Below are 57,274 nucleotides of genomic sequence, written 5' to 3'. Positions count from 1 at the left end.
ACTCTCGCGGGAGCCACTCGAGCGGCCGACGCTCGAGGTCGCGGACGTCTCGATCGACGACCTCGCCTACGAGGACGTCGAGCTTCGAAACTACGAGTCACACGACGGGATCGAATTTTCGGTGGCCGAATGAGCGACGGAGACGCATCCACGTCGGCACTTGAGACCGACCGCGAACTCGTCGCGATCGTCGCGGTCGCCGACAACGGCGTCATCGGCAACGACGGCGACATGCCCTGGCACATCCCTGCCGACCTAAAACACTTCAAAGAGACGACGATGGACCATCCGGTTATCATGGGTCGTGTGACCTACGAGGGGATCCTCGAGACGCTGGGCGAGCCGCTACCCGGCCGGACGACGATCGTCCTGACGAGCCGGGACCTCGAGACGCCCGACAACACCGTCGTCGCACACGATCTCGAAGACGCGCTCGCAAAAGCCGAAATCGCGGCCCGCGAGCGCCACGACGGGGTCGATCGCGTGTTCGTCGCCGGCGGCGCGACGATCTACGAGCAGTTCCTGCCGGCGGTCGATCGGCTGATCATCACTGAGGTTCACGACGAACCGGACGGCGACACGTACTTCCCGGAGTGGGACCGGAAGTCGTTTCGGGAGGTCTCGCGCGACGAACACGACGGGTTCGCGTTCGTCGAGTATACCCGCCGCGAGTGACGTGACGGTCGGCGGTCACAACTGCCCCAGTTCGGGGCTTCCGTCAGGATTGCAGACGATTACGAACCGTGATCCGTTCGTCGTATCAGTTGCCCGATTGCCGTCCGCGTGTGCGCGTTTCGATTATTGAATCGTGTCTTTGCCGAAGCAAAACTCCGCCGTGAGCCGTCACTGCACCTGAACCGTATCCATTCAGCGATGATCGTCGTGACCGTGTCAGATTGAACGCTCTGCGCGCAACCAACCCGATTAACACGACAAAACACTGTCCAGGCCCCGTTCAGAGCGAGACCCGTTCGTCGATGCGGGACATCACGCACCGGATAGTCGACCGCCGAATCCGCCCGATTCGGGCCTCGAGAGGACTGTTCTTCGAGTACAGGTCGTCTTAGACGGTGAAACAATGGGGCTGGCTTATGTGAAGATTGGGTCAAGGGCCGACCACCCCGGACAGGGGATCCGGTGAGAGACATGACAGATAAGGATACAATGATGGCGGACGACTCGAGACGCTCGGTTACGAAAGGGGCACTCACCACGACGGCGCTCGCCCTCGGCGCAGGCGCGACGGCGGGAACCGCCACCGCGCAGGACGACGATGATGACGACGATGAAGATCAGGTAGTCGTGTTCGAAGACGACTACCGGCCTGATGTCGACTTCGAGGTCATCTCGTCGCTGGAAACAGCAAAGAAAGAGGACCTGATCGACGACTCCGGTTCGGCGGACGACGTGTTCGACGACCCGGATGACTGGGACGCCTACATCATCAATTTCGATCTGGGTGAGGACGCTCCGATATGGGGCATCCTGTTTACGGAGGACATTGACCTCAGCCCCGGCGACAGCGAGACGATGGGCGACGACGGGGCATTCCGTGACGCCCGATTGAACATGGTCGAGGTCGGGCTGTGATCACGAACTGAATCCCCACCAGAGTTTTTCTTTCCATTCCGTGCGCTGTCTTGAACGCCTGATACGGTCCGCTATACCGATGTCCCGGCGCACCCCCAGGGCGGGTCGCAAGTGCGTCGGCACTCACTGAGAGGAGTCCGTATGACGCGTCGACGGTCGCAACTGTTCGAACGGAACCGTTGTCGGAGTAAAACGCCCTGTGGGCCGGCACTCCCCGGAATTACGTCCGCTCCAGTGGCGTCGTAAACGTGGCAGATTACTATCGGTCTCCGCTACCGAACTCGTGTAACGGGCACAACGCACTATTTGAGCGGTATTCCGATCGATACGCGATCGTCAGCGTCGGTCATCGATCAGCGGAGTGTCGACCGCTGAATCCGTATCATCTGCGTCCTAATAGGGCTATTCTTCGAGTACAGATCCTCTTAGCCGCTGAAACAATGAGACTCACTTATGCGAAATGGAGTCAAGAATCGTCTACCCCGAGCGGGGGGGCAAGTGAGAAATATGTCAAAGGAAACCAAAGACCGATCGGACCCGAGACACCCGGTCGTCAAGAAAGGGGCGCTCGCAACGACGGGGGTCGCCCTCGGCGCAGTCGCGACGGCAGGGACCGCCGCCGCCCAGAACGACGAGGACGTGATCGTGCTCGAAGCCGACTACCGGCCCGACGTCGACTTCGATGTCGTGGCTGAGCTGGAAACGAGAACACTGGAAGACCTGATCGAGGACTCCGGGGCGGACGACGTGTTCGACGACCCGGACGACTGGGACGCGTTCATCGTCGATTTCGATCTGGGTGTGGAGGCCCCGTCGTGGGGCATCCTGTTTACGGAGGATGCCGACCTCAGCGCCGGCGATAGCGAGACGCTAGGTGAAGACGGCGCGTTCCGCCGGTCCCGACTCGGCCTGGTCGAGGTCGAACTGTGACCACCGACTGACACCGTTCTTTTTGCTCCCTCGAGACCTGCGTTCGCCTGGGACGACAGTGCGCCTCCCTTCATGTCGATCCGAACGACAGTTGATATCGATTCGACCGATCCGGTGACGCTTGTGAGTCCGTCAGATGGACCCGTGACGACGACAGGTCGTCGGTCGCGATCCCTCGAGAATATCTTCTTGGGCCGCCGTCCAAAACAGCAGTCAGTCATCGGGTATGATCGGTTTTCCGTGTTGATTTTCCGAGTGAGAGTCCGAGGAAAGCATTTGTTTTGCTATATGAGGGGTTCAGAACTCCGTCGTTATCGTCCCACCATCCGGTGAGATACCGTCTTCAGCCTCCGAAATACCGTCTTTTCGCGGGATACGTAGTGTAATCGAGTCAGAACTCTATCGACACCAACCTACCAGATGAGGTACCAAACCGAAGCACAAGGTCTGAAGTCCGTTTCGGTCGATAAACAACCATTGTTGACACCTCCACTCCGACGTCCCTCAAAGTGACGAAATACGGATATAGGGGCGCTCAAGCGTCCGTTTCTGTGGCTTCAGTTCGTCTTAGACGCTGAAACAATGGGACCGACTTATGCGAAAATTGGGTCAAGAACTGTTCACCCCGAACAGGGGACTTAGGTGAGAGACATGACAGAGGACAATAGCGGACTATTCGACGACTCGAGACGCTCGTTTATGAAGAAAGGTGCGGTCGCCACGACGGCGCTCGCCCTCGGCGCAGGCGCGACCGGAACTGCCACCGCCCAAGCGGACGGCTCGGTGCTCGTGTACGGAGACGACTACAAGCCCGGTCAGGACTTCACGGTCATCTCGGCGCTGAACACGCAAACGAAAGAGGATCTACTCGCGGAGTCCGGGTCGGAAGACGACGTGTTCGACGATCCGGACGACTGGGACGCCTACATCATCAGTTACGATCTGGGCGTGGACGCTCCGACGTGGGGCTTCCTGTTCACGGAAGAGGTCAGCCTCAGTGCCGGTGACAGCGAGACGATGGGCGACGACGGAGAGTTCCGCGACTCCCAGCTGGACCTGATCGAGGTTACCCCCGGTGCGACCGGCAACGGCGGTGACACCGAGAACGGTAACGGTGACGGCGAAGACGGAGACATGGAAGACGGCGACGGTGCCATGGAAGACGGCAACGGTGGTGCTGGCGGCAACGAGAGTGAAGACGGAGCCGGCGGCGGTGGCGGCGGTGGTGGCGGCAACTAACGCTGCCGCCAATCTGGTACCTGACGCAACACGCCGATCAGTTTTTTACCGGGTGACCGACCACGCCGACGCTCGAGAGTCGATCGACCAGTGAGAGCTATCAGTTAACGCTGACCCGGCTTAATAGTCGTCCGTCTGATTAGAAAGTTGTCAACGTGCGGAGAGACTGGCGTGTCGATCTCTCGCAGGTCGACTCTCTCTCCCGGTTCGTGCCACTAGATCACATGCTGAGACGTGGAGGGTATATAATGGTTCTTCAGACAATTCTCGGGGGATTGAAAACCCCCCGGTTCGAAGACGGCGTATGGCAATCGACCAGTTCTCGGACGCCATCCGGGAATTCGAACACGACGGAGAAACGTACAAGATGGCAGACCTCACGGTGCTCGAGGAACAGGGCCTCTGTGACCTCGATAAGATGCCCGTGAGCATCCGCATCCTGCTCGAGTCGGTGCTACGCAACGCCGACGGCGAGACGATCGACGCCGACGCCGTCCGCGCGGCGGCCTCGTGGGAACCCGACGTGCCGGACGCCGAGGTTCCGTTTACGGTCTCGCGTGTCGTCCTGCAGGATCTGACGGGCGTGCCGGCAGTCGTCGACCTTGCGGCACTGCGTTCGGCTGCCGACCGCAAGGGCGTCGACCCGACGGTCGTCGAGCCCGAAGTCCCCTGTGACCTCGTGATCGACCACAGCGTGCAGGTCGACCACTTCGGCAGCGAGGACGCCTACGAGAAGAACGTCGAGATCGAGTACGAGCGCAACGAGGAGCGCTACCGCGCGATCAAGTGGGCCCAGCAGGCGTTCGACGAGTTCAACGTCGTCCCGCCGGGAACGGGGATCGTCCACCAGGTCAACCTGGAACACCTCGGTCGCGTCGTCCACGAGCGCGAAGTCGACGGCGAGCAGTGGCTCGTCCCCGACACGCTCGTCGGCACTGACAGCCACACCCCGATGATCGGCGGCATCGGTGCCGTCGGCTGGGGTGTCGGTGGTATCGAGGCCGAGGCCGCGCTGCTCGGCCAGCCGATCAACATGAGCCTGCCGGAAGTCGTCGGTGTCCGCCTCTCGGGCGAACTCCCCGACGGTGCGACCGCGACCGACCTCGTGCTTCACATCACCGAGAAACTCCGCCAGGTCGGCGTCGTCGACAAGTTCGTCGAGTTCTTCGGTCCCGGCGTCTCCGAGCTCTCGGTCGCCGACCGCGCGACCATCTCGAACATGGCCCCCGAGCAGGGCTCGACCATCAGCATGTTCCCCGTCGACGAGAAGACCCTCGAGTACCTCGAGCTGACGGGTCGCGACCCCGACCACATCGAACTCGTCAAAGAGTACCTCGAGGCACAGGGCCTCTTCGGCGAGCAGGACCCCGAGTTCACCGAGGTCGTCGACTTCGATCTCGGCGAGGTCGAACCCAGCCTCGCGGGCCACAAGAAGCCCCACGCCCGCATCCCGATGGGCAATCTCGACGAGCACTTCCCGACGCTGCTCGAGGAAGAGGGCGTCATTCCCTCGGGTGCCGCCGAGAGCGACGGCGGCCTCGTCGCCGAACAGACGCCCGGCCTCGACGAGAAGGTCCCCGTCGAACTCGAGGACGGCACCGAAGTCGAGATCGGCCACGGCGACATCCTCGTCAGCGCGATCACGTCCTGTACGAACACCTCGAACCCGTCCGTGATGGTCGCGGCCGGCCTGCTCGCACGCAACGCTGCAGAGCAGGGCCTCGAGGTGCCCGAGTACGTCAAGACCAGCCTCGCGCCCGGGAGCCGTGTCGTCACGGAGTACCTGAAGCGTGCGGACCTGCTCGACGATCTCGAGGAACTCGGCTACCACGTCGTCGGCTACGGCTGTACGACGTGTATCGGCAACGCCGGTCCGCTGCCGGAGCCGGTCGAGGAAGCCATCGACGAGCACGACCTCTGGACGACGAGCGTCCTCTCTGGCAACCGTAACTTCGAGGCTCGTATCCACCCGAAGATCAAGGCCAACTACCTCGCCAGCCCGCCGCTGGTCGTCGCCTACGGCCTCGCAGGTCGGATGGACATCGACCTCGAGGAGGAGCCGATCGGCACCAACGACGAGGGCGAGCCCGTTTTCCTCGAGGACATCTGGCCGGACACCGAGGAAGTCCGCCAGACGATCCACGAGAGCGTCTCCCCCGAGATGTTCGAGGAGAAGTACTCGAGCATCTACGAGGGCGACGAACGCTGGGAGGCCCTCGACGCGCCAACCGGCGAGGTCTACGACTGGGACCCAGAGTCGACGTACATCCGCGAGCCGCCGTTCTTCCAGGACTTCCCGCTCGAGGAGCCCGGCGTCGACAACGTCGAGGACGCCCGTGCGCTGCTGACGCTCGGTGACACCGTCACGACCGACCACATCAGCCCCGCCGGGCCGTTCGGCGAGGACCTGCCCGCCGGCCAGTGGCTCAAAGAGCGCGGCGTCGAACCCTACGAGTTCAACACCTACGGTTCCCGTCGTGGCAACCACGAAGTCATGATGCGTGGCACCTTCGCGAACGTCCGCATCAAAAACGAACTGCTCGACGGCAAGGAAGGTGGCTACACCATCCACCACCCGACCGGCGAGGAGACCACCGTCTTCGAAGCCTCCGAGCGCTACCGCGAGGAGGACACGCCGCTGATCGTCATGGCCGGCGAGGAGCTCGGGACCGGCTCGAGCCGCGACTGGGCCGCGAAGGGGACCGACCTGCTCGGGATCCGCGCGACCATCGGCAAGAGCTACGAGCGCATCTACCGTGACAATCTCATCGGCATGGGCGTCCTGCCCCTGCAGTTCAAAGACGGCGAGGGCTGGGAGGAACTCGGCCTCGAGGGCGACGAGTACTTCCAGATCGAAGGTCTCGAGGACGGCCTCGAGCCCAACGCCGAGCTGACCGTGACCGCTGAGGACGACGACGGAAACGTCACCGAGTTCGAGGTCACCGCACAGGTCGACACGCCGATGGCGGTCGAGTACGTCGAGAACGGCGGCGTTCTCCACCTCGTGCTCCGTCGCCTGCTCAACGAAGAGCTGCAGTAACGGACACGAACCCACGTCTCATAGCAACTCGATTTTTTGCCGCCGGCGACGCCTCGAGAGCCGGTCGTACGTCGGGCTTTTACAACTCCTGGCCGTATGCATCCCTATGACAACCCCGACCGAGCGCAACCGGCTCGACGAGGAGGAGAGTCCGTATCTGCGCCAGCACGCGGACAACCCCGTCAACTGGCAGCCGTGGGACGAACAGGCCCTCGAGACGGCACGAGAACACGACGTGCCGATCTTCCTCTCGATCGGCTATTCGGCGTGTCACTGGTGTCACGTCATGGAAGAAGAGAGCTTCGCCGACGAGGCGGTCGCCGAGGTACTCAACGAGAACTTCGTCCCGATCAAGGTCGACCGCGAGGAGCGCCCCGACATCGACAGCATCTACATGACCGTCTGCCAGCTCGTCTCCGGGCAGGGCGGCTGGCCGCTGTCGGCGTGGCTCACCCCCGAGGGCAAGCCGTTTTTCGTCGGCACCTACTTCCCACGGGAAGGCAAGCGCGGCCAGCCCGGCTTCCTCGACCTCTGTGAGCGGATCAGCGACTCCTGGGCGAGCGCCGAGGACCGCCCGGAGATGGAGACGCGCGCCGAGAAGTGGACCGACGCGGCGAAAGATCGGCTCGAGGAGACGCCCGCCGCAGACGCCGATCCCGACGCGTCGGGAGGGCCACCCTCGAGCGAGGTCCTCGAGACGGCCGCCGACGCGATCGTGCGCAGCGCCGATCGCCGGTGCGGTGGCTTTGGCTCGAGCGGCCCGAAATTCCCCCAGCCGTCTCGTTTGCGCGTACTCGCGCGGGCGTACGATCGAACTGGCGAGAAAGAATACCGTGAGGTGCTCGAAGAGACCCTCGACGCGATGGCCGCCGGCGGGCTCTACGACCACGTCGGCGGCGGCTTCCATCGCTACTGTGTCGACCGGGACTGGACGGTCCCCCACTTCGAGAAGATGCTGTACGACAACGCCGAGATCCCGCGGGCGTTCCTCGCCGGGTACCAGCTCACGGGCGAGAATCGCTACGCCGAGGTGGTCGCGAACACGCTCGAATTCGTCGACCGGGAACTGACCCACGACGAGGGTGGCTTCTTCAGTACACTCGACGCCCAGAGCGAATCGCCAGAAACCGGCGAGCGCGAGGAGGGTGCCTTCTACGTCTGGACGCCAGACGAGGTCCACGACGCCATCGAGCACGAACCCGACGCCGCCCTCTTTTGCAAACGCTACGACATCACCGAATCGGGTAACTTCGAGGGACGGAATCAGCCAAATCGCGTGACGCCGGTGTCGGAACTCGCCGTCGGTTTCGACCTCGAGGAAAGCGAGGTCCTGAAGCGACTCGAGTCGGTCCGCCAGCAGTTGTTCGAGGCCCGCGAGGAGCGTCCACGGCCCGCTCGCGACGAGAAGGTGCTCGCGGGCTGGAACGGGTTGATGATCTCGACCTACGCCGAGGCAGCACTCGTGCTGGGCGAGGACGACTACGCCGAGACCGCCGTCGACGCCCTCGAGTTCGTCCGTGACCGGCTCTGGGACGCAGACGAACAGCGACTCTCCCGGCGGTACAAAGATAGAGACGTGGCCGTCGACGGCTACCTCGAGGACTACGCCTTCCTCGCACGTGGCGCACTCGACTGCTATCAGGCCACTGGCGAGGTCGACCACCTCGCCTTTGCACTCGAGCTCGCACGGACCATCGAGGCCGAGTTCTGGGACGCGGATCAGGGCACGCTCTACTTTACGCCCGCGAGCGGCGAGTCGCTGGTCACGCGTCCCCAGGAACTGAGCGACCAGTCGACGCCGTCAGCGGCCGGCGTCGCGGTCGAGACCCTCCTCGCGCTCGAGGAGTTCGCGGAGGAGGACTTCGGGGAGATCGCCGCGACCGTCCTCGAGACCCACGCAAACACCCTCGAAGCGAACGCGCTCGAACACGCGACGCTGTGTCTCGCTGCCGACCGGCTCGAGTCGGGCGCGCTCGAGGTGACGGTCGCCGCGGACGACCTGCCACCCACGTGGCGCGACCGATTCACGTCGCGATACTTCCCCGATCGGCTGTTCGCGCTGCGGCCGCCAACCGAGGACGGGCTCGAGGCGTGGCTCGATCAGCTGGGACTCGCTGCGGCACCGCCGATCTGGGCCGGCCGCGAGGCCCGCGACGGCGAGCCGACGCTGTACGTCTGTCGGAATCGGACGTGCTCGCCGCCGACCCACGACGCCGACGAGGCGCTCGCGTGGCTCGACGGCGACGGTACTCCCGAGGGCAGCACTAGCCAGGGTGACGACGCGCCGTTTTGAGAAAGCGACTGCGGTCGGTATCAACCGGCCGTCTCATACGGACTCCTCTCAGTGGGAGCCGGCGCACCCGCGACCCGTCCTGCGGGTACGCCGGTAGCCAGCGATAGCAGAGCGTATCAGGCCGTCTCGGTCTCGAGCGTAGCCTCGAGTTCGTCGGCGAGCCAGACTGCCGGCGGGACGGCCTCTTCTTCGACGAACCGGGTGAGTTCCTCCCCGTCGTCATCCTCGACGACGATCGTCGGAATGAGTTCGATGTCGTATTCCTCGACGCCGGGGCCCTGCTTGTCCTGATCGAGGGCGAACTCCTCGATTCGATCGTCGGGAACGTCTGCGGCCTCGAGTGCAGCCCCGAAATCGGGCAGCAAGGCGCGACAGTCCTTACACCAGTCGCCGCCCCAGATCTTGTAGACGAGTTCGTCGTTATGTGCTTCGAGCGTGTCGACCGCATCCTCGTAGCTGGCCGCGTCCCACGTGGGGTTCGGCCGCATGGTCTCGAGACTCATGGCCGCTGCTTGCGTCGGGAACCGCTTAACTGACTCGCTCGTGAGCGACGACTAGCGGACGCCGTATCGCTTCCGGCGTTGGTCGCCAGTTTCGGACAACTCCGTCACGACGGATTCGACCGTCTCGACTTTCGAGAACTGCTCTTCGATCGCGGCCGTGACGCGCTCCAGGTCCTCGCTGATCGACTGGACCTCGTTGTCGATCGCATCGAGTCGCGTTGCCATCTCCTGTGTGCTCGACGCCTGATCCTCGACGAGCGACGAGAGTTCACGAACGTCGTCGGTGAACGCGTCGACGCTCTCGCGGATCTCGTCGATCGCCGCGGTCAGGTCCGACCCGCGCTCGAGATCGCGTTCGATGCGCTGCTGGTTATCCTCGAGTGAGGTGCGCGCCTCGTCGGAACGCTCACGGAGGGTGTCGACGCGGTCGTTGGCTGCCTTCGTCTGCTGTTGTATCGTTTCGGAGAGTTCCTGGAATTCATCGGCGACGACGGTGAAGCTGTCGTCGGGTCGGGAGCGACTGGCCTCGACGTTCGCGTTGACTGCGAGCGTTTTGGTCTTCTCTGCAGCGTCGCTGATCGTGTCGTGGATGTCGCCGAGTTCGTCGATCGTCTCGTCGAGCGCCGCGAGATCGTCGTGGGCCCGCTGTTCGCCCTCGCGAATCTCGGCCATCGACTCGAGCAACTGGGTACAGTGGTCTTCGCCAGTTTCGACGTGGTCCATGAGACCGTCGTCTTCGACGACCGACTCCGTGGTCGCCGCGAGTTGCTCGACGGCGACGCTGATCTCCTGCATTTCTGAGGAGGCCAGTTTCGTCTGTTCGGATTGGGTTTCGACGGAGCGGTTGATGTCGTCGATGTTCTGGGCGATCGCCTCGCCGGCCGTCGAGATGTCCTGCATCGAGTGTGACACCTTGTTCGTCACGTCCTGCTGGCGCTCCAGGAGGTCCTCGACGTTCGAGTAGGAATCGATGTAGGTGTCGATCGCGACCTGCATGTCGAGGTTGATGATCTTCAGAATCGAATGTAACTCGTCGATACGCTCATCGATACGCTCGGAGAGTTCGGCCTCGAGTTCTTCGATCGTCGTTTCGAACGCCTCGTCGTCGTCACCGTCGTCACCTCCACGGCCCAGCAGCGACGACAGTCGGCCCGTGTTCTCGTCGCCGTCGTCCTGTCGCTGTGCCTGTCGGTCGATCGCCGCTCTGATCGCCCCGGAGATGTCCGACTGAATCCGTTCCGAGATGATCGGGAGCAGAAGGTTATAGTAAACACCATACTGCCCAATATAATGTTTCATCGGCATCTCGAGCATGTCGTGGAGTTTGCCGATTCGCGCACGATTTTCGAAGTAGCCTCGATCGTAGTCACCGGTCGCGAGGGTCACCAGATACATCTTCTGGGACCACTTGAGCTGTTCGACGCTCCGTGGCGACCGGTCGATGATCTCGCGAACCTGGGGGTTAGCTTCGATTTTCTCGTAAAACATCTCCGCGACGTCGTCGCCGCGGAGATTGAACGTTTCCTCGTATCGGCGAAGGCGCTCGATGTCGTCCTCGGTGAAATCGATGTACTGCTTTCGCCACTCGATCTCGTCGTCGGTGAGCCCGATCCTGTCGACCAGGTCCCCCGCATCGACGTTACTACTGTATCCAACGGAGCCAAACTGAGGCGTCTCCCCCATGGAAATATAACGGAAATTCACTTACAAATAGGTGCTGGCCACGTATGTGGGGAATGTCACAGCAAGCGGAGCGGTGAACTCACACTCACCGGCACGTCCTGCCTGCGTCCAGCACGGGTTTACGTCTCGACTGCCTACGGCACGCCAATGAAAGGGAGCATCCTGGACACCATCGGCTCGCCGCTCGTTCAGGTCGATTCACCGCATGGCGTTACAGTCGCCGCGAAGATCGAATCGTTCAACCCCGGCGGCTCGGCCAAGGACCGGCCGGCTCGCGAGATGATCCGCGCGGCCGAACGCGACGGCCTGATCGAACCCGGCGACTGGCTCGTCGAGCCAACCAGCGGCAACACGGGCATCGGTCTCGCACTCGTGGCCGCCGCCCGCGACTACGACCTGACGATCGTCATGCCCGCCAACAAGTCCAAAGAGCGCCGTCAGATCATGGCCGCCTACGGAGCCGACCTCGAGCTCGTCGACGGCGACATGTCCGACGCTCGCGAACGCGCCGACGAACTCGAGGAAGAAGGCGCGATCCAACTCGGCCAGTTCGAGAACCCGGCGAACCCCGAAGCCCACTATAAGACGACCGGCGAGGAGATCATCGAACAGGTCGGCGACCGCAAGATCGACGCCTTCGTCGCCGGCGTCGGCACCGGCGGCACGCTCTCGGGCACCGGCCGGCGACTCCGCGAGGAGTTCCCCGACATGGAGATCATCGCCGTCGAACCCGAGCGCAACGCCGTCCTCTCGACCGGGGAGTCCGGTGACGACGATTTTCAGGGCATGGGGCCCGGCTTCGTCAGCGACAACCTCGATCGTGACCTGATCGACCGCGTCGAGACGGTGCGACTCGAGAACGCCGAAGACGAGTGTCGCCGCCTCGCTCGCGAGGAGGGCGTCCTCGTGGGCCAATCTAGCGGCGCGACGAGTCTGGTCTCCCAGCGGATCGCCAGCGAGATCGCCGACCCAGACGTCGAGTGTCCGCAAGTACCGACGGCCTTCGACGACGCCAGCGGGGCGGCCACCTCGGAGACCGACGGCGGACAGTCGGCCGAGGACTGCCCGCTGGTCGTCACCGTCTTCTGGGACAGCGGTGAACGGTATCTCTCGACCGGGCTCTTCGACTGAGACGGCCTGCTGTCACTGGGTACCGCCGCACAACAATCCGTCACGCGGGTACGCCGGCACCCACTGACAGGGGTCCGTATGACACCATCGAACAGGCGAAAAGAGTTCTTTTACCTAGCCGAACCGCCTTTGGGTTTCCCCTCGTCGCTTCAGGCACGATGACACGTCTCTCCAGACGGGCTATGTTGTGTGCTACGACGGCAGCAATCGGCCTCTCGGCCGGCTGTCTCGCCGACGGCACATCACAGCCAGCTGATGACGATGGTGATAACACCGACGACAACGGCTCACCGACGGACGACTCCGAAGCCGACCCTGACGCCCTTGGCGACGCGATCGAAGACCTGCCGGACGGGCTGGCCGATGGTCGGACGCTGCCATATCACTCTCCCGACTCGAGTGAGCCCGACATAACGGTCCTGCGGGATGCCGACAGGGCGACCGACTGGCTTGACGACCGAGGATCGCTGCGCAACGCCGACGCGGTCGCCGCGTTCATCGACCAAACCGACTTCGAGACGTCGATCCTGGTGTCGCTCTCGGACGAGGCACCCACCCCGTGTTACGAGGTGATCCTCGAGTCGATCGCCATCGACACGGGCGAGGGCGGCGACGACAGTTCTGCCGGCGAAAACGAGACGAGCGGCAGCGACGACGAAGACGAGGAACTCGTCCTCGAGGCAACTGTCAATGAGACCGCCGAAGACCAGGCCTGCGCGCAGTCGATTACGACCGTCGGCCAACTCGTTCGCGTGACCTTCGAGTCGGTGCCGCTGACGACGGTTTCGGCCACGCTCGTCGGTCACGATGGGTCAACGTACGGCGCCACGATGGGCAGTGACAGTGGCTCCGCGTCCGCGAGCACGACCGTCGAGTCGGAATGAGGAAGCAGCAACGAGAGCCGGTCGTCCGACTCGTAGCCTTTCGGATGGGCGTCCCGTCCCAGTTGCTGCCGTCGCACTTGAGCGAGCCACGGCACCTCCGATCCGTTACGAAAACTCGGCTTCGGTCACCCGGACGACGACGGTGTCGTCGACATCCCTGAGATCGTACGCCGGCAACTCGCCGTCAGTCCGGCGCACGTACAGCGGTTCGACGAGCCGATAGGTCGGCCCGCCAGCGGGTGCCGGCGCATCGTCACTTGCGTCTCCGTCGTCCGCATCACCGTCGGCCGCGTCGGTCCGCTCGAGGCCGTAGATCTTGCAAAACTCGGCCGTCTCGGCGGGCTCGACGTCACCGTTTCGAAGCTGAGTCGCCAGCGACCGTGAGAGCCACTCTATGTCGCTGACGCTGGGTTCTTGGACGAGCGCCTCGTCGACGAACCGCGTGAGATACCAGTCGAGGTCGTTCAGCAGCGAGACGGCAGCGCCGACGCTGACCGTCCGCAGGGCGATGGCGTTCTCGAACGGGCGTGTCAAGTCGTAGGTCGCAAGGGCCTCTCGAGCCGTTTCCCGGGAGAGCAGTTCGTACTGGAGGTTATGCTCGGCCTCGCCGAGCAAACAGACGCGGGTCACTACGCTGTGGTGTGTGCGACGGTGTAATGTCGGTTTCGGCTTTCCGACGGGTTGTGTGGTCGGTCGCGAGGTGTTGCGGTTCGTTCATCGTTACAGCTTGCTCGAGCGTTCACGAGCAACTCGATCGAACATGAGGAAGAAACGACGTAAGAGTAGGATTTGAACCACGGTCGTTCCACTCCCTGATTCAAATCCCAACGTGACGCGTTGCTCCTCACGTACTGTTTTCCGCGAGACAGCAGTCTCGCGGCGTTCTGCTCGCTACCGCTCACAGAACCGCCCTAAAAGCGGTGGGGATGGGATTTGAACCCATGAGGCTTGACAGCCACCTGCTCTCAAGGCAGGCGCGTTAGGCCGCTCTGCCACCCCACCGATTTGACACTTTCTGAACCCCGTCACGTCTTGCGATTTCACGGCCTTCCTAACCGAACCCAACGATGAATCATCGCAACCATCAAGGCTCGATTGAACCGGCCGTCAACCGCCGAACTTGCAACGTGCGAGGCCTACAATGACCGAAGACACCGACAAGTTTGAAAGTATCGTTCTTATCTCGACGCCGGCAGGGCGATACCTCAACAAGCGGCAGTTGATCGCGTACCGGAATCACCGGGAAAATCTCATCAAGTGGCTCATCCGTATGGGCAAGGACCCCAAGAAATTAGAGGGATATGCGATAGCCACAGCGAAGAACTATGCCACCATCCTCGATGCGTTCTATCGTTGGGCATGGGAGAATCAAGGAGGGTATACCACTGATCTCAGTCACGAAGACGCTGAGAACTTCCTCCGAGAGAAGATGCTAGAGGATTACGAATACTCTGACTCACATCTCCACAATATTAAACTCGCTATGAAGGCATACTTCCGATGGCGCTCAGACATCGGTGAATGGGACCCAAATATTGAAATCGAGGATACATCGAGTCCCTCTCAGCCCAAGGAGTTTGTCACTCTGGAAGAACGTACAGCACTGCGCGAGGCTTCACTCGAGTATGGAACTGTCCCTGCTTATGCGGCACTATCTCCGGAAAAACGTTCTGAGTGGAAGCAGTATCTGGCGCGACGATTCGGAAAGCCGGCCAAGGAAGTCTCAAAGGAAGATTGGGACCGGGCAAACGGTTTCAAGTATCCCAGTATAATTCATACCTCACTCGATGCCGGACTTCGACCCATTGAGGTTGGGCAGGCGAAAACCGATTGGGTTGATATAGAGAATACTGCACTTCGGATTCCAGAAGAAGATTCTTCGAAGAATGAGGACAATTGGGCAATAAGTCTTCGACGTGAGACTATGGACTATCTAGTTCGTTGGCTGGAAGAGCGAGAACTTTACGAGAAATACAATGACACAAATCAGCTCTGGTTGACACGGCATAGTAATCCCTATGGATCATCGTCTCTCCGCTATCTTCTCGATAATATCTGTGAAATCGCCGGGATCGAACGTGATATCTCCTGGTATGCGATCCGCCATTCTACAGGTACGTATATGGCGCGTGAAGAAGGCTTGGCAGCAGCACAATCACAACTGCGTCACAAACGCGTTGAAACTACTATGAAGTACGATCAGGTTCCTCTCGAAGAGCGTCGGGAAGCATTAGATCGAATGGGATAACCAGTCAAAAAACCGGCTTGTTTTAATCAATACCGCTTCAATTAGGAAACGAGAGACATGGACGTTGAAGAGTTTAGATCCCTCATTGAAACAGGCGAGGGAAAGAAAGTTGAATTCAAAAGTTCCCAAATACTTCGGGAACCGAACGGTGAAAACAGATATAAAATCGCTAAAGAACTCGTCGCACTAGCAAACCGGAGGGGAGGCCATCTAATTTTCGGCATTGATGATGAGTCTAATGAGCTAGAAAATAACAATTTGATTGAATACAAATCACGTAACACTATATCTAGTATCTCATCAGATAAGTGTAGCCCACCAATTAATTTTGAATGTTATTACTTTAATGATGAGTTGGAGGGACAATCACAGGTATTTGTCGTGGAGGTAGAGCCGAAGGAACAAATTCCACATTCAATCGTTGATAATTCTGAAGGAGAGGTTCAGAAAAGAGAGTACCGGATTCGAACTGGAGAGGATAGCAGATTGGTTACTGATTCTGAATTATATTCTCTATTTCGCGGTTATACTGGCCAAAGAATCGAAAACGGCTCTGCTACATTCCTACCTCTCGATTTAGATCAACATGCCCCGAAATATGCCGAACCTTATCCTGATGGATTCAAATCGTTTGATAGATTTCTTTCTAGAATATCGAACGAGGAGTGGGATTTGATAATCAATGATGTTGGTGCAGAAAGTGTAGAAGATCGAGTGCAAAAACTGATAGCAGAACTCTTTCCATTTGCGGTTCTTGATTCTCTTCCTGCTGATTTCTGGATACATTGTTTCGGAAATGATTTTGGATCAGAAGAAATAGATGATATGTATGATGAGTTTGGTTATATAACTCTAAAAGAACTAAAATATGAACAGAAGAGCCAGAACCAGAGTGCAAATCTATTAATATCTGAGCTGGATTTAGATCCGATCCAAATTCTAAGAGAAGAGAGGTGGTCCTTACACATACCAAAAGGAACTAATGTAACTCTGGATCATATCGATCCTTATAATGCGTGTCTGTCTTTTGAGAAGGGTGAGGTTCTTAACTGCAATTTGTCATTAGGGGGTGTCACTAGTAATCCAGTTCAAGGACTCCACGAAAAACATCCTCTTTCAGATCTGATAAGTGATAGTAATATATTCTCTCCCACTCTGACGACATGGATAGAAGGAACATTTGGGTATCCAGATGTTGAAGACTCACAAATTCGAGAGCATCAGATATACGTAGAGAGTTTATATGAAATGACGGATCGTCTGTGGGATTGGAATCGGTGTCTGAATGAAGCTGACTCTATGGATTATCGGATAGAGCATAGATTAGAAGAGATCGATGAGAAGATCGACCGCTTATTCCAAACTAATCAGAGTCACCTTTAGAGAGAACGGTCCAAGGGGTCGATCCAATCCGCGAATAAATTCTGGAACACATGGCCCCCGATTATTGAACCGGTGATATTAGGTCTACCAGAACACTACTCTATCGGAAGAAGGCATTTGATCGCAAAATCACGGATTCATTCGGACTTTGGTGGAGAATCGGCTCAACTCATGGTCGATGGGCCGCTCTGCCACCCCACCTCACCTCCAGATTCTGCACACGTTCAAAAAGAGTTGTCGGTCTATTCGCGCTCGAGTTCGCCGTCCGCACCAACGCCAATTCCCAGTTCGTCGACGAGCGCCGCCGTCGCCTCCGCACCTGGCCGGTCGGCAGTCTGCCGGGCCTCGAGTCCGGCGACGGTTGCCTGCAACCCGGTCGGGGTGGCCACGGTCGGAAGCATCGGCGCGAACCCGACGCCGAGGCCGTCGTCGGCCGCCTGCTGGGCCAGCGTTGACAGTTCCGGCGTGGTGTACGCGTCGGTGAAATCGATCGGTTCCGAAAAGCCAGCGAAGTAGGTCCGTCCCCGCTCGGCCGGCCCCAACACGACGTCGTGGCGCCGGAGCGACATCGCCGCGCCGTCGATCTCCGTGCGGGCAACCAGCGGCGCTGTGGGCTCGAGCACACCCACGCTGTCTGCCCCCTCACGCTCGAGCAGGTGTGTGACGGTGTTGCCGACGCGGGCGGCGCGGTTCGAACCGACCTGTCGCTCGAACCTGACCTCGGCGTCCTCTCCGAGCGCGTCGAGGACGAGCGCGCGGACTTCGGCTTCGGGATCGCCGTCAGCGTACCCGTCGGGCAGCGTCTCGGCGTCGCGGTAGTTGACCAGCAGGTCGCCGCCGCTCGAGGCGACGGCCCACAGGACATCGGCGACGGCGGTCTCGTAGAGCGAGACCGCCTCGGCAGCCGACAGCGGCGACTGCTCGACGAGCGACGAGAGCACGAGTTCTTCCCGCGGGGGCGCGACTGGAACGACGACGATCATACCCTTACTCCGAGCGCACGATCCTTGAACGCGGCGCTTCCGGGGATCGAGCGTCCGCCCCCGGTTCGAAACGTGACAAGTTATAGTGGCGTACCGTCTTCGACCGGTATGGACGAACGATCCATCGCCGGACTGCTCGGGACGCTCGTCATCGTGGCGCTGGCAGCTCTCGGTGTCTTCGGATTCGTAGACGGCACACTCATTGCTTCATCTGGCGAGTACGTCACAGCGACGATCGGGATCCTCGTCGTCGCGGTCGTCGTCGTTGGGGTGCTGATCGCGCTCGGTATAGGGTCGAGACGCTGGCGGGCAAATCCTTACTGGTAACAGACAATCGGCTGCTGACCTACCGTTCCTGCCGCCCTTTCGTCTGGCGATAATCCGTCGCCATCAGTTCTGCGAAGGCCTCGAGCCACGCCTGCGTCTGTTCGTCGGACCCATCTCGGGGGTCGATCATCGGGACGAGTTCGAATCCACGCCCGCGGATTCTGGTGGCATGATCGTCGGGCAGCGTGAGGTCCTCAGCCGGAGTCGTCGTATACTCCGTTCCGAGTTCCGCGAGCGCACGCTCGCCGACGGGAACGAGGATCTCGGGGTTGATCATTCGAATTTCGGCGTTGAGGTAGGGCTCGCAGGTGGTGATCTCCTCGTCGGTCGGCCGTCGATCGGGGTCACGACAGCGGGTGAGATGTGTCAGGTAGACGTTCTCGAAGATGGGCTCGTCGGCCGGAGCGGTCACGTCACAGAGGCCGAGTCGCTCGAGAACCCGCCGGAGGCCACCGTCGCCGTCGCTGCCGCCCTCGCCGGCGAACGGAACGCCGGTGTCGTCGGCCCGGGCCGTCGGTCGCTCGCCGACGAACAGAAAGTCCGCGTCCACGTCGCCGTAGCCGTGGACGACCTGGCTGCGCGTCTCACAGAGTGCCGGACAGTTACGGCACTCCTCATCCATTCCGAAGGGGTTCGCTCGAGACTGTTGATTCGCGTCCACAGTCGTGTCTCGTCTGGCAGACGCAAAAGCGACGCGCCCGGAGGGCTTGCGGTCAAGTCGACTTCGCTCCTGTCGTGGTAGTTATCGGTCGGGTGAGGCAGCCTCGCTGCGTCGATACTGGGAGATCCCCTGCCGGTGGACGATCCCCGTATTGTTGGCGACGTTCTCGGTGAGCGTCCGGAACGCGTCGCTGGTTTCGTCTTCGTCTTTCAGCACCGTCGGCTTCCCGCCGTCACCGCCCTCGCGGACGGCCGGGTCGAGCGGGATCGACCCGAGGAAGGGCAGGTCGTGTTCGTCGGCGAACTCCTCGCCGCCGCCGGAGCCGAAGATGTCGTGTTCGCCGCCGCAGTCAGGACAGGCGAACGTCGACATGTTCTCGGCGATCCCAAGCACGACGGTGTCGTGTTTGGCGAACATCTCGAGGCCCTTGCGGGCGTCGTCTAAGGCGACCTCCTGTGGCGTCGTGACGATGACCGCGCCGGTGACAGGCATGGTCTGGAGCATCGTCAACTGGGTGTCGCCGGTGCCCGGCGGGAGGTCGACGACGAGGTAGTCGAGATGGCCCCACTCGACGTCCTCGGTAAGCTGAGTGATGACCTTGTGGACCATCGGGCCGCGCCAGATGACGGGGTCGTCCTCGCCGGTGAGAAATGCCATGCTCATCAGCTTCACGCCGTACTTTTCGGGCGGGACCAGCGTCTCGTCTTCGGTGGCCATCGGCGGCTCGTCGGCGTCGACCATCCGCGGAACGTTCGGCCCGTAGACGTCGGCGTCGAAGAGGCCGACGCGGGCCCCGAGTTGCGAGAGACCGGCGGCGAGGTTGACTGCGACGGTCGATTTGCCGACACCGCCTTTCCCGGAGGCGACGGCGATGACGTTCTTGACGTTGGGCAGTACCTGTTCCTCGCTCGAGAGATTGTCGCGATCGGGAATACTCGCGGTCAGGTTCGGATCGATCCCCTCGGCAGTCAGGGCCTCGCGAACCGCGGCGGCGATGTTGCTTTCGGCCGGAGAGTAGGGCGCACCCAGCGCGAGATCGATGTCGACCTCGTCGCCGTCGACGCTGATGTCGTTGACGAGTCCGAGTGATACGATATCGTCGCCGAGTTCGGGATCGTCGACCGTCCGGAGATGGTCGCGTACGGCGGCTTCGTCCATGTCCGTAGGTACTGCCCGGCGTCGAAAAGGGTTGTGTTCGATTGAGGTGCAGACGGAACGTCGCTCGAGATTGAAGCTTCGTCTACGCCGGGAGACGAAACCGCCTGGCGCTGTGTCGCTCACTGGCGCATGACCGGGTCGTCCCTGTCCTGCCATATGCTCTCTCCCTCGTCAACGCGCTGCAGGCCGAGGAGGCCAGCGGTGACACTCGGATCGTCGGGACTCTCCATCCGATACAGATCTAGCGATGAATCACCGTCGTATTCCGTCGTCACCAGAAGCGATATCATCTCCTGATCAGGCGGCACGGCCTCAGGTAACTCGCCGATTGGGTGGCCGTCCGCGTCGACGAGCCGACGGATGAACTCGTCGTTGTTCGCCTCCCAGAGCTTGTCGCCGTCGCGGCGAACACACAGCACGTGACACCGGTCGCTCCTGTCGAGATCGTCGGGAAACGACGTATACTCCATTTCCTCGAATTCGAAGGGAGCGTGAGCCTCACACATGACGATGTCGCTGGCCAACTCTCCATTGTCGAGGTCGCGGAACGGATCGATGTAGGTGCTCTTTTGCCGGTCGATCTCGGCTTGCAGGTCCGCAAGCGACTCGCCTTCGAAGAGATAGTCGTACGTAGACGGTTCCGGCCTAGGCGTCGCGTCACTGCGGCCAGTTCCCGGCGTCTCCTGCTGACGGACGAGAACAGCACCGTTTGCGAGGTCGCGGACGTTCCACGCAGGGGCCTCGAGCAGCCGTTCGCGACCGCCGAACCGGCCGTGGAACGGGTCGCCGAACACTGTGACCCAGCCCAGTCGCTCGAGGCCGCTCTTCGGCGGTCGTCCTTCCGGAAACGGATGGGAATCAGCATACGGATAGGGAATCCACCCCACCACGAGCCACGGATCAGTCTCGATCGCGAGCGCCGCGATCGCGTCGGCGAGACGGTCTGCGCGGTCGCGTACTACCGCTCGCGAGACATCGTCTTCATCGAAGGCGGATTCATCCGGTCCACGGAATGTCAGCGCCACGTCTGTCTCATCTCCACTCATCGCATCGAGATCGAATCGGACCTCGACACGATAGTCGTCGATTCGGCACGGGATCCTTCCGTCTTTCCCGTTTGCAATGTCGGTGGCAGCGTCGGCAAGCGAGCCGGTCTGCTCCTCACCATCGATCTCGTATCGGGTCGCTGTTTCGTCCTGCGCCTCAGAGACCGTCTCGATACCGTTCTCACGGAGCAGTTCGACAGTCCGCTGAACGAACCTCACATCGTCCTGCAGTTCATCAATGAAGAACAGAACCGTCAACGAGTAAGATTCACTCATACGCCACACTGAACGTGGCATCGTAATGACTGTTCGCCCTCTACTTGAGTCCTCCCGCGCTGCTGTCAGGTCACAGGCGATTCGCTTTGCGATACCGAGCCGTCGGACGGGCCCTACCCCTTGAAATCGAACCGCGGCCCGCCGTAGGTCGGCGGATCCGGCTCGAGTTCGACACCCTGCTCGTAGCGAACGAAGTTCAGATAGAACGGCCGGCCACAGCCCTCGACGGGTTCGCCCTCGAGATCGGTGACGGGGCCGTCCTCACCACAGAGAAACTCGATTCCATCCGCGTCCTCGACGTCCTCGTCCGGGCCGGCGTACTCCCATCCCGGCTGGGGAATCGTCGTCACGGATCGATCGGCGAGATCCGGCTGGCGTTCGACACTCACAACGGCACCACAGTGTGGACAGGTATACCGGACGGTGACGGTCATCGACGATACTAGGGACTTCGAGACCGTAAGCCTGCGGGCGCCGGTGGTCGGATGACCGGCTGAGACAGCGTGGCGCGTTCCGAACCGTTTACCCGGTCACGGATCCAGGAACGGCCATGACCGATTTCGACCCCGAGAGATTCGAGGAGAAATACGTCTACTACTTCGAGGAACTCGAGGAGGCCTACTCGAAAGCGTACCAACACCTCCACGGCCAGTACGATTCGACGGTGCTTCGCGCGATCGATCGACAGATCTTGAGCGAAAGTGAGCCATTCTACGAGGGAGACGGCGAGTTCCGCGTCGAACTGCCCGAAAATCCACGCAAGCGGGTCGGCGCGGTGGCCGACCATGAGCAGTTCGAGTCCGTCCTCGAGGCGTTCGTCGACCGAATCGAGACCGAGTTGCGGCAGATATTCGGATTCGACCGAGGGCAATAACGCCTCGTGTCGAATACCGCGTGACGGCAGCAGATGACACCACCCGGAACACCTTTGCCGTTGACGGAAAACCATCACAGTATGATCGACGAGACGGCCGAGGAAATCCAGGAGATGCAGACGCACAGTTCCTCGGTGGTTGCGGTCCGCGCAGCGCAGGCCCTCGAGGAGTTGACCGACCGAGAGTTCGCCACCGTCGAGGAGTACACGCGGGCGCTCGAGCGAAACGGCACCGTCCTGCGGCGGGCGAACCCCTCGCATGCCTCCCTGCAAAACGCCATCCGGGAGGTCGTCGGGGACGTAACCGACGCCGATCCCGACAGCGTCGAAGCAGCAAAACGGCGCACGAGTGAGACGATCGAGGAAGTCGTCGCACGGATCGAATCCGGTAAGCGATTGGCAGCCGAAAACGCCGTCGACGTCCTCGAGGACGGCGCGACGCTGTTGACCCACGACTACTCCTCGACGGTCCTCGAAGCACTCGAGCAGGCGGTCGAGGCCGGCAAGACGTTCGACGTCTACGTCACCGAAGCCCGGCCGCGATACATCGGCCGCAAGACCGCGCGGGCGCTTGCCGATCTCGAGGGGGTCGAGGCGACGCTGATCACCGACAGCGCCCACGGGATCTACCTCGAGGAGTGTGACCGGGTCGTCGTCGGCATGGACTGTATCGTCGACGACACCCTCTACAATCGCGTCGGCACGTTCCCGATCGCATCGACGGCCGACCGACTGGACGTGCCGGTGACCGTCCTCGGCTCGGCCTCGAAGCTCGTCGGCGAGGGGTTCGTCTTCGAAAACGAGTTCCGGTCGGCCAGCGAAGTCATGGCCGAACCCGCCGAGGGATTCGACGTGGAAAACCCCACCTACGACGCGACACCGGTCGCGTTGCTCGAAAGTGTCATTACGGACGAAGGCCGCCAGGAGTTCTGAACCGGGAGTTCGGGAAACGCGACCGAACTGATAGGCGCACGTGACGGTCGGTCTCAGGTGGCAACAGCCTATCCCGCTCACCGGTGTACTGTCCGTATGCGTCTCGTGCAGGTGTTCGTCCCACAGGATCAGCTGGATCTCGTCCTCGAGACGGCAGACGAAGCCGGTGTCGACTACACCGTCTCTCAGGATACGGACCGCGGCGAGTTCGAGGCACTCGTTTCGATTCCCGTCCCGCCGGCGGCCGTCGAGCCGCTGTTGGCTGACCTTCGGACCGCCGGTCTCGACGAGCGCTCGTATACGGTGGTCACGGCAGCGGAGACGATCATCTCGAACCGAACCGACGATCTGACCGGTCGGTTTTCCAGAACCCGGATCTCTCGAGAAGAACTCCAGTCGCGAGCGGCCGATCTCGCACCGGCTGCATCGACCTATTTCGGCCTGCTCGTCGTGAGTACAGCGATCGCGACAGCCGGCCTGTTGCTCGATTCGGCGGCGACGATCATCGGTGCGATGGTCGTTGCACCGCTGATGGGGCCGGCGCTGGCAGCCAGCGTCGGGGTCGTCGTCGACGACGACGCGCTTGCGACGCGCGGTGTCTCCCTTCAGATCGTCGGGCTTGCGGTCGCGGTCGTGACGGCGGCAGTCATCGGCTGGGGACTCAGGGGGACGGTGTTGCTCCCGCCTGGATTCGACATCACGACGGTTCCGCAGATCCGCGAGCGGATCACCCCCGATTTCCTCGCGCTGTTTCTCGCCCTGGGGTCCGGCGTCGCTGCCGTCATCAGCCTCACTCGTAACGTCGGGTCGGTCCTCGTCGGCGTCGCGATCGCCGTCGCGCTCGTCCCGCCCGCTGCCACCGTTGGGCTCGGGATTGCCTGGGGACATCCAGAGGTCGTCCTCACCGCCGGGACGCTCGTCCTCGTCAACATGCTCTCGATTAATCTCACCGCGTTGCTCCTGTTGTGGGCGTCGGGCTACCGACCGATCCAACCGGAGACCGTCGACCGCGTCACCGCTCGGCTCCAATCGCGCGTTCTGGTTCTCCTCGCCGCGATCGCCGTCCTCTCGGTCGTGCTCGCCGGCGTCACCTATGGGACGTACCGCACTGCCGCAGTCGAACACGACGTCACGACCGAACTCGAGACGATGAACGAGGAGCAGCTAGCGGCCGACTCCGAACTGCAGTTTCGAGAGACCGCCATCGACTACGAACTCGTCGACGTGTACACCAGCAGGCAGCCGGTCGTGACCGTTCATGTCGACCGCCCACCTGGTGAGCAGCTCCCGGACGACTTCGCTGACAACGTGCGCGAACGGCTCGAGTCGGCAACCGGCGTCGATCTCGAGGTGATCGTCGAACTGGCGACGGCCCTTCGAAGCGGCTGAGTGCACGATCATCCCGTCCGTTCGCCGAACGTCCGTGGTGAGCCGTCGGTCGGGGCGGCCCACGCGACCGCGTTGCGAAGCACTCGCTGGACGGCCTCGTGTTCGTAGATCGGGTACGTCTCGTGGCCGGGCCGGAAGTAGAAGATCCGTCCCTTTCCGCGCCGGTAACAGCAGCCGCTCCGGAACACCTCGCCGCCCTCGAACCAGCTGACGAATACCAATCGGTCGGGTTCGGGAACGTCGAACGGTTCGCCGTACATCTCCGTCGTCGGGAGTTCGATCGCTTCGTCGAGTCCGTCGGCGATCGGATGGCCGGGATCGACCACCCAGAGGCGCTCGGTGCCGCCGTCTTCGCGGTACTGCAGACTACAGGTCGTCCCCATGAGTCGCTTGAAGGGCTTCGAGTAGTGACTCGAGTGAAGCGGAACGAAGCCCATGCCCTCGAGCACACGCTCTTGGACGCGGTCGACGACCGCGTCGTCGACGGCCTCGTGGGCGTCGTGGCCCCACCACACCAGAACGTCAGTCGATGCGAGGACCTCGTCGGTGAGCCCGTGCTCCGGCTCGTCGAGCGTCGCGGTCCGAACCTCGTGGTCAGTGGCAAGTGCATCGGCGAGAGTCGCGTGGATTCCGTCGGGATAGACGGCCGCGACGGCGTCGTCCTCGCGTTCGTGGCGGAACTCGTTCCAGATCGTGACTGCGACCATGGCCACCCTGTCAACCCCCGATGTCTTATACTGTCGTCGAATGGCCGAGCTACCGTGAGCCACTGGGAACTGCATTGTCCCAACACGTTCTCTCGGCCGATCGAATCGCCAGACTAGAACGGATATTCGTTCAATAAATCTGAAATCAGCTGCCGTAATAGTATAGTAATGGGTGAAATACAAAATGGTTGTATAGATTAATCGGTCATAACTCTTATTTCGATCGCCAACTGCCTCTCTCTATGGAACGGGATCGAGCTCAAATGACAGCGAAATCGATGGTTTCTCACTGCACGTTCTGCTTCGCTGTGGCGAACGCGGAGGGGTGGCGATGATCGGTGCCGACATCGGTGTCGGCATCGTTGGCCTCGGCGGGATGGGGACGCTCCACGCGCAAAGCGTTCGCGACCTTGGCGCAGCGGTCGTCGCCGGCGTCGATCTCGTCCCGGAGCAACGCGAGCGGTTTGCCGCCGAGTTCGACGCACGGACCTACGAAACGCACGAGGAACTCGTCACAGATGAGGCGGTCGACGCCGTCATCGTGACGACGCCCAACCGCTTTCACGAACCCATCGCGGTCGCATCCCTCGAGGCGGGGCTGAACGTCCTCGTGGAGAAACCTCTCGCTCACTCCTTGGAGAGCGCCGAACGGATCGCCGAAGCGGCGGCTCGATCTTCGGGTATCTGTATGGTTGGGTTCCACAACCGCCACGCCGCGTCGATGGCCATGTTCGAGGACCAACGGGACCGCGACCGGTTTGGCGAACTCACCCACGTCGAAGCCAACTACGTTCGTCGGCGTGGCGTCCCCGGTCCCGGCTCGTGGTTCACCGACCCTGAACTCTCCGGCGGTGGTGCCTTGGTCGACATCGGCGTTCACGCCCTCGATCTCGCGCTCTACGCGCTGGACTTCCCCGAAATCGTAGAAGTCAGCGGCGTCACGCGGACCACGTTCGGCACGCGCGAAGATGTCGCCGATCCCGACGGATTTGGCGACAACTGGGACGCCGAAGCCGAACGCTACGAGGTCGACGACTCCGTCAGTGCCTTCATCCGCTGTGCCGGCGGGCAGACGATCTCGCTCGAGGCCGCGTGGGCGACCAACCGCGAGGAGAGCATGGACTTCCGCGTTCGTGGGACGAAGGCGGGCGCCCAGTTCGACATCGGTGACACGAATCTACGGATTCTCGAGGCCGGCACGGCCGGCCGCGACCACTACGCCGACGTCAACATGAGCGCCGACGAGACGCTGACCGGCTACGCCGACCAGGACGCGGCGTTCCTCGAGGCCGTCGCGACCGGCGTGCCACCGGAGACGAACACCATCGACGAAGCACTCACGGTCCAGCGCGTTATCGACGCGATCTACCGCTCGAGCGAATCCGGTCGATCGGTGACGCTCGCCGACGCTCGCGTCAGCGACGCCCAGGTCGAGAGTGCGACGCGACTCGACTAACCGGCTCTTTCTCGAGGAGGTGGTTCGCAAATTGAGTTTCCGGGGAGCGCTATCGGACGCGATCCGACACGGTACCGACGAGAACTGATCGAAAAGAGCGGGCGCTGATCGTTGGAGAAAATCGGAAAATTCGCCCGTTTCGACCGGTTTAGAGGACTTCGTCGAAGTCGTGGTGGCCGTGGATGTCGACACCCTCGTCGGTGATCTCACAGAGGAAGACACCGTTGCCGGAGCCGGTGTCGCGCTCGACGGCGGATTTGATGCCGCGGGCAGCGACCGTCTTGGCTTCCTCGTTGGACATGTCCTCCTCGTAGGCCTGCTCTAAGTGGCCGTAGGCCAGTTGCATCCCGCTGCCGGTGACGGTGTAGTCGTCTTCCATGACGCCGCCGGCAGGGTCGATACTGTAGACGTGGCTGCCTTCGTCGTCGACGCCGCCCAGAATCGGGTGAATGGCGAAGAACGGGCCGCCGCGGGCGAAGTTGCCCGCGAGGGTTGCGAGCGCGTCGATGCTCATCCCCTCGCCGCGTCGGGCCTCGTAGAGGTTGACCTCGGCGCGGAGACTCGAGATGAACGACTGTGCGCCGCCGACGCTGCCGACGAGGGTGAGTGCGCCGGTCGGGTGGATCTGCTCGACCTTCTGGACGTTCTTGTTCGAGACGAAGCGGCCGCCGAGGCTGGCGCGCATGTCCGTCGCGATGACGACGCCGTCGGCGGTCGAGATGCCGATCGTCGTCGTGCCGGTCTTGTTGACGTTGTCCAGATCGGCCTGCGTCAGGTCGTTCTGTGGCAGGGATCCGAGCTCCGGCTCGTAGGGGTTCGGATCGTCGGCCAACTGGTCGACCGTCCGGGAGAAATCGGAGTCGTGTGTGGGCGTACGCATTACCGGAGGCGTACGCCGGGACGGTATAAAACACCGGCGGTCACCACCGTCGTTTCCGCTTTCGTCCGTCCAGCGGAAGGGGCGCTCGAGTGCCGATTCGGTGTGTCTGTGGGTCCTGTGGCTCGTCGGTCAGCGAGTCCGAAAATCAGTCAACGTCGATCAGCGCTGCGTGGCTTCGTACGCGTCTTCGACGGTGGCGAGGACGCGGTGGATCGGCAGGGTGAACCCGGCCTGTCGGGCAGCGATCGCAAGCGGCATCGCGACGATGCCGATCACGATACAGAGTTGGTACAGTGCGAACAGCGTCGCGTGGTACACGCGGGATATCATCAGCGTTCAGTCGTGGCTCAGACGGAGGCCATATATAAGTATTGTTGAAAAATGAAATTTATAATGATTGTTAACTAGGTATTGGGTCGACGCCTGCTTGCGATTCAACTGCGGTTGCGGTAGGTACAACTCCAGTCACACTCGCGTCGATGTACGGGTATGTCGGTGGCAATTGATCCGGGGATTTCTCGTAACTTATGGGAATCATCCGATTGACGTGCGCGTCCGAATCGGCGGCGCGCGCGTCGAGCAGGCGACAGCGCCGACGAACCGCAAGACAGGAAACCCCCCGGACCGACTACGCTGTATGGGCAATTATCTCGTCGCGATGGAAGCGGCATGGCTCGTTCGTGACGTCGAGGAGATCGACGACGCGATCGGCGTCGCCGTCAGCGAAGCCGGGAAGCGACTCAACAGCGAAGACATGGACTACGTCGAGGTCGAGGTCGGTGCGACGGGCTGTCCAGCCTGTGGCGAACCGTTCGACTCCGCCTTTATTGCAGCCGACACCGCACTCGTCGGCCTCGGACTCGAGATGGAGGTCTTCAACGCTGACAGCGAAGAACACGCCTCGCGCATCGCGAAAAGCGAGGTCGGTGGCGCACTGCGAGACGTCCCACTGTCGGTCGTCGAGGTCGTCGAAGTCCCCGACGAGGACTAGGACCAGACCCACCGATTCGGTGCTTGAGCCGTTCGACCAGTGCTGCAAGTACTAGTGAGCGTTGGCTATTCTATCGGTTCGTCTCGAACGCTGGCTCCGACGACCGGCCGTATGTGAGACCTCGTGGCCGGGGGCGGTCTCCGGTCACCGAACGTGACTTATCACAGTGAAATGTGAGTTAAGATATAATTCATGGTTGAGAGAACGTCGCTCCGGTCGTGGGCCAGACTGGGCGGGAGCGTGCTGGTGATTCTGGGCGCTATCGCCCTCGTTTCCACCGACCTCGAGACAGCCGTCGCCCTGATGGTCCTCTGTGTGGTGGCCGGGTATACGTTCCAAGCAGGGGTGGCGTCGGCCGACGGCGTGGGACTGATCCGCCGGTCGATGGGACCCAGAGCGAAGGTCGCGGTCGGAACGCTGTGTGTCGTGGGGCTGATCGCCGTCGCCGCCAGCGACGTGGCCGACGCGCTCGCGCTGGTAGCGATCGTCGTCCTCGGCTACGTCGGCTACCGGTCGGGAAGCGTTTTTCGCGGTGCAGTATACGGAATCACACTCGGCGTCGTCGGTTCGATCGTCGTCGTTTGTCTGTTTGCCGTAGCCGTGGGGCTCGGAGCGTACTCGGCGGGTGGCATCGGAGCACTGCTTTTCACCGTGGCGTTTCCACTGACGGCCGTCGCGTTCCTTCTGTGGGCCGGGCTCGTCCTCCTGGTCGGAGCACTGGGAGGTCTCGTCTGTGGCAGCGTCGGGGGCGCGATCGCTCGAGTAACGCACGGTGTCGAGTAGCCACGCTGTCCCTCTGGGGAGGGAATCCCACCCAAAGTTCTTTCTATAACCCGCAGTTATTGTGCGATATGGAACTCCCGACGCCTGCCGACCTCCGGCAACGCCGTACCGAACTCGGACTCACCCAGAGCGAACTCGCCGAGACGGCCGACGTCTCCCAGCCGCTGATTGCTCGAATCGAAGGCGGCGACGTCGATCCGCGCCTCTCGACGCTCCGTCGAATCGTCAACGCCCTGGAAAAGGCCGAAAGCGACGTTATCCGCGCCGAAGACCTGATGAACGAGGCCGTCGTCAGCGTCTCCCCCGACGACCCCGTCAGCGAGGCCGCCCGGAAGATGGAAGAAGAAGCCTACTCCCAGCTTGCGGTTATCCAGGACGGGATTCCGGTCGGCTCGATCAGCCAGACCGATCTCGTCCACCTCGACTCGGCGGATCGCGACGAACCCGTCGAAGACCATATGAGCGAGAGTTTCCCGACCGTCTCGAAAGACGCCACGCTGGACGAGATCAGCAACCTGCTCGAGCACTACAAGGCCGTGATGATCACCGAAGCCGGCGAAACCGTCGGCATCATCACCGAGGCCGACATCGCCGCGCGGCTGTCCTGATCGGACCCCGCCACCACCAGTTTTGCGAGACAGCTCCCACGTGGGAGGAATTACTCGAGGAGTTTTCCACCTCGAGGATCTAGACTAAAAGCATGGAGTACTACGATCGACTCCTCGGTTCGATGCTGGCAGCCCTGCTGGCCGGTGTCGTTGTGGGCTTCCATCCCGCGCTCGACTTCTATCTCGGCCTCTTGGGCGGCGCGCTGGTGGCAACGCTGTTTCTGTGGGACGCCATCGTCCGGCGGCCGCCGGTGCCAAGGGCCGACCCGACGTACACGACTGCGGTCGTCGTCTGGCACGGTGGCGTCCTTGCAATGCTCGGTCTCGTGCTCTGATACTGTCGGACAAAAGTGCGTCTGACGGATGGCACGGGGCCTGGCTAACCGACGTGACGAACGGACAGCCGCCCGAGACGATTCTCGAGGGAAGTCTCCGAACAGTCTCGGCCGACTCGCACTCGCGAAAGGGACGACCGCCAGCTGCGGGCTCGTTCGGCTCCGCCCTGGATAGCGAGCGGTCGGCCACGCCTTTTATATCGTTCCCATATAGTATATCGGACGGATGATTGTGGGTGCAGGTACCAAGTGGCGTGCACTGATCCTCATCGGTGTCGCCGAACTGTTCGCGATGACGCTGTGGTTCAGCGGGACCGCCGTCGGGCCGGAACTGGCCGACGCGTGGAACCTCTCGGCGGCGGAGACGGCGTGGTTGACGAACGCCGTCCAGCTCGGGTTCGTCGTCGGGGCGTTGCTTTCGGCCTCGCTGACGATCGCCGACGTCGTTCGACCGCGGTACCTCTTCGCCGGATGTGCGTTCGTCGGTGCGGCGGCGACAGCGCTGATCGCCGGGTTCGTCGACAGCGGCCTCCCAGCGATCGCCCTGCGATTTCTCACCGGCGTTGCTCTCGCCGGCGTCTATCCGACGGGGATGAAGATGATGGCCTCGTGGTTCGTCAGGGGACGCGGCCTCGCGATCGGCGTCCTCGTCGGCGCGCTCACCGTCGGCTCGGCGTCGCCACACCTCCTCCGGGCCCTCGGCGGCATCGGGCAGCCACGCCTCGTTCTGTACGGGACAGCTGCCATCGCAGCGATCGGAGGGCTCCTCGCGCTGGCGTACGAGGACGGGCCACACCAGCCCGAAACCGCCCCCTTCGACCCGAGCGCGGTCCGCCGCATCGTCACCGACCGCGGGGTCGTCCTCGCGAACACCGGCTACTTCGGCCACATGTGGGAGCTCTACGCGGTCTGGACGTGGATTCCGGTCTACCTCCTCGCCAGCCTCGAGGCCAGCGGTACGGCAAACCCCGAGCGACTGGCAGCACTGCTCGGGTTCGGGACGATCGCGATCGGCGGGGTCGGCGCGTGGCTCGCCGGTTCGGCCGCGGACCGCGTCGGCCGATCGGTCGTTACGAGTGCATCGATGATCGTCTCTGGTGCCGCGTGCCTGCTCGCGGGCGTGGTCTACGGCTCGTCGCTGGCCGTCCTCGCCCCCTTCGTGCTCGTCTGGGGCTTTTTCATCGTCGCGGACTCCGCACAGTTCTCTGCAGCCGTCTCCGAACTCGCCGACGACAGCTACGTCGGCTCCGCGCTGACGCTCCAGACGGCCGTCGGCTTCCTCATCACGATCGGCTCGATCCAGCTCGTTCCGATCGTCCAGCGCGCCGTCGGCTGGCAGTGGGCGTTTCTCCCGCTCGCCGTCGGCCCCCTGATCGGCACGATTTCAATGCTGACGCTGCGACGGGGTCCGGAATCCGAGCGACTGGCCGGCGGGCGGGGATAGCGCGTTAGCCACGACAGTCTGCGGTGTGGCTTAGTCGTGGCCCGACACCGGCACCGGCTCGTAGGGCTCCTCGAGGTACGCCATATCCGACGGCGACAGGGAGATCTCCAGCGCTTCGACGGCTTGCTCTAGATGTTCGACGCTGGTCGTCCCGACGATGGGGGCGTCGACCCAGTCTTTGTGGAGCAGCCACGCGAGAGCGATCTGGGCCATCGTCACGCCCTTCTCGGCGGCCAGTTCAGCGACGCGCTCGTTGATTGCCGGGCCGCCGCCGTCGCGATAGGGATGGTCGTAGAGGTGGTCTTCGGTCTCGCCGCGGGTCGTCGCGTCGATCTCCTCGTGGGGCCGCGTGAGATAGCCACGGGCCAGCGGCGACCACGGGATGACGCCCACGTTCTCTTTTTCACAGAGCGGCAGCATCTCGCGTTCTTCCTCGCGATAGACCAGATTGTAGTGGTTCTGCATCGTGACGAAGCGCTCGAGGCCCAGCCGGTCGCTCGTGTGCAACGCGTCGGCGAACTGGTGGGCCCACATCGAGGAGGCACCGATGTAACGAATGTGGCCCCGGCGGACGGCGTCGTCGAGCGCGCCCAGCGTCGTCTCGATCGGAGTCTCGTCGTCCCAGCGGTGGATCTGGTAGAGGTCGATCGTGTCCATCCCCAGTCGCTCGCGGCTCGCCGCGAGTTCCTGTTCGATCGCCTTCCGGGAGAGCCCACCCGAGTTCGGGTCGTCCTCGCGCATCTGGAAGTAGCCCTTCGTGGCGACGACCGACTCCTCGCGGTAGCCCTCGAGAGCCTCGCCCAGAATCCGCTCGGATTCTCCCTTCGAGTACATGTTCGCGGTATCGAAGAAGTTGATCCCCAGGTCGATCGCCCGGTCGATGATTTCTTTGCTCTCCTCGTCGTCCAGGACCCACTCGCGCCAGTCGCTCGAGCCGAAGCTCATACAGCCCAGGCAGATGCGGCTGACTTCCATACCGGTCGAGCCGAGGGTCGTATACTCCATATCGAGCCATACGCGGACGGACGAAAAAACAGTACGTGGTATGGCAAGCGAGGGCAGCTGTCGCACCCCCGTCACTTTTTAGTAGAACGGAACCGTACGCTCGCGTGCCTATGGCGGACGAACACGACGAGCGAGAGACGAAACGTAACGACGACAGCGGTATCGTCTCGCGCATCAAGAACGTGTTCAGCCGCAACTGATCGGACGGCATCGGGAGATCGGTCACCAACGCCCGGCTGCCGTGTCCGTTTTTTTGGACGCGAAACCAGTGCCGAGACGCGTATTCAAGCCTACCAGTGGCCGAACAGTCGCTGGAGCACGGTGCGATCGCTCGGTCGCTCGGCGAGCAACACCGAGCTGTCGACCTCGTTGATGACGTCCATATGCAGCGAGTCGCTCATCAGCCGCGAGATCACACCCTCTTCGGTCGCGCCGATGAGGATCAACGAGTGGTCCTCGGCCTGTCGACAGATCGCCCGTTCGACGTCGCCGGAATCGTCGACGACGAGGTCGGCGTCCTCGAGATCGCGTTCGGCGGCCCACTCGGTGAGGAACTGTTCACCGCGCTCGCGGTCGTCCGGGCTGGCGACGACGTGCTGGAGCGTGATCTCCGCGTCGGCGTGGTCGCGAAGCGTCCGTGCGACCTCGGCACTCAGATCCGAATCCGGACCGCCAGCGGTCGGGAGGAGGATACGCGAGGTGTCCAGGTCCCGATCCTTGAGGATGAGGAAGTCACAGGGGAGGTTACTGGTCAGTTCGTCCATCCGGCCTTCGGCACGCCCCTCGCCCCACGGTCGGTCGTCACCCCAGCCGAGGACCACGAGGTCGGCGCGCTCGCGTTCCGCAGTCTGGAAGACGTCCTCGAACGAGCGGTGGGAGACGACGGTCGACGTCTCGTAGTCGACGTCGTAGGATCGCGCTCGCTGTCGGACGGTTTCCATCCGCTGTTCGGACTCGGAGACGATCCGGTCGGTCTGTCCGGCCCCATAGCGCATCGAGGAGCGACCCGGCATCTGGACGATATGGACGGCGTGAACCGTCGCGTTCTCGTGGCTACTGGCCAGGGTACAGGCGAGGTCGACGATCGTCGACTCGGTTCGCGGATTCGCGATCGGGACGAGCACGCGATAGTCACCGTTGCCGGTCCCGTGGGTTTCGGCGGTGTCGATCAACGGAACGTACGACCGGCCCACGTAGTTCCCGAACAGCCACTCCCGGATCGAGAGCTGGCGATCGGCACCCTCGAATCGGGCGGACTCGAGCCGGCGCTCGCTGGTCTGGAAGTAGTTGACGACGGTGACCAACACGATACCGCCGATGGTGTTGCCGAGCAAGACCGGCAGGACGAACTCGGTTACGCCGGTCAGGAGGGCGAGTTCACCGGCCAGCACCATGTAGATCATCTCAGTAAAAGAGACGACGACGTGAAACAGGTTGCCGAGCGGGATCGCGAGGAAGGCCATGTAGACGACGACGAGCCGCGAGATGGTGTCCTGTGAGGCGTAGACGATCCAGACGACGCCGGCGACGATCAGGCCGGCGAACGCCGCCTTGGTGAACAGCGACCACCACGGCGTCGCGACGCCCTTCTCGGCCAGTTCCATCGCCGCAGTGGCCGCTGGCTCGTCGAAGACGCCGCCCCACGACAGCGCGACCGCGCCGAGGGCACCGCCCGTGAAGTTGCCCACGAGAACGATCGACCAGTGGCGCAGCAATGCGGGAATGCTCGCGAGCCGTTCCAAGGTCAGCGCGACCGGCGGGAGCGTGTTCTCGGTGTAGAGTTGGTAGCCGCCGATGATGATGTAGATAAAGCCAAGCGGGTACAGCAGTTTACTCAGGATCGGATGGCCGTCGGTCGACGCCGTTAGCGATGCATAAAGCAGAAACGTGATCGTGATCGCGAAGCCGGCGGCGAGGCCGCTGAAGAACAGTTCACGGCTCCCAGAGGTGATCTCCTCGTCGGCCGCGGCAACGATCCGCTGAAAGATCTCGTCGGACGAGAAACGATCGCGGACGACCGCACCGACCGCCGGTGCGCCGCTCCGTGACCGCTCGACTGCCTCACGGACCTGTTCCTGTTCGGGGGGATCACGGTCGGGTTGCGTCTGATTGGGGGGGCCGGGATCGCTCATTGTCAGTTACGCGCCTCTAGAGAAACTAAGCGTTTAGCATCTGCCATCGCGACACATCATCGATCATGAACGTTACCGGCCGGTAGATCGACACCGAACGGATCGTCGTGGCGACGATCGCTCCGGCTCGAGGCAGCCGTCGACCGGCCTGCGCGCTCGCAGCAACCCACATACGTCAGGCCCGCGTAGTGTGGGGTATGACTCGCGTTCGGACCACGCAAACGCCGGACGGCCGTCGGCTCGAGGTCTCACACGTCATGTCCGTCCCCGCGGCCGATGCGTGGGATGCGCTCGTCGACACCACGCAGTGGCCCGACTGGTCGCCGATTATCCACGGCGTCGAGTCGACGGATCGCCGGATCCGGACCGGAACGACCGGCCGGGTCAGACTGCCCGGCGTCTGGATCCCCTTCGAGATCGCGTCGTGTACGGAGCGGCGGTGGACCTGGCGCGTTACTGGGATTCCGGCCGCTGGCCACCGTGTCGACGATCTCGGCGATGGGCGCTGTCGGGTCGCGTTCGAACTGCCGCTCCATCAGACGGGATACACGCCGATCAGCCTCCGAGCTCTGGAGGACCTCGAGACGCTGCTCGAGGACGACGCCGTGGCTGTACAATAGAGACGTGTCTCCGACTGGTGGCTCGGTATCTCGTGGCGACCGCAATAGCAACCGCTCGTGGGTGTTGGAAAGACGGGGTAGGACAGCAGGTGAACGCACGTGGAATCCACGGGCGCTGAAAGGTAACTGTCTGACCGTGCCGTCTACTCGCTACTCTCTTGGGCCGGCATAAAACACCTCCGGTACACCGGTCTCGTAAGTGGCGGATCCGCCGAGGGATCTCGCTTTGCGATCTCTGTCGGCCGTTCGTCCGGCTCAATCGTCGACACGCCGTGGAGCGAGTCGGTGACGTGACCCATCCACGACGGCGGCGACTACACTGGCTGTCGAACCGCGAGCACGACCAGATCGGAAAACGGCGTGTCGTCTTTGCCGCTCCCGCCGGCGTGTTCCGACAGCTCGCCGAGCGTAAACCGGTGAACCGTCTCCTCGTCGTGGGTCAGCTTCTCGAGCACCAGCGCCTCGAGGTCCGGGTCGGCACCCGCCTCGAGTAAGGTGGCGGCGAGGTCCCCGGGCATCCGGTCGTAGGGCCGGGGCAACGTGAGCAGATGCCGCTCGTCGTCCGTGACGGCAGCGACGAGCCGCTCCATGTCGGACTCGAGGTCGCCGCTTTTGTGCAGCGTAACGAACTCCGTGTCTTCCATCGGCGTTCGGGCGCGGCTGGCTGCCATCTGGATCGCCGAAATGCCCGGGATTACGCGAACCGGAATCTCGGGGTCCTCGGACTCGACTGCATCCTGGACCTTGCCGACGAACTGATACCCCGAGTGATTGGGATCACCCATCGCAACCGCGGTGCCCGACTCGCCAGCGGCGACGCGCTCGCCGAACGCCTCGAGCGCTTCGGCTTCGTCTTTATAGCCACAGGTCAGCAGGTCGGCGTCGGTCAGATCCGCGACGAACTCCACGACCGTCGTGAAACCGACGACGACGTCGGCATCGCGGATCGCACGCTCGCCTCGTGGGGTGAGATACTCCTGGTTGCCTGGGCCGACGCCGACGGCGTAGACCGGGTCGTCGGTCTCCTCGTCGATGTCCGGCTCTGCCGTCGCGGCTGCGAACGTCGCTGGATCCGGCCCGGAATCGAGGTCGTACTCGCCGCTCATTCGTCCTCCAGCGATCGTCGCTCGGCGGCCGTGTGCTCCAGCTCGAGGTCGTCCGTTCGCACGTCTTTGGCGACGTGGATCAGTTCGTTCGTCAGCGCAGCGGCGAGTCCGCTGCCGCCGCGGCGGCCGACGTTCGTAATCGCCGGCACGTCGTATTCCTCGCTGACCTCGCGGATGCGCTGGCGGCTCTCTTCAGCCTTCACGAAGCCGACCGGCGTCGCAACGATGGCGGCCGGTCGGGTACCGTTTTCGATGCAGTCGGCCAGCGCGAACGCGGCCGTCGGCGCGTTGCCGATCGTCGCGATCGCGCCATCGTAGACCCCCTGCTTGTCGAGTTCGAGCACCGACGCGGCGGTCCGGGTCATTCCCGTCTCCTTCGCCAGTTCGGCCCCGTTACCGATCGCCTTGCGCTTCTCGCAGTTGTGACCGCGTCCGGTGATACCGGCTTTCGACATCGTGATGTCCGTGACGATGGTCGCCTCCTCGAGGACGGCTCGTGCACCGGCACGGACCGGGGCGTCTTCGTCGTCGCCGAGGTCGTCGCTGCCAGTGAACTCGATCAGATGCTGGAACTCGATGTCGCCCATCGAGTGGACCGACTTCTGTCGCACGCGGTCGGCCAGCGTCTCGTCGGGCACGAACTGCCGGACGATGTCCATGCTCGTCTCCGCGATGTCCATCGCGTTCTGCGTCGTTGCGCCCAGATCCGCGTACTCCTTCTCGAACTCCTGACTGTCGCTCATTGGGTATCACTCTCCGTGGCTCGCATATCGGCTCTCGGCCGAACATCTTCGTTAATCATCGTTCGTCACCTCCGCGCCGACGGCCTCGTTGGTCGTCCGCGCCTCGAGATCGCCTTCGACCTCGAGATTGAGATCGCGCAGTCGATCGATCGTCTCGTCGTCGGCGTCCCAGAGGTCGCGCTCGACGGCCTCGAGCAAGGTGTCCGTGATCGACTCGAGCGCCCAGGGATTCACGTCGCGCATCCACTCCTGGCGCTCCTCGTCGAAGGCGAACTTCTCGGCGACTTCCTCCCACAGCGTATCCGAGACGACGCCAGTGGTCGCGTCCCAGCCGAGCGTCACGTCGACGGTCGTCGAGAGATCGCCCGCGCCCTTGTAGCCGTGCTCTTCCATCGACTCGAGCCAGTCGGGGTTGAGCACGCGCGAGCGCATGGCCTTGCGGACCTTCTCCTCGTTCGTGTAGACGTCGACGTTGTCCGGGTCAGAGGAGTCCCCGACGTAGGAGGCTGGTTCTTCGCCCGAAACTTCGGTGACGGCAGAGATGAAGCCGCCGTGGAAGGCGTACCAGTCCGAGGAGTCGAACTCGTCCTGTTCCATCGTGTCCTCGAGTTTGACCGTCGCGTCGACGCTCGAGAGTCGGCGCTCGAAGGCGTCGTGGGCGTCGGAGACGCGGCCGCGCGAGCCCATGGCGTAGCCGCCCCACTGGACGTAGACGCTCGCGAGGTCGCTGCGGTCGTCCCAGTTGCCCTCGTCGACGGCCTTGTTCGTTCCGGCACCGTAGCCGCCGGGTTTGGTCGTGAAGACGCGGTGTTTCGCCGCTTTTCGGGCCTCCTTCTCGTCGAGGCCGTCCTCGTCTTCGAGTTCGGCTTGCTCTTCCTCGACGTGTTTCTTTACGTAGTTCATTTCGTGGGGTTCGTCGAGGTCGACGACCGCATCGACGGCGTCGTGGATGACGCCTGCCGCCGCGGGGAAGGCGTCACGGAACAGCCCGGAAACGCGCGTCGTCACGTCGATCCGCGGCCGGTCGAGCTCCTCGAGCGGGATCGGCTCGACGTCGTCGATCCGGCCGGCATCGGTCCACTGGGGCTCGACGCCCATCATCGCGAGCACCTGGGCGATCGTCTCGCCGCGCGTGCGCACGGTCGGGGTGCCCCACGCGACGACACCGATCTCCTCGGGGTACTCGTCGTTCTCGGCGTGGTGGCGCTCGAGGACACCCTCCGCGACCTCGCTTCCGACCTGCCAGGCGGCTTTTGCGGGCACCTTCCGCGGGTCGAGCGTGTAGAAGTTCCGCGCCGTGGGCAGCAGGTCGACGCCACCGCGGGTGGGTGCGCCCGAGCCACCCGGCGGCACGTACTCGCCGGAGAGGGCGTCCGCCGTGCGGGGAATCTCGTCTTCGGCCCCCTGCACGCGCGGCTGGGCCTCCTCGCAGACGTACGCCAGCACCTCGCGCAAGTCGTCGTGGGCACCCGGTTTGGCCTTCGCGTCGCCGATCGTCTCGAGATCGACGATCAGGAGGTTGATGTTGACCTCGTCGTCCGGACCGCCCTCGAGTTCGGACACGGGGACGTCGAAGTCGTGGTCGGCCAGCGTCTCGAGCAGGTCGACGCTCGTCTCGTAGACGATGTCGGCAGCTTCGGCGTAGGTCATGCCGAGGGCCTCGTCGTACTCGCCGGGCGAGTCGAGCATTTTCTCGTAGTCGACACCGAGCGCACCGGCCACGCTCTCGCGCAGGCTCGGCGAGCCGGGGTTCTCGAGGCGCGTGAGCGCGACGAGGTATTCCACTAGGCGCTCGCCTTCCGGTGGCTCGGACATCGTGTGCAGCCCCAGCCGGATCTGGGTCGTCTTGACGTCAGTGAGGTACTCGTGGACGCGTTCGACGAGGTCGTCGATCGCGAGATCGTCACCCTCGACCTCGCCTTCTGCGAGCGTCGAGCCGGCTTCGTCGGGTCCGCGGACGTCGGCTTTCTCGTCGATCGTGCCCGCAATACCGAGTTCGACTGCCAGATCGAGGTCCTCGACTTTCTCCCGGATCAGCGTCTCGAGGTGCTCACCGTCGTCGGCGCGGGCGTCTTCCATCCCTGCCTCGCGGTACTGGTTGGCCAGTTCCTCGAGTTCCGAGAGTTCGTCGTACGTCCCAGCATTTCGCATGACCGGCGTGAGGTAGTCAACGATGGCGGCGTAGGAGCGACGCTTGGCCTGCGTCCCCTCACCGGGATTATTGACGATGTACGGGTAGACGTTCGGGATGTCGTCGATCAGCTGATCCGGTGCGCTTGCACCGTTCAGGCCGACCGTCTTGCCGGGGAGCCACTCGAGGCTGCCGTGGGTGCCCAGATGGACGACGCCATCTGCCTCGAACGTGTTTCGGAGCCAGCCGTAGAACGCGTAATAGTCGTGTGGCGGCTGCAGGTCCGAGTCGTGGTAGACCTTCGAGGGGTCCATTCCGAACCCGCGTGGCGGCTGAACGGTGACGAGGACGTTACCGAACTCGACGCCCGGAATCGCGAACGGTCGGTCGGGGACCTCGCCCCACTCCTCGATGATATTCTCCTGGAAGCGCTCGTCAGCGTTGCTGAACCAGTCCGCGTAGGTGTCCGGCGAAACCACGTCGACCGAGAGGTCCCGGACGTCTTCCGGCGCGACCCAGCGATCCTCGAGCGTGAGCTGGGCGGTCAGTTTCTCGACGAGCGTCTGGCCGTCCTCGGGCATATCGTCGCCTAAATCGTAGCCGCGAGCGTCGAGTTCCTCGAGCAGGTTCACGGTCGACTCCGGCGAGTCGAGGCCGAACGCGGTCCCGATCCCGTCGTCGCTCGGCGGGTAGTTGTGGAGGACGACAGCGACTTGCTTGTCTTCGTTTGGCGTGTGTCGCAGTTCGGCCCAGTTGACGGCCAGCCGCGTGGCGTGGTCGATTCGATCCTCGATCGGGAAGTGGTGTTTCGGCGCGGAGCCGATGCCGGCCTCGTCGTCGGTGCGCTCCTTGCCGGAGATCGGGTGCGTAATCACGTTGCCGTCGAACTCCGGCAGCGCCACCGAGAGGGCGAGTTCGAATCCCATCACGCCTGTGTCGCTGGATTCGTAGCGCGACCGGGAGCGCATCGTGGTGACCGTCTGCAGAACTGGGACACCGAGTCGGTCGAGGAAGACGTCCTCCGCAGAACTGCCTTCGTCATCGGCACTGCGGCCGCGCTCGTCCATCGACAGCGAGAACATAAAGGAGGAGAGCACGGCGTCGACGACCGGCTGACCCGCATCGTCTAGCAGCCAGGTGTCAGTTACCCACTCGGCGTCTTCCTGTTCGTCCGTATCGGTCGCCGGGTTACAGAAGATCGGCAGGGCGTTGGCACCCTGTTCCTCGAGCGCCCGTACCTGCGCGTCGACGTAGCGGGTGTTCTCGTGGGTCCAGTGGGACTCGTAGAACCAGACCGCGACCGTCGGTTTGTCCGGGTCGTGGGTCGCGAGCAGGTCTTCGTACTCGATCCCCGGATGATCGGGGTGGTAGACGCCCTCCGTCGGGAGTTCGGCGGGCTCGTCGTAGTCGATATCCCGGCCCTCGTACTCGGCGGCGAGGAACCGACACAGGTTCGCGACGTTGATCGTACCGCCTTTCTCGAGATAGTCGTAGGCCAGCTCGCGGTGGTCGGCCGACACCGTCGTGTCCTCGACGGCATAGGCGTCACCGGTCGCCTTGACGATCAGCGGAACGCCCGCGTCCTCGAGTGCGCCAGTCGCGTAGTCGTAGCCCGGCATACTGTCCTCGGCCCCGTGCAGCCAGAAGATCGCTGCCGCGGCGTCGCGCAATTCCTCGACGAACTCCTCGACGTCGGCTTCCTCGTCGAGGTCGCTCTCCGAGCGGACGACTAGCTCGATCCCCTCGAGGCGCTCGGCGGCCTGTCCGATCGAGCCGAGTTCGTTTTCCGTCGCAGTATAGATCCCGATCCGTGTCATCGTACTTTTAAACCTCTGTTGTATTAGCGCAAGTATGGTTGCAAACGCCGGGGGCAAAAAGCTATCGTCACTCCCCTTTCCGGCGATCGTCGGACAGGACGAGCTGAAACGCGTGTTGCTCGCCGTCGCGGCCAACGACGGCCTCGACGGTGCCCTGATAACCGGGGAAAAAGGGACCGCGAAATCCACCGCAGTGCGGGCGCTCGTCGACCTCCTGCCCGAACAGCGGGCCGTCGCCGACTGTCCGTACGGCTGTTCGCCCGACGACTCGAGCCAGCAGTGTGACGACTGCCGCGAGCGCGACTCCGAGGAGTTGCCGGTCGAAACGCGACCCGTGCCGCTCGTCACACTCCCGCTTGGTGCGACACGGGACCGGGTCGTCGGCACCCTCTCGGTCGAAGACGCGCTGGCCGGCGAGGCCGACTTCGATCCCGGCCTGCTGGCCCGTGCAAATCGCGGGATCCTCTACGTCGACGAGGTCAACCTGCTGGACGACCACCTCGTCGACGTCATTCTCGATGCGGCCGCCAGCGGCGTCAACACTGTCGAACGCGACGGGATCAGCGTCTCCCATCCCGCGGACTTTACCCTCATCGGTACGATGAACCCCGAGGAGGGCGACCTTCGGCCCCAACTGCGCGATCGGTTCGCCTTGCAGGCTACCGTCGAGGGCTGTCGCGAGATCGACGACCGCGTCGAGATTATCGATCGCGCACTCGAGGGCGGGAATGACCCGGACCCCACGACTGCGTATGCCGACGAGGTCGAAGCCCTTCGCGAGGACCTCGCTGCGGCCCGCGAGCGTCTCTCGCACGTTGATCTCCCCGCCGAGTTCAAAGCCGAAATCGCCGAACTCTGTCTCGCAGCCGGCGTCGACGGCCACCGCGGTGACGTGGCGACGGCCCGGACTGCCATGACGCTGGCCGCACTCGAGGGCCGCGAGACGGTCATCGAGTCGGACATCCACGAGGCCGCGACGTACACGCTCCCCCACCGGCTCCGGAGCACCCCCTTCGAAGACGAGCCGGATCTGGACGATCTGCTCGAGGATCGGTTCGACGAGGACTCACCCGACGACACCGACGGAGAAGACGACGGCGACGAGGGTGACGCTGACGACGGCGACGAGGCCGATCCGGAACCCGAACCGGGGGATGGAGACGAGGACGGCGGTCGCGAGGGATCGGATGACGACAGCGACGGTGCTGACAGCAACGGCGACGATGGCGACGAGCGTGACGACGGTCCTGAGCAGCGACCGGAGCGCGGAGAGCAACCGGCCTCTGCGAACCAGTCGCCGGCTGAGACCGACGACGGGCGGTCGGACGACTCGAGCGAGCGTGATTCCGAGTCGGAGTCCGACGAAGAGGACGAAACCGCCCAGCCACTCATCCCCGGCCAGCAACGCGCCGAGATCGGCGAGGCGGCGGCGCCGGATCTCGAGACGCCGACCGTCGACGAGCGCGAGGGTGCGACCGCGACGGGATCGCGGGCGAGTACGGCGCCGAGCACTGCCAATCGTGGTGCGCGCGTCCGTACCGAGCCCGCCTCGGGCGAGGGATCGATCGACGCCGCGGCGTCGGTCCGGTCGGCAGCGGCCCGCGGCGAGTCCCGCGTCTCGAAACAGGACCTCCGGCAGTCGGTCCGGGCCGGCGAGACGTCGGTGACGATCGTCTTCGCCGTCGACGCCAGCGCCTCGATGCGACCGGCGATGCGGACCGCCAAGGGCGTCGTCCTCGAGTTACTGCGCGACAGCTACGAACACCGCGATCAGGTCTCGTTCGTCGCCTTCGCCGGCGAGGACGCCGACGTCTTGCTCCCGCCAACCGACAGCGTCTCGCTGGCCGCCCGCCATCTCAAGGACCTGCCATCGGGCGATCGGACGCCCCTTCCTGCGGGACTGGAAACCTCGCGGCAGGTCCTCGAGCGCGCCGACACCGACGCCGCGGTCGTCGTCCTCGTCACTGACGGCCGGGCGAACGTCGCCGACGGGAGTCCGACAGAGGCAACGCGAACCGCGGCACGCGCGCTCGCGGCTGACGACACGCGGGTGGTCGTCGTCGACGCCGGCGACGACTCCCGTGCCGGGCTCTCAGAGCTTGTCGCAAGCGAGACCGACGGCGAACTGGTCGATCTCTCGACGCTATCGGTCGAACGGGTTCGGGCCGCCGCCGAGCGGGCGGCCGAGGAGAGTCAACGGTAGTGAGACGGTATCACGGATCGCAATGAGCGAGGCCGGATCAACACCCCTTTGAACACCCTCGGCCGTTATCCGACGGAAATCGATGACGGGGGATGAGTCAGTCACCGACGAATCCGTCGGTGACGCGATCGAATACGGAATCGACGAACAGCCGCCGCTGGGTGAATCGATGGTGCTCGGGGTCCAGCACTATCTGACGATGGTCGGTGCGAATATTGCGGTCCCGCTGATCCTGGCTGACGCGATGGGAATGCCGCCTGGCGTGACCGCCCGATTCATCGGGACGTTCTTCGTCGTCTCGGGGATCGCGACGCTCGCCCAGACGACGTTCGGCAACCGGTATCCGATCGTGCAGGGCGCGCCGTTCTCGATGCTCGCGCCGGCGCTGGCCATCGTCGGCGTCGTCACCGCTGGCGGCGTTTCGGGCCAGCCAGGCTGGGAGGCCGCACTGTTGCAGTTACAGGGGGCGATCATCGTCGCTGCACTGGTCGAGGTCGCGATGGGATACTTCGGGCTGGTCGGGAAACTCCGCCGGTTCCTCTCGCCGGTGGTCATTGCGCCGACGATCGCACTGATCGGTCTCTCGCTGTTCAGCGCACCCCAGATTACGGCGGCGAACCAGAGCTGGTGGCTGCTCGGACTGACCCTCGGGCTCATCCTGCTGTTCTCGCAGTATCTCGACGTCAAACACAGGGCGTTCCGTCTCTATCCGGTGATTCTCGCGTTAGTCATCGCCTGGGCCGCCGCCGCGGCTCTCTCGCTTGACGTAACGTTAGGTCCGGTGTCGATCGCCGACCTGACGATCGGTCCACTGTCGATCGATCCCGTCCTCGGAAGCGATCATCCGGGCTACGTCGATCTCGGAGCGGTCGCGAACACCCGGCCGCTACTGCCGATCTATCCCTTCCAGTGGGGAGTCCCAGAGATTACGACCGCGTTCGTCATCGGAATGTTCGCCGGCGTGCTGGCCTCGATCGTCGAAAGCATCGGCGACTACTACGCGGTGGCGAACATCTCGGGGTCGGGCGCGCCCAGCGAGAAGCGGATCAACCACGGCATCGGCATGGAAGGACTGATGAACATTTTTTCGGGGATCATGGGGACTGGCGGCTCGACGTCGTACTCCGAGAACATCGGCGCGATCGGCCTGACCGGCGTCGCCTCCCGGTACGTCGTCCAGATCGGCGCCGTCGTCATGCTGTTCGTCGGCTTCGTCGGCTACTTCGGACAGTTGATCGCGACGATCCCCGATCCGATCGTCGGCGGCCTCTTTATCGCCATGTTCGGGCAGATCGTTGCCGTCGGGATCTCGAACCTGCGTCACGTCGATCTCGACTCCTCGCGCAACACCTTCATCATCGGCTTTGCCCTCTTCGTCGGGCTGGCGATCCCGGCGTACATGGGCAACTTCGAGAGCACGATCGCGTTCCGCGAAGCCGTCGGCCTCGAGGCCATGATCGGCGCGATCGGCCTGGCGAACACGGCCGCCGCGACCGCGATCGAAGTCGCGGCACAGGCCGTCGTCGACACAGTCTACATCATCGGCTCGACCGGCATGGCCGTCGGCGGGCTCGCGGCGCTCGTCCTTGACAACACGGTTCCGGGCTCGCGCGAGGAACGCGGCCTCGCACAGTGGGACCGCATCACCGAAGACGAGTCGGAGTTCGACTCGGTCTGGGACCGCTGGATTCGAACCGAGAAGTGACCGTCTCCGGTCGTGCAAGTCGGTACGCAGGAGCGCAGTCGCTTCTCAGCCAGTACGAATGCAACCCGGTATTCTAAGAGTGAGCGAGCCCCAGCCAGTGTATGGCAACACTCGAGGTCGACGACGGAACGATCTACTACGAGACGAGCGGCGACGGCCAGCCGCTGGTGTTCGTCCACGGTGGCTGGATGGACGGATCGGCCTGGGAGCCACAGGTCGACCACTTCGACGACGAGTATCAGGTCGTCACGCTCGACGTCCGCGGCCACGGTAACACCGGCGCGACCGACGTCGATCAGTACTCGATCGAACTCTTCACTGACGACCTCGAGGCGTTGTTTTCACACCTCGAGATCGAGCGGCCGATCTGCTGTGGGATCTCGCTGGGGTCGATGGTCGTCCAGGAGTATCTGGATCGCCACCCGGATCGTGCGGCGGGCGCGATTCTGGGCGGAGCGGTGCGGTCGATGCCGCCGGTGGAGCTGCCGACGGGGCTGAAGCCGTTCTGGTCGCCGCTGCCGGCGGTGTCCGCCTCGCTGTCGATGACGGGCTCGGCAGGGACGTTCCAGTCGATGCTCCAGTCGATTCAGGCGACGACTGGCCAGCGGTGGCTGTCTGTTGATTCCGCGGTCAGAGCCGAGGCGATCGACAGTGCCAGTGACATCCCATCGGCGGAGTATCGCAAGATCTTCGACGCGCTCTACCGGTACGACCCGCCCGAGCTAACTGGCGTCGAGACGCCGACGCTCGTCGTCCACGGCGAACAGGAGGTCCCGCTGGTCAAGCGACAGGGCGCACAGATCGCCGCGGCGGTCGCCACCGGCGCGCGCGTGGAACTGGCCGACTCGGGCCATCTGGTCAATCAGGACCGTCCGCGTGCGTTCAACGCGACCGCGGCCGACTTCCTCGATACCCACTCCGCGGCCTAGTCAGCATCGATCGTCGGACAGTGATATCGTCTCGAATCGAGTCCGGATCGCTCCACCGAGTCGGACCCGGCACCACGAACTGTACCGGGCGGTTGGCCGTCCAAGAGCGTGTCGGAGCCCGCACGAATCGCGGTCGTTCCAATGTGCTTTGGCACCACCACAAAGTCGGCGGCGAGTCTAGCTGTATTCAGCGCCGGTAGCTTCCATCGAATGGGAATTCACCACACCGCAAACCTATGAGTAGCCAACGTCCGGACGCCAGCAGTGTCGACGCCGTACCACCGACTGACCACTGGAGCAGTGTTTCGAAACACGTCTTCAACAGCTACGTCGAAGCGAACAACGCCCTCCTCGCCGCGATGGGATTGACTCGCTCTTCCGAGTCGTCGTCCCAGCCAAACGGCGACACGACGACGTCGAGGCCGGTCGCCGAACTCGCGTTCGGCGACGAGAACTGGGTCATGGAACGTTCGACCGACGATTACGACGCACTCGGTGTCGGCGACTACGTCCGCTTTCGCAAACCGATCGCGGACACGGACGTCACCGCGTTCGCACAGGTCTCGGGCGACGCCAACCGGCTCCATCTCGAGTCCGAGTTCGCCGAGGAGACGCAGTTCGGCGGGCGAATCGCCCACGGCACGCTTGTCGCCGGGACGATTAGCGCCGCGTTGGCCCGCTTTCCCGGCGTGACGGTCTACCTCTCGCAGGATCTCGAGTTTACGGGACCGGTCGAGATCGGTGAGACGGTCACGGCAGAGTGCGAGATTATCGAAGACCTCGGTGACGACCGATACCGGCTGCACACGACGGTCGTCGACGAGCGCGACGAGACGGTCATCGACGGCGAGGCCGTCGTCATCATCAACGAACTCGAGTAGTCGAGTACGCCGCGTGTGATCGACGGTGCGATCTATTACGCCGAACGCGCACCGAACCCTCCGGCAGCCGGCAAGGAACCTTACTGCCGAGGGGGTCGACACCGACGGCGACTACAAACTCGTCGCTGTCGAGTGGCCAGCGACATCGGGTCGCCGGTCCCGCCTGTGTCGCCAGTCGCGTGGCTCGTACTGTCACACCACCCAGCACAATTCTAATAGTCACGGTCGCCCGAATGGTAACAGTGGTTTCCTGGAACCGCACGCTCTCGGTCGTCGGTGGACGGCGTCTCGTCGTCGTCCTTGGCATACTCTATGTCGGGCTCGCAACGGGGCTGGCGTTCACCGAGTTTACAGTGGGGACGCCGCTTGGCAACGTGCTCATCACCTCGCTGCTCATCGCCGGTCCCGGGGCCGTCCTCCTCTATGGGGGCTACCGGTTTCCCACGTTCGACATCGACCCCGTGTTTTACACGACGATCGCAGGCTGGTGTCTCAGCGGTTTTGCGGTGATGCTCGTCGTCCTCGTCGTCTACAGCCTCCAGCCCGGCGAGGTCGTCGACGAGCTGTCGACGGTCCTCATCCTGACGGCACTCGCCAGCGTCGCTGGCTTCGCCGTGGGGATCTACGATGCGGAGGCCAAAACTCGAACACGCGAACTCGAGGAACGCAACCGAGAGCTGAAAGCCACGCAGACTGAACTCGAGGAGACAGTCACCCGACTCGAGGAGGCAAACACGAAACTCGCAGAGTCGAACCAGCGCCTCGAACATCATCAGGCCTACACCGACCGCGTACTCAACGCCGTCGACGACATCTTCTACGTGCTGGACCCTGACGGCACGTTACACCGGTGGAACGAGAGCCTCTGTAAGATTACGGGGTGCCCGGATTCGGAGATCGCGTCGATGACTGCTGTGGATCTCATTGACGACGGCGATCACGACCGCATCACGACCGCGATCGCCGAGGGATTCGAAACGGGGAGCGTCCAGCTCGAGGCGACGCTACACACCAGCGAAGGCGAACGGATCCCCTACGAGTTCGCCGCCTCGAGAGTCGAGACCCCCGACGGCGAGCCGATGCTTGCGGGCATCGGACGCGACGTCTCCGAGCGCATGGCACGCGAACGCGAACTCGAACGCCGGGCCAGCCAGCAACAGGTCGTCGCCGACCTCGGCCAGCTCGCCCTCGAGACCGACGATCTGGACGAACTCATGCACGACGCGAGCCGCCAGGTGGCGTCCGTCCTCGACACCGACTACGCCAAAGTGCTCGACCTCGACGACGCAGGCGACGAGCTCCTGCTTCGTCAGGGCGTCGGCTGGGACGATGGACTCGTCGGGACGGCGACGGTGGCGGCCGTCGAAGCCAACTCCCAGGCTGCCTACACCCTCGAGCAGGATCAACCGATCGTCGTCGAGGACCTCGAAACGGACGATCGGTTCAGCGGCCCCGAATTGCTGACGAATCACGACGTCCGCAGCGGTATCAGCACCATCATCGGTCCGATCGACGACCCGTGGGGGATTCTCGCAACGCACGACACCGAACCGAAAGGGTTCACCGACGAAGACGTCAGCTTCGTCCAGAGCGTCGCGAACGTCCTCGCCGAGACGATCGAGCGCCAGCAGTACCGGACCGACCTCGAAGACCTCGTCGCGGATCTCGAGGAGTCCAACAAGCGTTTAGAGCAGTTCGCCTACGCGGCCTCCCACGACCTGCAGGAACCGCTGCGGATGGTCTCGAGCTACCTGCAGCTGATCGAGCGCCGATACGGCGACGAACTCGACGCGGACGGACGGGAGTTCCTCGCGTTCGCCGTCGACGGGGCCGAGCGCATGCGCGATATGATCGACGGCCTGCTCCAGTACTCCCGCGTCGAGACGCGGGGCGATCCGTTCGAACCGGTCGATCTCGAGGCCGTCCTCGAGGACGCGCGCAAGAACCTTCGGATGAAAATCGACGAGCACGGAGCCGAGATCACGACCGAGGACCTGCCTCGCGTCGAGGGCGACGACGGGCAGTTGCGCCAGGTGTTCCAGAACCTGCTGTCGAACGCGATCGAGTACAGCGGCGAGGGGGATCCTCGCGTGCACGTGTCGGCCGAACGCGATGGGACGACGTGGACGATCTCCGTCGCCGACAGCGGGATCGGCATCGACCCCGACGAACAGGACCGTATCTTCGAGGTCTTCCAGCGTCTCCACAGCCGCGAGACCCACAACGGCACCGGCATCGGGCTCGCACTCTGTGAGCGGATCATCGAACGCCACGGGGGCGAGATCTGGGTCGACTCCGAACCCGGCGAGGGCGCGACGTTTTCGTTTACCCTGCCGGCGGTCGGTGCCGCGTCCGACCGTGAGACCGGCGTCCGGTCGATGTAAGTCCGGCTATCGGCGTAAGACGTGCTCACATTGTGGCTGATCGTCCTCGAGTCGGGTTCGCCTCGAGCGCTGGCCGTCAGTCGGCGCGCGGGACAGGCGGGTCGACGCCTTATCCACCAGCTATAATCGCAACGTAACGTTCCACGCCAGTGGAAGCGACGCCAGTCCTCAAGTGCACTCCCGATGAACCTCCGGTATGCACCTCGGTATCATCCTCGAAACGAACGACCCCGAGCGCGTCTGGAACGGCTTTCGACTGGCGAACACCGCGCTTGATGCAGACCACACCGTCGAGGTGTTCCTGCTCGGCGACGGCGTCGACGCTCCCGACCTCGAGCACGAGAAGTTCAACCCACACGGCGTGATGCGCAAGTACACGCAAAACGGCGGGGAACTCTACGCCTGTGGGACCTGCCTCGACTCCCGCGACATCGAACCCGACGACCTCAGACCCCGTTCGACGATGAGTGATTGTCTGCAGATCGTCGAAGCGGCCGACGAAGTGTTGACAATCGGCTGAGCGGGGCTACTGCCACTGTGTCCCAGCCCCGGGCGGCCAGTCTGACGCCGGACGGCTCGAGATCGACTGCGATCAGTCGGCGCGCTGTTCAGGCGGTCCCGACTGCTCGACTCGTAGCGGATCGCCCGTCGCCGTCGCGGTCACCAACCGCAGGAACTCGCCGGCGTTCGTCAGCAGCTTGTTCTCCGCCTTCCGGAGGTGCTCTTCGTACGTCGACCGGGCGACGGCCGTTCGCTCGGCCAACTCACGGAGCGACGTCTGTCGCGGTTGCTCGTAGTACCCGCTCTCGAGTGCCAGCCTGAGCGCCGCCAGCTGTCGCTCGGTGAGGTCCTCGAAGAGCTGATCGACCGGAGCCAGCATGCTGTGGGGGATCGCCTGTTCCGCGATGGCCGTCTTGGACAGGACGTCGATGTCCCGATCGGCTTCCAGGTTCCGGATCAGCTCTCGCACGTCGGCCTCGTCGAACGCGATCACCGTGTAGTGCTCCCAACCCTGCCGGTGAACCGTCGGCGGCTGATACAGGCAGTTGTGCTCCTCGAACCGGTCGATGATGGATTCCTCGAGTGAACAGAGACAGGACTGCGTGACAACGTGTAACCCGGAGTCGTCGACCGATCGGTGCAGGATCGTTCCCAGATTGTCGATCTCCTCGAGGAGGTCATCCGTCGGCGTCCCCGAAGACGTGATCTCGAGGACCTGACAGTCGCTCAGATACCACTCGCGGATCGTCAGATCCGGGTAGCGTTCCGAAATTTCCCGATAGGGACACTCGTGTTTGACCCGGAACGAGGCCTCGTACAGGCTCATAGATCCTGTTGGAACGCCAGCCCAGTAACTGTACCGGTCATGACCGGCACCACCCATATCAAGAAACGTTCCGTATGAGTACTCACTGATGACAGACGTACCCCCCGACGAACTCAGCGCGCGGTTACAGGACGACGATGACGACGTGCTCGTCCTCGACGTTCGCCACCAGGACGACTACGACGAGTGGCACATTCCGGACAGCGTCAACGTCGATGTCTACGACGAACTGCAAGACGACCCGGAGACGGCGACGAAACGGCTCGACGAGCTCCCCGACGACCGCGAGATCGTCACCGTCTGTGCCGCAGGGGTCGTCGCACGGACGGCGACGGACGTCCTGCGCGAGCAGGGTTACGACGCCACGACGCTCGTCGACGGGATGAACGGGTGGAGCCGCGTCCACCGAAGCGCGCCCGTCCAGACCGACCTCGACGGGACGCTCGTTCAGGTCGCCCGTCCTGGGAAGGGGTGTCTCTCTCACGTCCTGATTTCGGGCGGCGAGGCCGCCGTGTTCGATCCCTCCCACTACCACGAGGAATACGAGGCCATTATCGACGAGTACGACGCCGACCTCGCCGGTGTCTTCGACACGCACGCCCACGCCGACCACGTCTCCGGCGGTGCGGACCTCGCCGAGCGTCACGACGTGCCGTACTATCTCCACCCGAAGGACGCACTCGCTCTCGACTCGACGCCGATCGAAGACGGAGCAACGATCGAGGTCGGGACCGTTGACGTCGATGTAATCCACACGCCGGGACACAGTGAGGGCAGCGTCTCGTTCGATCTCGAGGGCGAGGCCCTGCTCACGGGCGATACGCTCTTCCACGAGAGCGTCGGGCGCGTCGAACTCGGCGTCGAAGCCGGGATCGAGGACTCCGACGTCGAAGGGAATGCGGCGACGCTCTACGAGAGCCTCCAGCGCTTGCTGGACCGGCCAGACGATGCGCTCGTCCTCCCGGCACACGACCCCGGCTCACCCGAGCCACCGGTGACGGCGACACTCGAGGACGTCAAAGCGCAAAACGCGGATCTCAACCGTGACCGCGAGGACTTCATCGAGACGCTCGCTTCGGACATCCCGGACCATCCGCCGAACTTCGAGCGCGTCAAGCGTACAAACGTCGGGCAGGAGGACGTCCCCGACGACGAGCTGTCCGAGCTCGAACTGGGTCCCAACCGCTGTGCGGCCGAATAATCAATGAGCAGGCAAACTAACGTGAAACAGGGCATTCGCGAACACCTCGGACAGTTCTCGCTCCACGTCCTGCTGGTGTTCGCAACCGGGTTGACCATCGGCTCTGAGCGCACGGTCGTCCCCGTGCTGGGCGAGGACGTGCTCGGCGTCGAGTCGTTCTTCGTCATCGGCTCGTTCGTCGTCTCCTTCGGCTTCGTCAAGGCACTGCTCAACCTCTACGCCGGCAAGTGGGGCGAGGAATACGGGCGTAAGCCAGTGCTCGTGCTCGGCTGGCTCACTGCGTTGCCGATCCCCGTGATCCTCATCTATGCGCCGAGCTGGAGCTGGATCACCGTCGGGAACATCCTGCTTGGGATCAACCAGGCGCTGACCTGGAGCATGGCGATCAACGCCAAGATCGACCTCGCGAGTCCCGACCAGCGCGGGCTCGCCGTCGGCATCGACGAGGCCTTCGGCTACACCGGCGTCGCCGCCGGGGCGTGGATCACCGGCGTCATCGCCGGGCGGTGGAACCTCCGGCCCGAGCCGTTCTACTTCCTCGCCATCGTGGTGGTGCTGGCGTTCCTCATCTCGATCTTCCTGATCAAGGAGACGGTCCAACTCGCACACCTCGAGGGCGACGAGGACCACCACGATGCGAACCTCTCGTTCAACGAAGTCCTGAAGCGCGCGACCTACGGCGACAAGACGCTGTTCGCGGCGGCCCAAGCCGGTCACATCGAGAACTTCGTCGATACGCTGTTCTGGATCGCCGTCCCGCTCTATCTCACGAGTCAGGGCCTCGCGATCGAAGCCGTCGGGGTCGTCGTCGGCGTCCACAGCGCGATGTACTTCCTCCAGATCGGCACCGGCGGTCTCGCCGACCGCATCGGTCGCCGTCCGCCGGTCGTTGCGGGGATGTTCCTCGCCGGTGCGGGCGTCCTCGGGATGGTGTTCGTCGATAGCTACCTTCCCTGGGCGATTATGGCGGGCGGCTCCGGACTCGGCATGGCGTTGCTCTATCCCAATTTGATGACCGTTCCCAGCGACGCGGCTCACCCAACCTGGCGGTCGGCCGGCATGGGCGTCTATCGGATGTGGCGCGACGCCGGGTACGGCGTCGGCGCGATCTTGATCGGCCTCTCGATGGAGACCGTGAACCTTGAAGCCGCCTTCTACATGACCGCCATCCTGATGTTCGCCTCCGGCGCAGTCGTGTATCTGTGGATGGAAGAGACCCATCCCGAGTTCGGGACTCACGAACCGCCGGCACCTGCACCCGATACACCGACACAGGTTCCGTCCGAAGACTGACGGTTCTTTGCGATCAGCGCCGGACTCTTATCGATGAACTGAGTCCTGTGGTCCAAATAGTTTTGTTAGCTCCTTGCGTACTCCCAACCATGAGTTTTGATAACATGGGGCACCGGATTGCTGACTCGCCGATCGATGACATCGCGTACCTTGCGCGGTCAGAACATCGCGTCCCGACACTCGTTGCACTAACTGAGCGCCCACGGAGTCGCTCTGAACTCCTCGAGTTGACAGGCGTTTCCTCGTCCACGATGCGACGGACGTTGGACGAATTCGAAGACCGAATCTGGATCCGCAAAGAGGGATACCAGTACGTGGCAACCCGGCTGGGAGAGGCAATCGCATCCGAGATGGAAACCCTGATCGACCGGGTCGAAACCGAACGCAAGTTGCGTGATGTTTGGCACTGGCTCCCTGACGAAGTCAGCGAATTCCCGGTCGAAACGTGGTCAGAGCTGACCGTAACTGTCGCTGAACCCGATTCCCCGTACCGTCCAGTGAACCGATTCGAGTCGCTTCTCCAGAAGACGACCACGGTACGGTTTCTTCGACCCGAGGTTGCCCTGATGGAGCCCTGTTTTGACGTCCTCTGTCACCTGATCGATGACGGCGTCGATATAACGTTGATCGACCGGCCAAACTGCCATACCTACTTTTTCTCGACGTACCCGGAGCGCAGTTCAGCGATGTTGCAACAGGACAATTTCACGGTTCTCGAGCATGACGAACTCCCGCCATACGGAACCGGTCTTCTCGATGAATGCGTCACCATCAGTTGTTACGAGCAGGGTAGTGGGATGGTTCAGGTATTGCTCGATACCGACGTATCAGAAGTTCGTGAGTGGGCGCAGTCGGTCTACGAACGCTACGTCTCCGATGCTCGGCGAGTCGAACCGCAGCAAATCGTCGAGTGACGATCACAGTAACGAAATCCGGTGTGACTTTGATGTGCGTACAAACGGGAAGCGGTTCGGTCATTCCCTCTCCAGATCGCAGTTGCTGAGTCGGTTGCAGTACGTGAAACACTGGCAGGAGCTGCCGAAATGCCACAAAATAGCTACACCATCCTCGGCTTCGTAGTGTCTCTGGCGGGAGGCGAGACAAAGATGAGTGACGATCAGCAAATCGCGCACGGTATCGACCTCGAAACACTCGACGGGTTCGCCGAACACGCAGCCAACCATCCCGAAGCGGTCCAGTTCGGTCTCGGGGCAGTCGCAACCTACGAGGGAACGGCCGCGCACAGTCTGGCGAAGATCGATAGCTACGAGCTCGGCGGCGAAACAATCGCCCGTGACACGCGCGAGTACACGATCCCCTACGGCGCCTGGAAGGAAGTATTGGACGCTGTCGGGTGGGTCGGCGGGACCGACCGGCTCGAACCGATCGAAGCTGCGCTGTCGGCGCTGGCCGCCTGTATCAACGTCGGCATCAGCATCAACGCCGCCGCCAATGGCGTGGACATCGACCACCTCCAGACGCGTGTCCGGACCGATTTCGACCCGGCGGTCCTCTTTAGTCTCACGGAACTCAAAGAGGCTGACTCGGTTTTCGAGAACCTCACCGCCGAGGTCGAAATAGACGGCGAGGATCTAGATCAGGACCTGATCGACGAATGGGCGCGGCGGGCACCCGTCTACACGCTCGTTTCGCTTGCTCAGGACGTCGAAATGACCGTTGCCACTCCCGCCGAGGTGGCTGGAGACGACTAACCGGTGACCACCGATGAGTGGATCACTCGACACGGACAAACTCGAACGCGAGGTCAAGTCGATGTACCAAGATGTCGCGGAGTCCGCCGACGCCGAATTCCACTTCGAGACGGGCCGCGATCTCGCCGTCCGTCTCGGGTACGACCCCGACGATCTCGACCACGTTCCGGACGCGGCGATCGACTCGTTCGCGGGTGTCGGCTACTACTTCGACTTGGCAGAGCTTGAATCAGGAGAGAACGTGCTCGACCTCGGCAGTGGCTCGGGGATGGACGCCTTCGTCGCCGGCCTGCACGTAACCGAGATGGGTGCAGTGACGGGCATCGACATGACTACAGAGCAGGTCGAAAAGGCCAACGACCTCGCAGCGGACAACGGCTTCTACAACGTCAGCTTCCGCGAAGGGTATATCGAGGACCTCCCGTTCAAGGACGCCTCGTTTGATGCGGTCATTTCGAACGGCGTAATCAATCTCTCCGCCGAGAAGGGGCAGGTCTTCAAGGAGGCGAGCCGGGTGCTCAAACCGGGCGGACGGTTGGCTCTGTCCGACATCATCAGCGAACAACAGATGCCCGAGAGCATCAAGTCCGACGCGGATCTGTGGGCTGCCTGTATCGGTGGTGCCGAACAGATCAACAGCTACACGTCGCTGATCGAAAACGCTGGCTTCGACCTCATGGAGATTCAGGAAAACACGGAATACGAGTTTATCTCTGAACGGGCAGCCAACGCGTGTCAGAAGTACGGCGTGAAAAGCATCACACTCGTCGCATCCAGACAATAGATTCCAGTAGGTGACGGCAGAATTTTGTTACCTTTGGCTTTCTTTTCAATTCGTCAGTTACCGACTTCGAAGAGCTTCGTTTCACCTTTCGATTCAGTCCGTATCTCTGATAGATGTCAGGTAAGCCGATCAGATAATGCACAACAATCGGCCATTGATTTTTTGACGGTGACCAGTTTGGCTATACGCGAACTCTCGTGACACTCACTCACCCATTCGACCATCGAACGAAAGCAACGGCGCTACGTTCGATCAGAGTATCACCCCGCTGTTGCCGAGCGATTACACCCCTCAAAATATGTCCAACTCATCGGTAGCACCGACGACGCCCCACCGATTCCCGCAGTCGGTTGGCCTGATCCTGACGATGCCTTTCTGTCGAGAAGACTGCCGCCCACGAGTATGCTGATCGAACCACCCGGCCGCAAGAACGAGCAAAGCCAAACGGCTTTTCTATGTCGCTTGCACCAGAACACGCGATCATCTCCTGCTCTATGGGACGCACGAGATCGAGCTAGATACGGAGGACGAGACGGTATCTCTCGCAGAGTCCGCTGCGTTCGACGGAACAAATCGATGGCGAGATTGGTTGCAGCCGCTCCTCCTGAATGACGAGGGGACACTCGCACACGCATTGGAGACCGGATCTGCAACTGACCAAGTTGGTGACGTAGCGTACACGGTTCGGTCACCACCACGACCGGTCGAGTGGCGTGATGAACATCCGTCCGACGCGTCGTCAGCCGAAACGCTTCCATCACTGCCGGAACGCAAGTCCGGGATGCGAGTTTCTGCGACGGCTCTCGTCGGCGATACAGTCACGCGAGCAGAGGCACGTGATTCCTCTGATCGGACTGATACAGATGGGTTGGAACCGACAAGTACGAAGAAGCGATCGACAAAGAGAATCAATATTCGGTTACAGTCGCAAAGATCGTAGATCGAGATGATGTCGTCTTCGCGTCTGCTGATATGGACATTGATGACTGGGAAACTGTCTGGCGACAGGAAAAACTCCGTCAGTCTGTCGACGTAGACGAGTACGACTGTCCCTACGATAGCGTTTCGTGTTTTGCTGACGACTTATGTGTCCAGTGTAAAATCGACAAAGTGTAAGATCAATACTAATCGAATTCAGTATTCTCACTCGGTCGACCGCCATTTATTTCGACAGGAGTATAGAAGAAATTAGGAATAGCGGGAAGTAGATTTGAACTACTGATCTGCGGGTTATGAGCCCGCCGGAATCTCCTGGCTATCCCATCCCGCTATCTATCTGTCTCTGCCGACCATGATTAAGGATTGCTATCTGGTTGCTGTCTATGAAATATTTGGGGTAGTAACGAAATCGTCTGACCGGGTTTATTTTTAACATTTTCAACTATCTATGAAGTGTTATAGAAGATAGAGAACTCCCAGCCGTGGTTACTACCTGGATGACAATATGAATAGAAGCGGCGAATCGACGTTCCCAGAGGGTCGCCCACTCCAGTAGTTGCCGATACGTAGGCGAGCTTATCTTCCGT

The 57,274-nt window shown here is 62.6% G+C and carries 50 protein-coding genes, 2 tRNA genes and 1 pseudogene (1 of these 53 cut by a window edge); 34 read left to right on the top strand and 19 right to left on the bottom strand.

Going from position 1 to position 57,274, the window contains the following annotated elements; translation table 11 throughout:
- The 7 genes from thyA to ACFR99_RS13955 form a co-directional block, all read left to right on the top strand.
- On the top strand, positions 1-133 hold the end of the coding sequence (gene thyA / locus ACFR99_RS13985) for a thymidylate synthase (protein WP_390288376.1). It extends 884 nt beyond the left edge of the window; 133 of the gene's 1,017 nt are visible here — the last part of the coding sequence; its start codon lies off the left edge, out of view; its stop codon occupies positions 131-133.
- Positions 130-675, top strand: coding sequence for a dihydrofolate reductase (locus ACFR99_RS13980; protein ID WP_390288374.1), 546 nt, complete (start codon positions 130-132; stop codon positions 673-675). The genes thyA and ACFR99_RS13980 overlap by 4 nt, the downstream gene beginning before the upstream one ends.
- Positions 676-1,146: 471 nt before the next feature.
- Complete coding sequence (locus ACFR99_RS13975) at positions 1,147-1,590, top strand: calcium-binding protein (protein ID WP_390288372.1); 444 nt, start codon at positions 1,147-1,149, stop codon at positions 1,588-1,590.
- A gap of 507 nt (positions 1,591-2,097) precedes the next feature.
- Positions 2,098-2,520 (top strand): calcium-binding protein, encoded by a 423-nt coding sequence (locus tag ACFR99_RS13970; RefSeq protein WP_390288370.1) that lies wholly within the window; start codon positions 2,098-2,100, stop codon positions 2,518-2,520.
- A 651-nt stretch (positions 2,521-3,171) separates the two neighbouring features.
- On the top strand, positions 3,172-3,759 hold the full coding sequence (locus tag ACFR99_RS13965) for a twin-arginine translocation signal domain-containing protein (protein WP_390288368.1): 588 nt from the start codon (positions 3,172-3,174) through the stop codon (positions 3,757-3,759).
- A 304-nt stretch (positions 3,760-4,063) separates the two neighbouring features.
- Positions 4,064-6,799, top strand: a complete 2,736-nt coding sequence (gene acnA / locus ACFR99_RS13960; RefSeq protein WP_390288366.1) for an aconitate hydratase AcnA — start codon at positions 4,064-4,066, stop codon at positions 6,797-6,799.
- A gap of 106 nt (positions 6,800-6,905) precedes the next feature.
- Positions 6,906-9,092 carry a thioredoxin domain-containing protein gene (locus ACFR99_RS13955; protein WP_390288364.1) on the top strand — a complete coding sequence of 729 codons (2,187 nt, stop codon included), beginning with the start codon at positions 6,906-6,908 and terminating at the stop codon, positions 9,090-9,092.
- 116 nt (positions 9,093-9,208) lie between these two features.
- On the opposite strand, the gene ACFR99_RS13950 is transcribed toward ACFR99_RS13955, so the two are convergent.
- Positions 9,209-9,595 (bottom strand): TlpA family protein disulfide reductase, encoded by a 387-nt coding sequence (locus ACFR99_RS13950; protein WP_390288362.1) that lies wholly within the window; start codon positions 9,593-9,595, stop codon positions 9,209-9,211.
- Positions 9,596-9,646: 51 nt separating this feature from the next.
- On the bottom strand, positions 9,647-11,278 hold the full coding sequence (locus ACFR99_RS13945; protein ID WP_390288360.1) for a protoglobin domain-containing protein: 1,632 nt from the start codon (positions 11,276-11,278) through the stop codon (positions 9,647-9,649).
- Positions 11,279-11,425: 147 nt separating this feature from the next.
- Here ACFR99_RS13945 and ACFR99_RS13940 point away from each other — a divergent pair, with 147 nt between their 5' ends.
- Both ACFR99_RS13940 and ACFR99_RS13935 read left to right on the top strand, forming a co-directional pair.
- Positions 11,426-12,409, top strand: a complete 984-nt coding sequence (locus ACFR99_RS13940; RefSeq protein ID WP_390288358.1) for a PLP-dependent cysteine synthase family protein — start codon at positions 11,426-11,428, stop codon at positions 12,407-12,409.
- Between the two features lie 182 nt (positions 12,410-12,591).
- Positions 12,592-13,293 carry a hypothetical protein gene (locus ACFR99_RS13935; protein ID WP_390288356.1) on the top strand — a complete coding sequence of 234 codons (702 nt, stop codon included), beginning with the start codon at positions 12,592-12,594 and terminating at the stop codon, positions 13,291-13,293.
- 105 nt (positions 13,294-13,398) lie between these two features.
- Here ACFR99_RS13935 and ACFR99_RS13930 read toward each other — a convergent pair whose 3' ends face one another.
- Positions 13,399-13,923, bottom strand: a complete 525-nt coding sequence (locus ACFR99_RS13930) for a DUF5804 family protein (protein ID WP_390288354.1) — start codon at positions 13,921-13,923, stop codon at positions 13,399-13,401.
- A 288-nt stretch (positions 13,924-14,211) separates the two neighbouring features.
- Positions 14,212-14,295: transfer RNA gene (locus ACFR99_RS13925), tRNA-Ser, on the bottom strand.
- Positions 14,296-14,434: 139 nt separating this feature from the next.
- Here ACFR99_RS13925 and ACFR99_RS13920 point away from each other — a divergent pair.
- Together ACFR99_RS13920 and ACFR99_RS13915 are read left to right on the top strand one after the other, a co-directional pair.
- Positions 14,435-15,541 carry a tyrosine-type recombinase/integrase gene (locus tag ACFR99_RS13920; protein ID WP_390288352.1) on the top strand — a complete coding sequence of 369 codons (1,107 nt, stop codon included), beginning with the start codon at positions 14,435-14,437 and terminating at the stop codon, positions 15,539-15,541.
- 57 nt (positions 15,542-15,598) lie between these two features.
- On the top strand, positions 15,599-16,924 hold the full coding sequence (locus ACFR99_RS13915) for an AlbA family DNA-binding domain-containing protein (RefSeq protein ID WP_390288350.1): 1,326 nt from the start codon (positions 15,599-15,601) through the stop codon (positions 16,922-16,924).
- Between the two features lie 242 nt (positions 16,925-17,166).
- Here the strand turns inward: ACFR99_RS13915 and ACFR99_RS13910 are convergent, their stop codons facing one another.
- Positions 17,167-17,907 (bottom strand): hypothetical protein, encoded by a 741-nt coding sequence (locus ACFR99_RS13910; RefSeq protein WP_390288348.1) that lies wholly within the window; start codon positions 17,905-17,907, stop codon positions 17,167-17,169.
- A 108-nt stretch (positions 17,908-18,015) separates the two neighbouring features.
- Between ACFR99_RS13910 and ACFR99_RS13905 the strand changes: the two genes are divergently transcribed.
- On the top strand, positions 18,016-18,234 hold the full coding sequence (locus ACFR99_RS13905) for a hypothetical protein (protein ID WP_390288346.1): 219 nt from the start codon (positions 18,016-18,018) through the stop codon (positions 18,232-18,234).
- Between the two features lie 19 nt (positions 18,235-18,253).
- Here the strand turns inward: ACFR99_RS13905 and ACFR99_RS13900 are convergent, their stop codons facing one another.
- The 4 genes from ACFR99_RS13900 to ACFR99_RS13885 form a co-directional block, all read right to left on the bottom strand.
- The gene (locus ACFR99_RS13900) at positions 18,254-18,856 is read right to left on the bottom strand and encodes a uracil-DNA glycosylase (RefSeq protein WP_390289112.1); all 603 of its coding nucleotides are present in this window, start codon (positions 18,854-18,856) and stop codon (positions 18,254-18,256) included.
- Between the two features lie 120 nt (positions 18,857-18,976).
- Positions 18,977-20,053: an Mrp/NBP35 family ATP-binding protein gene (locus tag ACFR99_RS13895; protein WP_390288344.1), complete on the bottom strand. Its 1,077-nt coding sequence runs from the start codon at positions 20,051-20,053 to the stop codon at positions 18,977-18,979.
- A 119-nt stretch (positions 20,054-20,172) separates the two neighbouring features.
- Positions 20,173-21,375 carry a hypothetical protein gene (locus ACFR99_RS13890; RefSeq protein WP_390288342.1) on the bottom strand — a complete coding sequence of 401 codons (1,203 nt, stop codon included), beginning with the start codon at positions 21,373-21,375 and terminating at the stop codon, positions 20,173-20,175.
- Between the two features lie 113 nt (positions 21,376-21,488).
- Complete coding sequence (locus tag ACFR99_RS13885; RefSeq protein ID WP_390288340.1) at positions 21,489-21,809, bottom strand: hypothetical protein; 321 nt, start codon at positions 21,807-21,809, stop codon at positions 21,489-21,491.
- A 116-nt stretch (positions 21,810-21,925) separates the two neighbouring features.
- Here ACFR99_RS13885 and ACFR99_RS13880 point away from each other — a divergent pair, with 116 nt between their 5' ends.
- From ACFR99_RS13880 to ACFR99_RS13870, 3 genes are all read left to right on the top strand, one after another.
- Complete coding sequence (locus ACFR99_RS13880; RefSeq protein ID WP_390288338.1) at positions 21,926-22,249, top strand: DUF5783 family protein; 324 nt, start codon at positions 21,926-21,928, stop codon at positions 22,247-22,249.
- Positions 22,250-22,330: 81 nt separating this feature from the next.
- Complete coding sequence (locus tag ACFR99_RS13875) at positions 22,331-23,182, top strand: eIF2B alpha/beta/delta subunit family protein (RefSeq protein WP_390288336.1); 852 nt, start codon at positions 22,331-22,333, stop codon at positions 23,180-23,182.
- A gap of 96 nt (positions 23,183-23,278) precedes the next feature.
- On the top strand, positions 23,279-24,571 hold the full coding sequence (locus tag ACFR99_RS13870; RefSeq protein ID WP_390288334.1) for a TIGR00341 family protein: 1,293 nt from the start codon (positions 23,279-23,281) through the stop codon (positions 24,569-24,571).
- Positions 24,572-24,579: 8 nt separating this feature from the next.
- Here ACFR99_RS13870 and ACFR99_RS13865 read toward each other — a convergent pair whose 3' ends face one another.
- Entirely contained in the window at positions 24,580-25,278 is a 699-nt protein-coding gene (locus ACFR99_RS13865) for a ThuA domain-containing protein (protein ID WP_390288332.1), read from the bottom strand.
- A gap of 331 nt (positions 25,279-25,609) precedes the next feature.
- Between ACFR99_RS13865 and ACFR99_RS13860 the strand changes: the two genes are divergently transcribed.
- Positions 25,610-26,734, top strand: coding sequence for a Gfo/Idh/MocA family protein (locus tag ACFR99_RS13860; protein WP_390288330.1), 1,125 nt, complete (start codon positions 25,610-25,612; stop codon positions 26,732-26,734).
- A gap of 148 nt (positions 26,735-26,882) precedes the next feature.
- On the opposite strand, the gene psmB is transcribed toward ACFR99_RS13860, so the two are convergent.
- On the bottom strand, positions 26,883-27,614 hold the full coding sequence (gene psmB, locus ACFR99_RS13855; protein WP_373616477.1) for an archaeal proteasome endopeptidase complex subunit beta: 732 nt from the start codon (positions 27,612-27,614) through the stop codon (positions 26,883-26,885).
- Positions 27,615-27,773: 159 nt separating this feature from the next.
- Complete coding sequence (locus ACFR99_RS13850; protein ID WP_390288328.1) at positions 27,774-27,944, bottom strand: hypothetical protein; 171 nt, start codon at positions 27,942-27,944, stop codon at positions 27,774-27,776.
- Between the two features lie 307 nt (positions 27,945-28,251).
- Here ACFR99_RS13850 and ACFR99_RS13845 point away from each other — a divergent pair, with 307 nt between their 5' ends.
- The 5 genes from ACFR99_RS13845 to ACFR99_RS13825 all read left to right on the top strand — a co-directional run bounded on the left by ACFR99_RS13845 (position 28,252) and on the right by ACFR99_RS13825 (position 31,775).
- Positions 28,252-28,605, top strand: coding sequence for a DUF555 domain-containing protein (locus ACFR99_RS13845; RefSeq protein ID WP_390289109.1), 354 nt, complete (start codon positions 28,252-28,254; stop codon positions 28,603-28,605).
- A 192-nt stretch (positions 28,606-28,797) separates the two neighbouring features.
- Positions 28,798-29,388: a hypothetical protein gene (locus tag ACFR99_RS13840; protein ID WP_390288326.1), complete on the top strand. Its 591-nt coding sequence runs from the start codon at positions 28,798-28,800 to the stop codon at positions 29,386-29,388.
- 68 nt (positions 29,389-29,456) lie between these two features.
- Complete coding sequence (locus tag ACFR99_RS13835) at positions 29,457-29,996, top strand: CBS domain-containing protein (protein ID WP_390288324.1); 540 nt, start codon at positions 29,457-29,459, stop codon at positions 29,994-29,996.
- A gap of 92 nt (positions 29,997-30,088) precedes the next feature.
- Complete coding sequence (locus ACFR99_RS13830) at positions 30,089-30,331, top strand: DUF8015 family protein (RefSeq protein WP_390288322.1); 243 nt, start codon at positions 30,089-30,091, stop codon at positions 30,329-30,331.
- A 226-nt stretch (positions 30,332-30,557) separates the two neighbouring features.
- Entirely contained in the window at positions 30,558-31,775 is a 1,218-nt protein-coding gene (locus ACFR99_RS13825) for an MFS transporter (RefSeq protein ID WP_390288321.1), read from the top strand.
- A 30-nt stretch (positions 31,776-31,805) separates the two neighbouring features.
- On the opposite strand, the gene ACFR99_RS13820 is transcribed toward ACFR99_RS13825, so the two are convergent.
- Both ACFR99_RS13820 and ACFR99_RS13815 read right to left on the bottom strand, forming a co-directional pair.
- Positions 31,806-32,780 (bottom strand): aldo/keto reductase, encoded by a 975-nt coding sequence (locus tag ACFR99_RS13820; RefSeq protein ID WP_390288319.1) that lies wholly within the window; start codon positions 32,778-32,780, stop codon positions 31,806-31,808.
- Between the two features lie 290 nt (positions 32,781-33,070).
- Positions 33,071-34,912 (bottom strand): formate/nitrite transporter family protein, encoded by a 1,842-nt coding sequence (locus ACFR99_RS13815; protein WP_390288317.1) that lies wholly within the window; start codon positions 34,910-34,912, stop codon positions 33,071-33,073.
- 197 nt (positions 34,913-35,109) lie between these two features.
- On the opposite strand from ACFR99_RS13815, the gene ACFR99_RS13810 reads away from it, so the two are divergent.
- Positions 35,110-35,532 carry an SRPBCC family protein gene (locus ACFR99_RS13810; protein WP_390288315.1) on the top strand — a complete coding sequence of 141 codons (423 nt, stop codon included), beginning with the start codon at positions 35,110-35,112 and terminating at the stop codon, positions 35,530-35,532.
- A gap of 314 nt (positions 35,533-35,846) precedes the next feature.
- Here ACFR99_RS13810 and ACFR99_RS13805 read toward each other — a convergent pair whose 3' ends face one another.
- From ACFR99_RS13805 to cobN, 3 genes are read right to left on the bottom strand one after another with little or no spacing between them, the layout of a single operon-like run.
- Positions 35,847-36,638, bottom strand: a complete 792-nt coding sequence (locus tag ACFR99_RS13805) for a cobalt-precorrin-7 (C(5))-methyltransferase (RefSeq protein ID WP_390288313.1) — start codon at positions 36,636-36,638, stop codon at positions 35,847-35,849.
- Positions 36,635-37,381, bottom strand: a complete 747-nt coding sequence (locus ACFR99_RS13800; RefSeq protein WP_390288311.1) for a precorrin-8X methylmutase — start codon at positions 37,379-37,381, stop codon at positions 36,635-36,637. The genes ACFR99_RS13805 and ACFR99_RS13800 overlap by 4 nt, the downstream gene beginning before the upstream one ends.
- Before the next feature lie 51 nt (positions 37,382-37,432).
- On the bottom strand, positions 37,433-41,329 hold the full coding sequence (gene cobN / locus ACFR99_RS13795; RefSeq protein WP_390288309.1) for a cobaltochelatase subunit CobN: 3,897 nt from the start codon (positions 41,327-41,329) through the stop codon (positions 37,433-37,435).
- A 34-nt stretch (positions 41,330-41,363) separates the two neighbouring features.
- Here cobN and ACFR99_RS13790 point away from each other — a divergent pair, with 34 nt between their 5' ends.
- The 6 genes from ACFR99_RS13790 to ACFR99_RS13765 all read left to right on the top strand — a co-directional run bounded on the left by ACFR99_RS13790 (position 41,364) and on the right by ACFR99_RS13765 (position 49,951).
- Positions 41,364-43,532 carry a VWA domain-containing protein gene (locus ACFR99_RS13790; RefSeq protein ID WP_390288307.1) on the top strand — a complete coding sequence of 723 codons (2,169 nt, stop codon included), beginning with the start codon at positions 41,364-41,366 and terminating at the stop codon, positions 43,530-43,532.
- Positions 43,533-43,614: 82 nt separating this feature from the next.
- Entirely contained in the window at positions 43,615-45,237 is a 1,623-nt protein-coding gene (locus ACFR99_RS13785) for a uracil-xanthine permease family protein (RefSeq protein WP_390288305.1), read from the top strand.
- A gap of 101 nt (positions 45,238-45,338) precedes the next feature.
- Positions 45,339-46,166 carry an alpha/beta fold hydrolase gene (locus tag ACFR99_RS13780; protein ID WP_390288303.1) on the top strand — a complete coding sequence of 276 codons (828 nt, stop codon included), beginning with the start codon at positions 45,339-45,341 and terminating at the stop codon, positions 46,164-46,166.
- Between the two features lie 236 nt (positions 46,167-46,402).
- Positions 46,403-47,047, top strand: coding sequence for a MaoC family dehydratase (locus ACFR99_RS13775; protein ID WP_390288301.1), 645 nt, complete (start codon positions 46,403-46,405; stop codon positions 47,045-47,047).
- Positions 47,048-47,289: 242 nt separating this feature from the next.
- A complete protein-coding gene (locus ACFR99_RS13770; RefSeq protein WP_390288299.1) occupies positions 47,290-49,431 on the top strand; it encodes an ATP-binding protein in 2,142 nt (713 codons plus the stop codon).
- A gap of 196 nt (positions 49,432-49,627) precedes the next feature.
- A complete protein-coding gene (locus tag ACFR99_RS13765; protein ID WP_390288297.1) occupies positions 49,628-49,951 on the top strand; it encodes a DsrE family protein in 324 nt (107 codons plus the stop codon).
- Between the two features lie 72 nt (positions 49,952-50,023).
- On the opposite strand, the gene ACFR99_RS13760 is transcribed toward ACFR99_RS13765, so the two are convergent.
- Positions 50,024-50,758 (bottom strand): helix-turn-helix domain-containing protein, encoded by a 735-nt coding sequence (locus tag ACFR99_RS13760; protein WP_390288295.1) that lies wholly within the window; start codon positions 50,756-50,758, stop codon positions 50,024-50,026.
- Between the two features lie 88 nt (positions 50,759-50,846).
- Here ACFR99_RS13760 and ACFR99_RS13755 point away from each other — a divergent pair, with 88 nt between their 5' ends.
- The 6 genes and pseudogenes from ACFR99_RS13755 to ACFR99_RS13730 form a co-directional block, all read left to right on the top strand.
- Complete coding sequence (locus ACFR99_RS13755; RefSeq protein ID WP_390288293.1) at positions 50,847-51,959, top strand: MBL fold metallo-hydrolase; 1,113 nt, start codon at positions 50,847-50,849, stop codon at positions 51,957-51,959.
- Between the two features lie 3 nt (positions 51,960-51,962).
- On the top strand, positions 51,963-53,252 hold the full coding sequence (locus tag ACFR99_RS13750) for an MFS transporter (protein WP_390288291.1): 1,290 nt from the start codon (positions 51,963-51,965) through the stop codon (positions 53,250-53,252).
- A gap of 89 nt (positions 53,253-53,341) precedes the next feature.
- Positions 53,342-54,166, top strand: coding sequence for a helix-turn-helix transcriptional regulator (locus ACFR99_RS13745; protein WP_390288289.1), 825 nt, complete (start codon positions 53,342-53,344; stop codon positions 54,164-54,166).
- Positions 54,167-54,358: 192 nt separating this feature from the next.
- Positions 54,359-54,964, top strand: a complete 606-nt coding sequence (locus tag ACFR99_RS13740; RefSeq protein WP_390288287.1) for an OsmC family protein — start codon at positions 54,359-54,361, stop codon at positions 54,962-54,964.
- 13 nt (positions 54,965-54,977) lie between these two features.
- Entirely contained in the window at positions 54,978-55,748 is a 771-nt protein-coding gene (locus ACFR99_RS13735; RefSeq protein ID WP_390288285.1) for a methyltransferase domain-containing protein, read from the top strand.
- Between the two features lie 882 nt (positions 55,749-56,630).
- Positions 56,631-56,864 (top strand): annotated as a pseudogene (locus ACFR99_RS13730) (hypothetical protein); the annotation flags it as partial.
- 79 nt (positions 56,865-56,943) lie between these two features.
- On the opposite strand, the gene ACFR99_RS13725 reads toward ACFR99_RS13730, so the two are convergent.
- Positions 56,944-57,018, bottom strand: a tRNA-Met gene (locus ACFR99_RS13725).
- Between the last annotated feature and the right edge of the window lie 256 nt (positions 57,019-57,274).

Origin of the sequence: Haloarchaeobius amylolyticus, from assembly GCF_042678045.1 — an archaeon.
Taxonomy (GTDB): domain Archaea; phylum Halobacteriota; class Halobacteria; order Halobacteriales; family Natrialbaceae; genus Natrinema; species Natrinema amylolyticus_A.
The sequence above is the reverse complement of the archived record's forward strand: the minus strand, read 5'-3'. Positions and strand labels throughout refer to the sequence as shown.

What these genes read in the sequence shown, in the direction of transcription:
- ACFR99_RS13980 (WP_390288374.1), top strand. Translation starts at nt 130, where the DNA reads ATGAGCGACGGAGACGCATCCACGTCGGCACTTGAGACCGACCGCGAA.
- ACFR99_RS13975 (WP_390288372.1), top strand. Translation starts at nt 1,147, where the DNA reads ATGACAGATAAGGATACAATGATGGCGGACGACTCGAGACGCTCGGTT.
- ACFR99_RS13970 (WP_390288370.1), top strand. Translation starts at nt 2,098, where the DNA reads ATGTCAAAGGAAACCAAAGACCGATCGGACCCGAGACACCCGGTCGTC.
- ACFR99_RS13965 (WP_390288368.1), top strand. Translation starts at nt 3,172, where the DNA reads ATGACAGAGGACAATAGCGGACTATTCGACGACTCGAGACGCTCGTTT.
- acnA (WP_390288366.1), top strand. Translation starts at nt 4,064, where the DNA reads ATGGCAATCGACCAGTTCTCGGACGCCATCCGGGAATTCGAACACGAC.
- ACFR99_RS13955 (WP_390288364.1), top strand. Translation starts at nt 6,906, where the DNA reads ATGACAACCCCGACCGAGCGCAACCGGCTCGACGAGGAGGAGAGTCCG.
- ACFR99_RS13950 (WP_390288362.1), bottom strand. Translation starts at nt 9,595, where the DNA reads ATGAGTCTCGAGACCATGCGGCCGAACCCCACGTGGGACGCGGCCAGC.
- ACFR99_RS13945 (WP_390288360.1), bottom strand. Translation starts at nt 11,278, where the DNA reads ATGGGGGAGACGCCTCAGTTTGGCTCCGTTGGATACAGTAGTAACGTC.
- ACFR99_RS13940 (WP_390288358.1), top strand. Translation starts at nt 11,426, where the DNA reads ATGAAAGGGAGCATCCTGGACACCATCGGCTCGCCGCTCGTTCAGGTC.
- ACFR99_RS13935 (WP_390288356.1), top strand. Translation starts at nt 12,592, where the DNA reads ATGTTGTGTGCTACGACGGCAGCAATCGGCCTCTCGGCCGGCTGTCTC.
- ACFR99_RS13920 (WP_390288352.1), top strand. Translation starts at nt 14,435, where the DNA reads ATGACCGAAGACACCGACAAGTTTGAAAGTATCGTTCTTATCTCGACG.
- ACFR99_RS13915 (WP_390288350.1), top strand. Translation starts at nt 15,599, where the DNA reads ATGGACGTTGAAGAGTTTAGATCCCTCATTGAAACAGGCGAGGGAAAG.
- ACFR99_RS13910 (WP_390288348.1), bottom strand. Translation starts at nt 17,907, where the DNA reads ATGATCGTCGTCGTTCCAGTCGCGCCCCCGCGGGAAGAACTCGTGCTC.
- ACFR99_RS13905 (WP_390288346.1), top strand. Translation starts at nt 18,016, where the DNA reads ATGGACGAACGATCCATCGCCGGACTGCTCGGGACGCTCGTCATCGTG.
- ACFR99_RS13900 (WP_390289112.1), bottom strand. Translation starts at nt 18,856, where the DNA reads ATGGATGAGGAGTGCCGTAACTGTCCGGCACTCTGTGAGACGCGCAGC.
- ACFR99_RS13895 (WP_390288344.1), bottom strand. Translation starts at nt 20,053, where the DNA reads ATGGACGAAGCCGCCGTACGCGACCATCTCCGGACGGTCGACGATCCC.
- ACFR99_RS13890 (WP_390288342.1), bottom strand. Translation starts at nt 21,375, where the DNA reads ATGAGTGAATCTTACTCGTTGACGGTTCTGTTCTTCATTGATGAACTG.
- ACFR99_RS13885 (WP_390288340.1), bottom strand. Translation starts at nt 21,809, where the DNA reads ATGACCGTCACCGTCCGGTATACCTGTCCACACTGTGGTGCCGTTGTG.
- ACFR99_RS13880 (WP_390288338.1), top strand. Translation starts at nt 21,926, where the DNA reads ATGACCGATTTCGACCCCGAGAGATTCGAGGAGAAATACGTCTACTAC.
- ACFR99_RS13875 (WP_390288336.1), top strand. Translation starts at nt 22,331, where the DNA reads ATGATCGACGAGACGGCCGAGGAAATCCAGGAGATGCAGACGCACAGT.
- ACFR99_RS13870 (WP_390288334.1), top strand. Translation starts at nt 23,279, where the DNA reads ATGCGTCTCGTGCAGGTGTTCGTCCCACAGGATCAGCTGGATCTCGTC.
- ACFR99_RS13865 (WP_390288332.1), bottom strand. Translation starts at nt 25,278, where the DNA reads ATGGTCGCAGTCACGATCTGGAACGAGTTCCGCCACGAACGCGAGGAC.
- ACFR99_RS13860 (WP_390288330.1), top strand. Translation starts at nt 25,610, where the DNA reads ATGATCGGTGCCGACATCGGTGTCGGCATCGTTGGCCTCGGCGGGATG.
- psmB (WP_373616477.1), bottom strand. Translation starts at nt 27,614, where the DNA reads ATGCGTACGCCCACACACGACTCCGATTTCTCCCGGACGGTCGACCAG.
- ACFR99_RS13850 (WP_390288328.1), bottom strand. Translation starts at nt 27,944, where the DNA reads ATGATATCCCGCGTGTACCACGCGACGCTGTTCGCACTGTACCAACTC.
- ACFR99_RS13845 (WP_390289109.1), top strand. Translation starts at nt 28,252, where the DNA reads ATGGGCAATTATCTCGTCGCGATGGAAGCGGCATGGCTCGTTCGTGAC.
- ACFR99_RS13840 (WP_390288326.1), top strand. Translation starts at nt 28,798, where the DNA reads ATGGTTGAGAGAACGTCGCTCCGGTCGTGGGCCAGACTGGGCGGGAGC.
- ACFR99_RS13835 (WP_390288324.1), top strand. Translation starts at nt 29,457, where the DNA reads ATGGAACTCCCGACGCCTGCCGACCTCCGGCAACGCCGTACCGAACTC.
- ACFR99_RS13830 (WP_390288322.1), top strand. Translation starts at nt 30,089, where the DNA reads ATGGAGTACTACGATCGACTCCTCGGTTCGATGCTGGCAGCCCTGCTG.
- ACFR99_RS13825 (WP_390288321.1), top strand. Translation starts at nt 30,558, where the DNA reads ATGATTGTGGGTGCAGGTACCAAGTGGCGTGCACTGATCCTCATCGGT.
- ACFR99_RS13820 (WP_390288319.1), bottom strand. Translation starts at nt 32,780, where the DNA reads ATGGAGTATACGACCCTCGGCTCGACCGGTATGGAAGTCAGCCGCATC.
- ACFR99_RS13815 (WP_390288317.1), bottom strand. Translation starts at nt 34,912, where the DNA reads ATGAGCGATCCCGGCCCCCCCAATCAGACGCAACCCGACCGTGATCCC.
- ACFR99_RS13810 (WP_390288315.1), top strand. Translation starts at nt 35,110, where the DNA reads ATGACTCGCGTTCGGACCACGCAAACGCCGGACGGCCGTCGGCTCGAG.
- ACFR99_RS13805 (WP_390288313.1), bottom strand. Translation starts at nt 36,638, where the DNA reads ATGAGCGGCGAGTACGACCTCGATTCCGGGCCGGATCCAGCGACGTTC.
- ACFR99_RS13800 (WP_390288311.1), bottom strand. Translation starts at nt 37,381, where the DNA reads ATGAGCGACAGTCAGGAGTTCGAGAAGGAGTACGCGGATCTGGGCGCA.
- cobN (WP_390288309.1), bottom strand. Translation starts at nt 41,329, where the DNA reads ATGACACGGATCGGGATCTATACTGCGACGGAAAACGAACTCGGCTCG.
- ACFR99_RS13790 (WP_390288307.1), top strand. Translation starts at nt 41,364, where the DNA reads ATGGTTGCAAACGCCGGGGGCAAAAAGCTATCGTCACTCCCCTTTCCG.
- ACFR99_RS13785 (WP_390288305.1), top strand. Translation starts at nt 43,615, where the DNA reads ATGACGGGGGATGAGTCAGTCACCGACGAATCCGTCGGTGACGCGATC.
- ACFR99_RS13780 (WP_390288303.1), top strand. Translation starts at nt 45,339, where the DNA reads ATGGCAACACTCGAGGTCGACGACGGAACGATCTACTACGAGACGAGC.
- ACFR99_RS13775 (WP_390288301.1), top strand. Translation starts at nt 46,403, where the DNA reads ATGAGTAGCCAACGTCCGGACGCCAGCAGTGTCGACGCCGTACCACCG.
- ACFR99_RS13765 (WP_390288297.1), top strand. Translation starts at nt 49,628, where the DNA reads ATGCACCTCGGTATCATCCTCGAAACGAACGACCCCGAGCGCGTCTGG.
- ACFR99_RS13760 (WP_390288295.1), bottom strand. Translation starts at nt 50,758, where the DNA reads ATGAGCCTGTACGAGGCCTCGTTCCGGGTCAAACACGAGTGTCCCTAT.
- ACFR99_RS13755 (WP_390288293.1), top strand. Translation starts at nt 50,847, where the DNA reads ATGACAGACGTACCCCCCGACGAACTCAGCGCGCGGTTACAGGACGAC.
- ACFR99_RS13750 (WP_390288291.1), top strand. Translation starts at nt 51,963, where the DNA reads ATGAGCAGGCAAACTAACGTGAAACAGGGCATTCGCGAACACCTCGGA.
- ACFR99_RS13745 (WP_390288289.1), top strand. Translation starts at nt 53,342, where the DNA reads ATGAGTTTTGATAACATGGGGCACCGGATTGCTGACTCGCCGATCGAT.
- ACFR99_RS13740 (WP_390288287.1), top strand. Translation starts at nt 54,359, where the DNA reads ATGAGTGACGATCAGCAAATCGCGCACGGTATCGACCTCGAAACACTC.
- ACFR99_RS13735 (WP_390288285.1), top strand. Translation starts at nt 54,978, where the DNA reads ATGAGTGGATCACTCGACACGGACAAACTCGAACGCGAGGTCAAGTCG.